Annotated in this window: 50 protein-coding genes (1 of these 50 running past the window's edge); 27 read left to right on the top strand and 23 right to left on the bottom strand. The window is 69.0% G+C overall.

Annotated features, from left to right (window positions below):
- From dnaG to hemH, 4 genes are all read left to right on the top strand, one after another.
- Positions 1-537, top strand: partial view of a DNA primase gene (gene dnaG, locus ACQZ13_RS10190; RefSeq protein ID WP_431051555.1) — the 3' portion only. The gene continues 1563 nt to the left of window position 1, outside the view; only the last 537 of its 2100 coding nucleotides appear in the window; its start codon lies beyond the left edge, outside the window; it ends in the stop codon at positions 535-537.
- Between the two features lie 420 nt (positions 538-957).
- Positions 958-3198 (top strand): RNA polymerase sigma factor RpoD, encoded by a 2241-nt coding sequence (rpoD, locus tag ACQZ13_RS10185; RefSeq protein ID WP_088403654.1) that lies wholly within the window; start codon positions 958-960, stop codon positions 3196-3198.
- A 231-nt stretch (positions 3199-3429) separates the two neighbouring features.
- Positions 3430-4368 (top strand): adenylate/guanylate cyclase domain-containing protein, encoded by a 939-nt coding sequence (locus tag ACQZ13_RS10180; protein WP_088403653.1) that lies wholly within the window; start codon positions 3430-3432, stop codon positions 4366-4368.
- A 5-nt stretch (positions 4369-4373) separates the two neighbouring features.
- Complete coding sequence (gene hemH, locus ACQZ13_RS10175; protein WP_431051552.1) at positions 4374-5474, top strand: ferrochelatase; 1101 nt, start codon at positions 4374-4376, stop codon at positions 5472-5474.
- 74 nt (positions 5475-5548) lie between these two features.
- Here the strand turns inward: hemH and ACQZ13_RS10170 are convergent, their stop codons facing one another.
- The 3 genes from ACQZ13_RS10170 to ACQZ13_RS10160 are packed head-to-tail and all read right to left on the bottom strand — an operon-like array spanning position 5549 to position 8662.
- A complete protein-coding gene (locus tag ACQZ13_RS10170) occupies positions 5549-7069 on the bottom strand; it encodes a tripartite tricarboxylate transporter permease (RefSeq protein ID WP_431051549.1) in 1521 nt (506 codons plus the stop codon).
- An 18-nt stretch (positions 7070-7087) separates the two neighbouring features.
- Positions 7088-7678: a tripartite tricarboxylate transporter TctB family protein gene (locus ACQZ13_RS10165; protein WP_431051547.1), complete on the bottom strand. Its 591-nt coding sequence runs from the start codon at positions 7676-7678 to the stop codon at positions 7088-7090.
- Positions 7679-7693: 15 nt separating this feature from the next.
- On the bottom strand, positions 7694-8662 hold the full coding sequence (locus ACQZ13_RS10160) for a Bug family tripartite tricarboxylate transporter substrate binding protein (RefSeq protein WP_431051545.1): 969 nt from the start codon (positions 8660-8662) through the stop codon (positions 7694-7696).
- 157 nt (positions 8663-8819) lie between these two features.
- Between ACQZ13_RS10160 and ACQZ13_RS10155 the strand changes: the two genes are divergently transcribed.
- The 9 genes from ACQZ13_RS10155 to ACQZ13_RS10115 all read left to right on the top strand — a co-directional run bounded on the left by ACQZ13_RS10155 (position 8820) and on the right by ACQZ13_RS10115 (position 20721).
- Positions 8820-9521 (top strand): response regulator transcription factor, encoded by a 702-nt coding sequence (locus tag ACQZ13_RS10155; protein WP_431051543.1) that lies wholly within the window; start codon positions 8820-8822, stop codon positions 9519-9521.
- 9 nt (positions 9522-9530) lie between these two features.
- Positions 9531-10958: a sensor histidine kinase gene (locus ACQZ13_RS10150; RefSeq protein ID WP_431051541.1), complete on the top strand. Its 1428-nt coding sequence runs from the start codon at positions 9531-9533 to the stop codon at positions 10956-10958.
- Between the two features lie 15 nt (positions 10959-10973).
- Complete coding sequence (locus ACQZ13_RS10145) at positions 10974-11426, top strand: RNA-binding S4 domain-containing protein (RefSeq protein WP_431051539.1); 453 nt, start codon at positions 10974-10976, stop codon at positions 11424-11426.
- Between the two features lie 125 nt (positions 11427-11551).
- Positions 11552-12901: a hypothetical protein gene (locus ACQZ13_RS10140; protein WP_431051537.1), complete on the top strand. Its 1350-nt coding sequence runs from the start codon at positions 11552-11554 to the stop codon at positions 12899-12901.
- A 206-nt stretch (positions 12902-13107) separates the two neighbouring features.
- On the top strand, positions 13108-13650 hold the full coding sequence (gene grpE, locus ACQZ13_RS10135) for a nucleotide exchange factor GrpE (protein ID WP_088403645.1): 543 nt from the start codon (positions 13108-13110) through the stop codon (positions 13648-13650).
- A 145-nt stretch (positions 13651-13795) separates the two neighbouring features.
- Entirely contained in the window at positions 13796-15778 is a 1983-nt protein-coding gene (gene dnaK, locus ACQZ13_RS10130) for a molecular chaperone DnaK (protein WP_431051535.1), read from the top strand.
- A gap of 127 nt (positions 15779-15905) precedes the next feature.
- Entirely contained in the window at positions 15906-17054 is a 1149-nt protein-coding gene (gene dnaJ, locus ACQZ13_RS10125) for a molecular chaperone DnaJ (RefSeq protein ID WP_431051533.1), read from the top strand.
- Between the two features lie 245 nt (positions 17055-17299).
- Positions 17300-18913, top strand: a complete 1614-nt coding sequence (locus ACQZ13_RS10120; protein ID WP_431051531.1) for a response regulator — start codon at positions 17300-17302, stop codon at positions 18911-18913.
- 107 nt (positions 18914-19020) lie between these two features.
- Positions 19021-20721, top strand: coding sequence for a phosphoethanolamine transferase (locus ACQZ13_RS10115; protein WP_431051529.1), 1701 nt, complete (start codon positions 19021-19023; stop codon positions 20719-20721).
- Here the strand turns inward: ACQZ13_RS10115 and ACQZ13_RS10110 are convergent, their stop codons facing one another.
- From ACQZ13_RS10110 to ACQZ13_RS10085, 6 genes are all read right to left on the bottom strand, one after another.
- Positions 20722-21144: a hypothetical protein gene (locus tag ACQZ13_RS10110; protein WP_431051527.1), complete on the bottom strand. Its 423-nt coding sequence runs from the start codon at positions 21142-21144 to the stop codon at positions 20722-20724. It lies immediately after the preceding gene.
- A complete protein-coding gene (locus tag ACQZ13_RS10105; protein WP_431051525.1) occupies positions 21125-21691 on the bottom strand; it encodes a hypothetical protein in 567 nt (188 codons plus the stop codon). The genes ACQZ13_RS10110 and ACQZ13_RS10105 overlap by 20 nt, the downstream gene beginning before the upstream one ends.
- 221 nt (positions 21692-21912) lie before the next feature.
- Entirely contained in the window at positions 21913-23031 is a 1119-nt protein-coding gene (locus tag ACQZ13_RS10100) for a PA0069 family radical SAM protein (RefSeq protein WP_431051523.1), read from the bottom strand.
- A gap of 119 nt (positions 23032-23150) precedes the next feature.
- Entirely contained in the window at positions 23151-23969 is an 819-nt protein-coding gene (locus tag ACQZ13_RS10095; protein ID WP_431051521.1) for an SDR family NAD(P)-dependent oxidoreductase, read from the bottom strand.
- Positions 23970-23982: 13 nt separating this feature from the next.
- Complete coding sequence (locus ACQZ13_RS10090) at positions 23983-25152, bottom strand: arabinose transporter (RefSeq protein WP_431051519.1); 1170 nt, start codon at positions 25150-25152, stop codon at positions 23983-23985.
- Entirely contained in the window at positions 25149-26474 is a 1326-nt protein-coding gene (locus ACQZ13_RS10085; protein ID WP_431051517.1) for an amidohydrolase family protein, read from the bottom strand. The genes ACQZ13_RS10090 and ACQZ13_RS10085 overlap by 4 nt, the downstream gene beginning before the upstream one ends.
- A gap of 223 nt (positions 26475-26697) precedes the next feature.
- Here ACQZ13_RS10085 and ACQZ13_RS10080 point away from each other — a divergent pair, with 223 nt between their 5' ends.
- Together ACQZ13_RS10080 and ACQZ13_RS10075 are read left to right on the top strand one after the other, a co-directional pair.
- Positions 26698-27612 carry a LysR family transcriptional regulator gene (locus ACQZ13_RS10080; protein ID WP_431051515.1) on the top strand — a complete coding sequence of 305 codons (915 nt, stop codon included), beginning with the start codon at positions 26698-26700 and terminating at the stop codon, positions 27610-27612.
- 19 nt (positions 27613-27631) lie between these two features.
- Positions 27632-29272: a UDP-N-acetylglucosamine-peptide N-acetylglucosaminyltransferase gene (locus ACQZ13_RS10075; protein ID WP_431051513.1), complete on the top strand. Its 1641-nt coding sequence runs from the start codon at positions 27632-27634 to the stop codon at positions 29270-29272.
- Between the two features lie 10 nt (positions 29273-29282).
- On the opposite strand, the gene ACQZ13_RS10070 is transcribed toward ACQZ13_RS10075, so the two are convergent.
- Complete coding sequence (locus ACQZ13_RS10070) at positions 29283-29996, bottom strand: type 1 glutamine amidotransferase domain-containing protein (protein ID WP_431051511.1); 714 nt, start codon at positions 29994-29996, stop codon at positions 29283-29285.
- A 135-nt stretch (positions 29997-30131) separates the two neighbouring features.
- Between ACQZ13_RS10070 and ACQZ13_RS10065 the strand changes: the two genes are divergently transcribed.
- Entirely contained in the window at positions 30132-31043 is a 912-nt protein-coding gene (locus ACQZ13_RS10065) for a LysR family transcriptional regulator (RefSeq protein ID WP_431051509.1), read from the top strand.
- Positions 31044-31053: 10 nt separating this feature from the next.
- Here ACQZ13_RS10065 and ACQZ13_RS10060 read toward each other — a convergent pair whose 3' ends face one another.
- From ACQZ13_RS10060 to ACQZ13_RS10045, 4 genes are read right to left on the bottom strand one after another with little or no spacing between them, the layout of a single operon-like run.
- Positions 31054-31866 (bottom strand): anti-sigma factor family protein, encoded by an 813-nt coding sequence (locus ACQZ13_RS10060; protein WP_431051507.1) that lies wholly within the window; start codon positions 31864-31866, stop codon positions 31054-31056.
- Positions 31866-32456 (bottom strand): RNA polymerase sigma factor, encoded by a 591-nt coding sequence (locus tag ACQZ13_RS10055; protein WP_431051505.1) that lies wholly within the window; start codon positions 32454-32456, stop codon positions 31866-31868. The genes ACQZ13_RS10060 and ACQZ13_RS10055 overlap by 1 nt, the downstream gene beginning before the upstream one ends.
- Complete coding sequence (locus tag ACQZ13_RS10050; RefSeq protein ID WP_431051503.1) at positions 32453-33910, bottom strand: YncE family protein; 1458 nt, start codon at positions 33908-33910, stop codon at positions 32453-32455. The genes ACQZ13_RS10055 and ACQZ13_RS10050 overlap by 4 nt, the downstream gene beginning before the upstream one ends.
- Before the next feature lie 8 nt (positions 33911-33918).
- Positions 33919-34392, bottom strand: coding sequence for a DUF305 domain-containing protein (locus ACQZ13_RS10045; protein ID WP_431051501.1), 474 nt, complete (start codon positions 34390-34392; stop codon positions 33919-33921).
- 214 nt (positions 34393-34606) lie between these two features.
- Here ACQZ13_RS10045 and ACQZ13_RS10040 point away from each other — a divergent pair, with 214 nt between their 5' ends.
- From ACQZ13_RS10040 to ACQZ13_RS10030, 3 genes are all read left to right on the top strand, one after another.
- The gene (locus ACQZ13_RS10040; protein WP_431051499.1) at positions 34607-35368 is read left to right on the top strand and encodes a ribonuclease T2 family protein; all 762 of its coding nucleotides are present in this window, start codon (positions 34607-34609) and stop codon (positions 35366-35368) included.
- Between the two features lie 103 nt (positions 35369-35471).
- Positions 35472-36380, top strand: a complete 909-nt coding sequence (locus ACQZ13_RS10035; protein WP_431051497.1) for a class II glutamine amidotransferase — start codon at positions 35472-35474, stop codon at positions 36378-36380.
- Positions 36381-36484: 104 nt separating this feature from the next.
- A complete protein-coding gene (locus tag ACQZ13_RS10030; RefSeq protein WP_431051495.1) occupies positions 36485-40060 on the top strand; it encodes a hypothetical protein in 3576 nt (1191 codons plus the stop codon).
- A gap of 25 nt (positions 40061-40085) precedes the next feature.
- Here ACQZ13_RS10030 and ACQZ13_RS10025 read toward each other — a convergent pair whose 3' ends face one another.
- Positions 40086-40673, bottom strand: a complete 588-nt coding sequence (locus ACQZ13_RS10025) for a DUF308 domain-containing protein (protein WP_431051493.1) — start codon at positions 40671-40673, stop codon at positions 40086-40088.
- A gap of 138 nt (positions 40674-40811) precedes the next feature.
- Positions 40812-41222, bottom strand: a complete 411-nt coding sequence (locus ACQZ13_RS10020; RefSeq protein ID WP_431051491.1) for a Fur family transcriptional regulator — start codon at positions 41220-41222, stop codon at positions 40812-40814.
- A gap of 141 nt (positions 41223-41363) precedes the next feature.
- On the opposite strand from ACQZ13_RS10020, the gene ACQZ13_RS10015 reads away from it, so the two are divergent.
- From ACQZ13_RS10015 to ACQZ13_RS09990, 6 genes are read left to right on the top strand one after another with little or no spacing between them, the layout of a single operon-like run.
- A complete protein-coding gene (locus ACQZ13_RS10015; protein WP_431051489.1) occupies positions 41364-42596 on the top strand; it encodes a GTP-binding protein in 1233 nt (410 codons plus the stop codon).
- Position 42597: 1 nt separating this feature from the next.
- Positions 42598-43149, top strand: a complete 552-nt coding sequence (locus ACQZ13_RS10010; RefSeq protein ID WP_431051487.1) for a DUF2796 domain-containing protein — start codon at positions 42598-42600, stop codon at positions 43147-43149.
- Positions 43150-43166: 17 nt separating this feature from the next.
- A complete protein-coding gene (locus ACQZ13_RS10005) occupies positions 43167-43874 on the top strand; it encodes an ABC transporter ATP-binding protein (RefSeq protein ID WP_431051485.1) in 708 nt (235 codons plus the stop codon).
- Positions 43871-45193: an ABC transporter permease gene (locus ACQZ13_RS10000; RefSeq protein WP_431051483.1), complete on the top strand. Its 1323-nt coding sequence runs from the start codon at positions 43871-43873 to the stop codon at positions 45191-45193. Before ACQZ13_RS10005 ends, ACQZ13_RS10000 begins: the two co-directional genes overlap by 4 nt.
- A 1-nt stretch (position 45194) precedes the next feature.
- On the top strand, positions 45195-45833 hold the full coding sequence (locus ACQZ13_RS09995) for a DUF3299 domain-containing protein (RefSeq protein ID WP_431051481.1): 639 nt from the start codon (positions 45195-45197) through the stop codon (positions 45831-45833).
- A gap of 44 nt (positions 45834-45877) precedes the next feature.
- On the top strand, positions 45878-46471 hold the full coding sequence (locus ACQZ13_RS09990) for a DUF3299 domain-containing protein (RefSeq protein ID WP_431051479.1): 594 nt from the start codon (positions 45878-45880) through the stop codon (positions 46469-46471).
- A gap of 83 nt (positions 46472-46554) precedes the next feature.
- Here the strand turns inward: ACQZ13_RS09990 and dnaB are convergent, their stop codons facing one another.
- The 7 genes from dnaB to ppsA all read right to left on the bottom strand — a co-directional run bounded on the left by dnaB (position 46555) and on the right by ppsA (position 54638).
- A complete protein-coding gene (dnaB, locus tag ACQZ13_RS09985; protein WP_067275424.1) occupies positions 46555-47976 on the bottom strand; it encodes a replicative DNA helicase in 1422 nt (473 codons plus the stop codon).
- A gap of 196 nt (positions 47977-48172) precedes the next feature.
- Positions 48173-48625: a 50S ribosomal protein L9 gene (gene rplI / locus ACQZ13_RS09980; protein ID WP_431051477.1), complete on the bottom strand. Its 453-nt coding sequence runs from the start codon at positions 48623-48625 to the stop codon at positions 48173-48175.
- Positions 48626-48636: 11 nt separating this feature from the next.
- Positions 48637-48927, bottom strand: coding sequence for a 30S ribosomal protein S18 (gene rpsR / locus ACQZ13_RS09975; protein ID WP_088403615.1), 291 nt, complete (start codon positions 48925-48927; stop codon positions 48637-48639).
- A gap of 57 nt (positions 48928-48984) precedes the next feature.
- A complete protein-coding gene (gene priB / locus ACQZ13_RS09970; RefSeq protein ID WP_431051474.1) occupies positions 48985-49269 on the bottom strand; it encodes a primosomal replication protein N in 285 nt (94 codons plus the stop codon).
- 58 nt (positions 49270-49327) lie between these two features.
- Entirely contained in the window at positions 49328-49690 is a 363-nt protein-coding gene (gene rpsF / locus ACQZ13_RS09965) for a 30S ribosomal protein S6 (protein WP_088403613.1), read from the bottom strand.
- 216 nt (positions 49691-49906) lie between these two features.
- Entirely contained in the window at positions 49907-51985 is a 2079-nt protein-coding gene (locus tag ACQZ13_RS09960; RefSeq protein ID WP_431051472.1) for a sodium:solute symporter family protein, read from the bottom strand.
- Positions 51986-52226: 241 nt separating this feature from the next.
- A complete protein-coding gene (gene ppsA / locus ACQZ13_RS09955) occupies positions 52227-54638 on the bottom strand; it encodes a phosphoenolpyruvate synthase (protein WP_431051470.1) in 2412 nt (803 codons plus the stop codon).
- Between the two features lie 331 nt (positions 54639-54969).
- Here ppsA and ppsR point away from each other — a divergent pair, with 331 nt between their 5' ends.
- Together ppsR and ACQZ13_RS09945 are read left to right on the top strand one after the other, a co-directional pair.
- Positions 54970-55791: a posphoenolpyruvate synthetase regulatory kinase/phosphorylase PpsR gene (gene ppsR, locus ACQZ13_RS09950; protein WP_088403610.1), complete on the top strand. Its 822-nt coding sequence runs from the start codon at positions 54970-54972 to the stop codon at positions 55789-55791.
- 15 nt (positions 55792-55806) lie between these two features.
- On the top strand, positions 55807-56697 hold the full coding sequence (locus ACQZ13_RS09945; protein WP_431051468.1) for an EamA family transporter: 891 nt from the start codon (positions 55807-55809) through the stop codon (positions 56695-56697).
- Positions 56698-56735 lie beyond the last annotated feature (38 nt).

The raw sequence follows: 56735 nt of genomic DNA, 5'->3' as shown, positions 1-56735 counted from the left end.
GAGAGAAAGTGGGTGCCCAAGGGCGAATACAAGGGCAAGGGCGGCGGCAACTGGAGCGGCAAGGGGGGCAAGGGCGACTGGCGCAAGCGCGACCAGGACCCGACCATCGGCATGCCGCTGGAGCTGCCGCCGGCGCCGATGAATCTGGCGGTCCGCATGCTGGTGCTGCACAGCGAACTCTGGCAGCAGATCGGCGAGCAGGACCTGCAGCTGCTGCACGAGCTCCCCGGCGAACACGGCCAGCTGATCGCGTGGCTGGAACGGTCGCTGGTCGACAACGGCCCCGCGCCGTGGGCCGTGCTGCAGATCGCCTTGCAGGAGGCCGACCTGATGGACCTGGCCCAGCGCGTCAGCGGCGGTCCGCTGACGGCCCCGCCGCCGGACGAACACGTCGAGGTCGAATTCCGCGTGGTGATGCGCAAGCTCTGGGTCGGCAAGCTCCGTGCGGAGGCCGACCGCATCGCGCGTAGCCCGCAGCCGGACATGGTCCGGTTCCAGGCCTTGCTGCGCCAGATCCGGGATCTGGAAGCGGCCTGAACGAACCACCAGGCAGCCGAACAACGGCCTGCGCGAACCTTCCGAACCTGCTTTTTGACCGATCGGGAAAATTCGCAGATAATCTATGGTTTTCGCGCGTCAAGAGTGACCGCAGCGCCAACCGGTCCCCGGCCCCCCACTGACCCTGGGTTCATACACAAAGTGGCCAACTTACACCGCCTGGGCTGCAACAACAAAGGTTCACGCTAACCTTCACGCGCAAAGCCTTGAATGGCAGTCGGTTTGCCCCGATCTGCCGCACAGGGCCTGAGTTCGAGCCGCCTGGCTCGCTCGCGCCGCATAGCCCGCAAGTGTCGGGAGTTTGCGGGCGCCGGCGGGACAGGTGGCTGTTTGCATTGCCTGCACCCACTGCGATTTCCCCGCATTCACCTACTGGCCCACGAGCCACCGAGGAACTGCATGACCGCCAAAAAGACCGCGTCCAAGGCCGCCGCCGCAGAAACCGAAGAAGTCAAGAAGCCGGCCGTCAAGGCCGCCGCGAAGACCGCCAAAGCCGCCACCGCTGTCGCGTCCGCCGATGACGCGAAGCCCAAGCGCGGCCGCAAGCCCAAGGCCGAGACCGAGTCGAAGAAGCCCGCCGCCAAGGCCAAGGTCGAGGAGGAGGAAGAGGACTTCTCCGACGTCGACGCCGACGGCGAGACCGAGGGCGAGACCGAAGGCGAAGCCGAGACCGTCGAGGCGGTCGAGGTCGAGGAAGTGGGCGAGGACAAGCCCAAGGCCAAGCCGCTGCGCATGAAGGTCAGCCGCGCCAAGGAGCGCGCGCTGATGCGCGAGTTCGGCCTGGACGAGACGGCACTGACCGAAGAGGAAGTCGCCAAGCGCCGCCAGGAGCTCAAGACCCTCATCAAGATGGGCAAGACGCGTGGTTTCCTGACGCATCAGGAAATCAACGACCACCTGCCCGAGAAGCTGATCAACGAGGAAATCCTCGAGGCGATCGTGTCGATGCTCAACGACATGGGCATCGCCGTGTACGAGCAGGCGCCCGACGCCGCCACGCTGCTGATCCAGGGCTCGACCTCGCCGACCGCCACCGAAGAGGAAGCGGAAGAAGCGGCCGAGGCCGCGCTGTCCACCGTCGACTCCGAGTTCGGCCGCACGACCGACCCGGTGCGCATGTACATGCGCGAGATGGGCACCGTCGAGCTGCTGACCCGCGAGGGCGAGATCGAGATCGCCAAGCGCATCGAAGGCGGCCTGCAGGCCATGATGCTGGCCATCTCGGCCTCCCCGACGACCATCGCCGAGATCCTGGCCATGGCCGCCAAGATCCGCGCCGGCGAGATGCAGATCTCCGAGTCGGTGGACGGTTTCGTCTCCGACGACGAGGCGGACGACTACGTCGCGGAAGAAGACTTCGACGAGTTCGACGAAGAGGACGACGACGACGGCGCCGGCGGCTCCAAGGCCCTGACCAAGAAGCTCGAAGAGCTGAAGAACGCCGCGCTGGTGAAGCTGGATTCGCTCGCGACCAACTTCGACAAGATGCGCAAGGCCTTCGAGAAGGACGGCTACAAGTCGGCCAACTACAACAAGGCCCAGTCCGCGATCAGCCAGGAGCTGATGACCATCCGCTTCACGGTCAAGACGATCGAGAAGCTGTGCGACATCCTGCGCTCGCAGGTGGATGACGTGCGCCGCTTCGAACGCGAGATCCGCAAGATCGTCGTGGACAAGTGCGGCATGCCGCAAGAGCACTTCATCAAGACCTTCCCGCCCAACGTGCTGAACCTGCAGTGGGCGGAAAAGGAAGTGGCGGCCGGCAAGTCCTACGCGAACATCATGTCGCGCAACCTGCCCGCGATCCAGGAACTGCAGCAGAAGCTGATCGACATCCAGGGCAAGGCCGTGGTGCCGCTGGACGACCTCAAGGGCATCAACAAGCGGATGAACGAGGGCGAGAAGGCCTCGCGCGACGCGAAGAAGGAAATGATCGAGGCCAACCTGCGCCTGGTCATCTCCATCGCCAAGAAGTACACCAACCGCGGTCTGCAGTTCCTGGACCTGATCCAGGAAGGCAACATCGGTCTGATGAAGGCGGTCGACAAGTTCGAGTACCGACGCGGCTACAAGTTCTCGACCTACGCGACGTGGTGGATCCGCCAGGCCATCACCCGCTCGATCGCGGACCAGGCCCGCACCATCCGCATTCCGGTTCACATGATCGAGACGATCAACAAGATGAACCGGATCTCGCGTCAGCATCTGCAGGAGTTCGGCTTCGAGCCGGACGCGCCGACGCTGGCCGAGAAGATGGAAATGCCGGAGGACAAGATCCGCAAGATCATGAAGATCGCCAAGGAGCCGATCTCCATGGAAACGCCGATCGGGGACGACGACGACAGCCATCTGGGCGACTTCATCGAGGACACCAACAACACCGCGCCGATCGAGGCCGCGATGCAGGCCGGCCTGCGCGAGGTGGTGAAGGACATCCTGGACAGCCTGACCCCGCGCGAAGCCAAGGTGCTGCGCATGCGCTTCGGCATCGAGATGAGCACGGACCACACGCTGGAGGAAGTCGGCAAGCAGTTCGACGTCACCCGCGAGCGCATCCGCCAGATCGAAGCCAAGGCGATCCGCAAGCTCAAGCACCCGAGCCGTTCGGACAAGCTGCGCACCTACCTGGACAACCTCTGATCCAGCCCGCAACCTGAGGCCCGGCGATGGGTCTCAGGTTTGCCAGAAACCGGCCGCGTCCTCGGACGTCGGCCGGTTTTTCATTGGTGCGTTCGACATTCGCCCGCCCGTTGGGGGTGGGTGTCGTACAGGGGCCGACAGGCCCCCAAGGCGAGGGCTTATCACCACGCGAGGCCCAGGGTGGCGCGGCTACACTGAGACTTCCATCACATCTTGTCCCCTGTCAGGCCGATGACCCAGATCCGCGAGCGCACCGTCCTGTTTGCCGACTTGCGCGGCAGCACGGCGCTGTTCGAGACGCTGGGGAACGCGGAAGCCTCGGGGCTGGTGACGCAGACGGTGGCCCTGACCGGTCAGGCGGTCGAAGAGAACCGCGGCCACATCATCAAGACGCTGGGCGACGGCCTGATGGCCGCCTTCGACAACCCGCGCGACGGCATCAAGGCCGCGATGCGGATGCAGGAGCTGCTGCTGAAGACCTCGGCGCGCAGCGAGCGGCTGCGCCACACCCACCTGCAGATCGCGCTGGCGCGCGGCGAGGTGGTCGAGATCCACGGCGACTGCTTCGGCGACGCGGTCAACGTCGCGGCGCGCCTGCTGGACCACGCGGGCGACGGCGAGACCGTCGTCACCGCCGAGGTGGTGAACGGCCTGACCGCCGCGCAGAAGGCGCGTTTCCGCAGCCTGGACCACATCAGCGTGCGCGGTCGGGCCGAGCCGGTCCACATCTACGTGCTGGACCAGGGCTCGGGCGACCCGGGCGCGACGCAGTTCGGCGAGATCGCCCGCAGCGCCGGGCCGGAAGGCATCCGGCTGGTGTGGCAGGACCTGGACCGCGTCTTCGACATCGAACAGATGCCCATCGTGCTGGGCCGCAGCACGCAGGCGACCTACTGCATCACCGACGTCCGCGTCAGCCGCTCGCATGCGCGCATCGACTGGCAGGGCAGCAGCTTCGCCCTGACCGACCTCAGCTACAACGGCACCTTCGTGCGCTTCGGCGCCGGCGGCCAGACGCTGAGCCTGCGCCGCGGCTCCTGCACGCTGCACGGCGCGGGCGCGATCGGCCTGGGCGGCGCGGCCTCGGAATCGCAGGCCCCGACCGTGCGCTTCGAGGTCATCCACCTCGCGGAAGCCGCCACGTCGGCGATGATGCGCCGCGGGATTTGAACCGAATGAGCTTCCGTCCCGAACCCGATCACGTGCACGGACGCGCGCCGACCATCGGCGTGCTGCTGGTCAACCTGGGCACGCCCGACGCGCCGACCCCCGAGGCCACGCGCCGCTATCTCGCGCAGTTCCTGTCCGACCCGCGCGTCATCGAGATCCCCAAGGCCGCCTGGTGGCCCATCCTCCACGGCGTGATCCTGCGGACGCGTCCGGCCAAGTCGGCGAAGAAGTACGCCAGCATCTGGACCAAGGACGGTTCTCCGCTGATGGTCTGGACGAAGAAGCAGGCCAAGCTGCTGCAGGGCCAGCTCGGCGAGCAGGGCCACCGCGTCAAGGTGCTGTCCGCGATGCGCTACGGCAATCCGTCGATCGCGTCGCAGCTGGACGCGCTGCGCGCCGACGGCGCGACCCGCGTGCTGGTGCTGCCGGCGTATCCGCAGTATTCGGGCGCGACGACGGCCAGCGTCGTCGACGACGTGGCGCGCTGGTCGCTGGAACACCGCCATCTGCCGGAGTTCCGCTTCGTCAACCGCTACCACGACGACAAGCGCTACATCAATGCGCTGGCCGACAGCGTGCGCACCCACTGGAAGGCCGAAGGCCGCGGCGAGCTGCTGGTGATGAGCTTCCACGGCATGCCCGCGCGCACGCTGGCGCTGGGCGATCCCTACCACTGCGAATGCCTGAAGACCGGCCGGCTGCTGGCCGAGGCGCTGGGGCTGTCGGACGCGCAGTACAAGGTGACCTTCCAGAGCCGCTTCGGCAAGGCGCGCTGGCTGGAGCCCTACACCGAGCCGACGCTGCGCGAGCTCGCCGGACGCGGGCTGAAGTCGGTCGACCTGATCTGCCCGGGCTTCTCGTCGGACTGCATCGAGACGCTGGAAGAGATCGACATGGAAGCGCGTGAAGCCTTCCTGCACAGCGGCGGACAGCGCTTCAGCTACATCCCCTGCCTCAACGATCGCCCGACCCACATCCGCGCGCTGGCGGCGATCGCCGAGCAGCACCTGCAGGGCTGGCCCACCACCGCCGTGCCCGACGAGGCGCAGGCCGCGGCCCTCGCCCGTCAGCGGGAGGCGGCGTCGATGGCGGGCGCCGCACGCTGATCCACTGATCCTCCCCGCACCATGACAAAGGGCTCCTCATCGGAGCCCTTGTCGTTCAAGCGGATGCTGTCGGGTCAGCCAAGGGCGACCGCCGCCTGCTGACGCGCCTTGCGCGCGCTCATCCACTTCATGACGCGCGGTAGCAGCAGCACGATCACGACGATGGCCAGCAGCGAAGCCGACAGCGGACGCTGCAGGAACACGCTCCAGTTCCCGCCGCCGATCGCGACGCCGTTGCGCAGGTGCGCCTCGGCGAGCGGTCCCAGGATCATGCCGACGACGACCGGCGCGGTCGGGAAGTCGAAGCGCCGCATCACCACGCCCAGCAGGCCGATGGCCAGCATGACGTAGAGGTCGAAGGCGCTCTGGCGCATGCCATAGACGCCGACGGTCGCGAAGATCAGGATGCCGGCGTACAGCGGCGCGCGCGGGATGCGCAGCAGCTTCACCCACAGCCCCACCATCGGCAGGTTGAGCACCAGCAGCATCACGTTGCCGATGTACAGCGACGCGATCAGCGCCCACACGAGCGTCGACGAGGTCTCGAACAGCTGCGGCCCGGCCTGGATGCCGTAGTTCTGCAACGCCGACAGCAGGATGGCCGCGGTAACCGAGGTCGGGATGCCCAGCGTCAGCAGCGGCACCAGCGTGCCGGTCACGGCCGCGTTGTTGGCGGCCTCCGGTCCGGCCACGCCCTCGATGGCGCCGACGGTGCCGAACTCCTCCTTGTGCTTGGACAGCTTGCGCTCGGTCGCGTAGCTCAGGAAGGTCGGGATCTCGGTGCCGCCGGCGGGGATCACGCCGAACGGGAAGCCGAGCGCCGTGCCGCGCATCCACGCGGGGATGGAGCGCTTCCACTCCTGGCGCGTCATGTGCACGCGACCCATGGTGTTCATCGTCAGGTTGCTGCGGCCTTCATAGAGCGCCACGTAGAGCGTCTCGCCCACCGCGAACAGGCCCACGGCGACCAGCACCGTCTCGATGCCGTCCATGAACTCGGGCACGCCGCCGGTGTAGCGGATCTGGCCGGTGAGCTGGTCCATGCCGACCAGGCCCATGGCCAGGCCGATGAACAGCGCCGTCATGCCGCGCAGCGTGCTCTGGCCCAGCACCGCGGAGACGGTGGTGAAGGCGATCAGCATCAGGCAGAAGTATTCCGGCGGGCCGAGCGTGACGGCGAAGTCCGCCAGCACCGGCGCGAACAGCGTGACCAGCACGGTGGCGAAGGTCCCGGCGAAGAACGAGCCGATCGCCGCCGTGGCCAGCGCCGCGCCGGCGCGGCCGTGGCGGGCCATCTTGAAGCCTTCGAGCGCGGTCACCATGGTGCCGGTCTCGCCGGGGGTGTTGAGCAGGATGGAGGTGGTCGAGCCGCCGTACATCGCGCCGTAGTAGATGCCGGCGAAGAAGATCATCGACGCGGTCGGATCGACCTGCGCGGTGATGGGCAGCAGCATCGCGACGGTCACGGCGGGGCCGAGGCCGGGCAGCACGCCGATCGCCGTCCCGAGCGCGCAGCCGATGAAGGCCCACATCAGGTTGGCGCCGGAGGCGGCCGTGACGAAGCCGCCCATCAGGTGGGTCCAGAGGTCTTGCATGGAGGAACTCCGGTGGGGTTACAGCCAGCCGCCGGCCGTGATGGCGGGCAGGTTGAGCGCGAGCAGCTTGTTGAACAGCCAGAACACCGGGGCCGCGATCAGCAGGCCGGTGACGGTGTCGATGACGATCTGGCGCACGCCGCCGTGGGACTTGCCCTCGGCGCGGCGCAGGCCACGCACCGCCAGCACGAAGCACAGCGTGCAGGACAGGACGAAGCCGATGACCGTGATCAGCGACGCGTTGGCGATCACGGCGCCGGCGACCCAGGACGCCGACAGCCAGTCCGCCTTGGGCGCGCCCGACGGCGGCTCCATCGAGCGGAAGCCGCCGCTGCGCGACTCCCAGACCAGCCAGGCGCCGCAGATCAGCAGCACCGCGGCGACGAACCAGGGCAGCGCGTTCGGGCCGATGCCGGAGTAGCCGGCCTCGGACGGGATCGCGGACGCCCCGAAAGCCATCACGGCACCCACCAACATCGCCCCGGCGCCGACCAGCGTCTGGTACAGCGGCGGCGGGGTGGCGTCGTCGAACTCAGGGGGAACGGGTGCGACCGGCTGGGCGGTCGCAGACGGATGGCCGGCCACGGCCGGCGCGGAAGATTCGGACATGGCGGCCTCCCGGGGTCAGACCATGCCGGACTTGTGCATGATCGCGCGCAGCGAGGCGAACTCGTTGTCGACGAAGGTCTCGAAGTCCTTGCCCGTCAGGACGGCGGGCGTCCAGCCGTTCTTCTCCAGCGCTTCGGCCCAGGCCTTGGACTTCGTCGCCTTCACGACCAGGTCGATCAGCGTCTGACGCTGCGCCGGCGTGATGCCGGGCGCGCCGTAGACGCCGCGCCAGTTGCCGATCTCGACGTTGTAGCCGAGCTCCTTCATCGTCGGGATGTCCAGGCCCTTGATGCGCTGCGGCGCGGTGATGGCGATCGGGCGCATCTTGCCGCTCTCGATGTAGGGCTGGAACTCGCTGTAGCCGCTGCCGCCGATGCTGACGTTGCCGCCCAGGATCGCGGCCACGGCCTCGCCGCCGCCCCGGAAGGCGACGTAGTTGATCTTGGTCGCGTCGACGCCGACCTCGCGCGCCAGCATCGCCGCGGCGATGTGCTCCGTGGCGCCGCGCGAACCGCCGCCCCACTTCACCGAGCCCGGGTCCTTCTTCAGCGCCTCGACCACGTCCTTCATCGTCTTGAACGGCGAGTTGGCCGGCAGCACGAAGACGTTGTACTCGCTGGTCAGGCGCGCGATCGGCGTGGCCTGCGTCAGCGTGACGGGCTGCTTGCTGGTGATCAGGCCGCCCAGCATCACGGCGCCCATCACCATCATCGCGTTCGGGTCGCCCTTGGCGGCGTTGACGAACTGCGCCAGGCCGATGGCGCCGGCCGCGCCGCCCTTGTTCTCGAAGGTCACCGCGCCCGCGGCGCCGGCGTCCTGCAGGGCCTTGCCCAGCGCGCGGCCGGTGATGTCCCAGCCGCCGCCCGGATTGGCGGGAACGAGGATCTTCAGGGCCGCCGCGGCCTGCGCGCTCAGCGGCAGCGCGCCGGTGGCGCCCAGCGCGGCGAAGGCGGCCGCGGACTTCAGGAATTGGTCTCGACGCATGCTCGTGTCTCCTGTTGTAGATGTCGTCACCGGGGCAGAGCGGGCGCCCGGTGTGGTAGGCGTGCATCCTGCACACGGCGGCTTTCAATCGGCTGTCGGGAAGCTCAGGGTTGACCCTGAGCGGCGACGGCTTCGCGCGTGGCGGACACTGCCGGCCATGAGGCTGTTTTTCGTCGAGGACAACGCCGCGCTGCAGACCACGGTGGCGCGCTCCTTCGAGCGCCGCGGCATCCAGGTGCACGTGTTCACCGAGGGCCGCGTGGCGTTGGAGCGCTGGCGCGCGTCGCCGCCGGACGTGGTGCTGCTGGACCTGTCGCTGCCCGACATCGACGGGCTGGAACTGCTGTCGGCCGCGCGCGCCGAACAGCTCGCCACGCCGGTCATCATCCTGACCGCGCGCGGCACCGTGGGTGACCGCATCCTGGGCCTGAACATCGGCGCCGACGACTACCTGCCCAAGCCCTTCGACCTCGACGAACTCGAAGCGCGCGTGCGCGCCCTCGCCCGCCGCAGCCGCGGGGCACCGGGGGCACCGGGTTCGGCAGCGGGCGCCGGCACGCACGAGGACGAGTCCTTCCACGGACTGCGCGTGGACGCTGACAGCGGCGCGATCTACCACCTCGGGCTGCCGCTGGACCTGCCGCCGCGCGAGGCCGCGCTGCTGCGCGCGCTCCTGGCACGGCCGGGCCAGGCGGTCGCCAAGGAGCGGCTCACGGAGATCGTCTTCGCCGATGACCTCGACGTGCAGCCCGACGCGGTCGAGGTCGTCGCCTACCGGCTGCGCAAGCGGCTGCCGGCGGACGGCGTGCGACTCGTGACGCTGCGCGGTCTGGGCTACCTGCTCAAGGCGCCGGACTGAGTGGGCGGCGTGTTCAAGCTGTCCTCGATGCGCAGCCGGCTGATGGTCGGCATCCTGGTCCCCGTCGGTCTGCTGATCGGGGCCAACGCGCACCGGCTCTACGAGGACGCGCTGCGGGCCATCGACACGGCCTACGACCGCACGCTGCTCGCCTCGGCCAAGACCATCGGCGAGCAGCTCGACGTGCACGGCACGCGCGAGGATCCGCACCTGGTGTCCGAGGTTCCGTACGCGGCGCTGGAGGCCTTCGAGGCCGACAATCGCAGCCGCATGTTCTACCGCGTCACGGGCTTCCGCGGCGAATGGGTGTCGGGCTTCGACGACCTGCCCGCGTGGCACGGCAAGTTGCCCGCGCGCGGCGCGTATGCGGCGCTGGTCGACTTCTACGACGACGTCTACCAGGGCGAGGAAGTCCGCGTCGCGGTGCTCAAGCAGCCGGTCTCGGGCGAGGCCGGCCTGGGCGTGGCGACCATCCAGGTCGCGGAGACGCTGGAGATCCGCCGCACGCTGGCGCGGCAGGTGCTGATCTCGACCCTGTGGCGGCAGGCCGCGCTGCTGGCCGTGATCGCCATCGTGGTCTGGGGCGTCGTGCTCTTCGCCACCTGGCCGGTGCGCGAGCTCAGCCGCTCGATCGGTGCGCGCGCGGACGACGACCTCAGCCCGATCCCGATGCCGGGCGTGCCGGCGGAACTCGCGCCGCTGGTGGTCGCGATCAACGAAGCCTGGCATCGGCAGTCCGGGCTGTTCGCGCATCAGAAGCGCTTCGTGCGAGACACCTCGCACCAGCTGCGCACGCCGCTGGCGGTGCTCAAGGCGCAGGTGCAATCGGCGCGGCGCGGCGACCTCCCGCTGACGCAGGCGATCGACGAGATCGGCGCCACCGTCGACGGCGCCACCGCGCTCGCCAACCAGATGCTGGCGCTGGCCAAGGTCGAGCAACTGCGCCAGCAGGGCGATCCGCCGCGGCTGGACCTGGCGGAGGTGGTGCGTGAGGTCGCGCTCGACCTGGCGCCGCTGATCGCCGACGCGGAACTCGACTTCGAGCTCTTCACCGAACCCGCACCGGTGCGCGGCCATGCGTGGGCGCTGCGGGAGCTCGTGCGCAACCTGCTGCACAACGCGCTGCGCCACTGCCCGCGCGGCAGCCGGCTGGAACTGCGGGTGACGAGCCGCGCGGAACTCGACGGCGGCGTCGAACTGCGCATCGCCGACAGCGGCCCCGGCATCGCCGCGGCACTGAGGCCCAGGCTCGGACAACCGTTCGCGGCCGGCAGCGGCGGCGGGTCGGGCCTCGGTCTTGCCATCTGCCGGGAGATCGTCGGCTCGCTCGTCGGCACACTGACGCTGGACAACCGCGAGCGGGACGGGGTCATCCAGGGCCTGGACGCCGTCGTCCGGCTGCCGGCGGCACCATCCGCCGATTCGTCGACCGCATAGGACAATCCGATCCAGATGTCTTCCTCCGCCCGCTCCTCTTCCGCCTCGTCCGCTGCTTCCGGGTCCTCCGCTGCCGGCGGGGTGCGCCTCGACAAGTGGCTCTGGGCCGCCCGTTTCTTCAAGACGCGCTCGATCGCCGTCGACGAGATCGGCAAGGGTCGCGTGACCGTCAACGGGCAGGCCGCGAAGGCCTCGCGCGAGGTGCGCGTGGGCGACGTGGTGAAGCTGCGCCAGGGCCAGATCGACCGCGAGGTGAAGGTCGCCGGCATCAGCGGCGTGCGCGGTCCGGCACCGGTCGCGCAGGCGCTGTACGAGGAAACGCCCGACAGCATCGCGGCGCGCGAGCGCGCTGCGGAAGCCCGTCGCCTCGCGCCCGAGCCGGCCGACGCCATCGAGCAGGGCCGTCCGACCAAGCAGGATCGTCGCCGCCTCGCCGACTGGAACCGCTGGTCCGCGAGCCTGGACTGACGCCGCCTCCGCCGGGCCTGCAGCGCGAGCTCCTGACGCTTCTGCGCGCCTGACCCCCTCGTCCTGCGCCGGTGGAGACGCCGGCGCGACGTCCCGTCCCGCCGGGGCTGACCAGCGAGGACGACATGATCCCTCTCCCGATGGGCCCGGTGTCTCATGACGCGTCGTCGTCGATGCGCGGGCGGACGAACGTTGAAGAGAGCATCGACGAGCGCGCCGATCCGGTGGCCGGAGCGGGCGTCGACGACATCGTCGAAGCGCTCGCCGAAGCGAGCGCGGAGCCCGGGCGCGACGTCCCGCAACCCCGATCGCGCACCGCGTCGCCGGCCCTGATCCACACGCACCCGCGATCCCGATCGCACGACCGTGACGCCGCTCGCCGACAGGCCGTCGGCCGCTTCGATGCGATCCGGCTTGCCGGCCTGTCGATGACCCCCGCCGACACCGAGGTCCTCAGGGCGATCGTGGCGCTCGCGGTGTCGATCGGCTGCGCGGCGGCGTGCGGCTTCGGACTGGGTCGCGGCATCGGCGGCGCGATCGCCGAGCTGGGCGTGCGCAGCGCCTTCGACGCGCCGCAGACGCTGGGGCTGGGCAGCGACCGCAACTTCGTCGACCAGAACACCGATCACGGCCTGCTGCAGCTTGCGGTGATCGCGACGGTGCGCTGGGTCGGCGCGTCGATCTGCGGCGCCATCGGGGCGACGCTGGGCAGTGTCGTTTCGCCCCACCTCGCGGCGCGGACCGGTCGCCAACTGTCGGCCCTCCCGACGGCCCAGCTGGTGCCGGACCACGTGGCCGATCTGCTGGACGGGACGGGCACGCCCTACGGACCGGAGGGCGTGCGCCGGCTCCGCCAGGAGATCCAGGCGGCGCAGGAACGACACGGCCTGATCGACGGCCGGACGCACGTACGCGCCGGCGAATGGGCCTTCGGCGCATTGAACGCGGTCCGGGGCGCCTCGCTCGCCATGGCGCCGCTGGGTGCGTTGCCGGACGTGGGGCTGTCGGCCGGCGTGTCGCTGACGGCCGGCGCGCTAACCGGCCTCGCCGGCGGCGTGGCCATGGCTCGGCAGCGTCACCGTGTGCCCGATGCCGGTCACGTCGGCGGCGATCCGGCGCCGCTCGTGCAGGTGCCCCTCTTCGAGGTGAAGAAATCGTCGCCCGTCCTCCCTCGCTTCACGGGGACGGGCCTGCGCCACGCGGCGGGCAACATCGGCCTGGGCGTTGCGCACCGCCTGCGGCTCTTCCTTTCCTCGACCTGGGTGTTGCTGGGGCTGGGCGTCCTCGTCAACGTCGCGGGTGCGGCCACGCGCCCGGCCCCGATCAACTGGATCCACCGCGCCGGCAAGGCCGTGGAACTGGGTGTCGGCGTGGGTTGCGCCGTCCGTCCCTACTTCGAGGGCCTGCCGCCCATCAACGCCCGCGAACGCGCCCGGTTGGAAAGTCAGCGAATCTCTCCGGCCCCGGGCGAATAGCGACGTCCCGGCACCCTCGTTCCTCCTCGCAAACGGGTCGCGGTATCAGGCGCGAGGTTTGCCCGCGCACGGATGCGAAAATCACCCTCTTGAAGTTCCGGCCATGGGCCCCAGATGCGGCGGGTCGCCCGACGCACGCTGGTTCTTTCAGAGGCCGGCCGCGCTCCCGCAGAGGGGCCGGGCATCCGCATTGGGGCATTCCAACCATGACGACTGACAACCAACATCCTGATCCGACGCTGGACGAACTGACCCAGCAAGCGGCCGCCGCGGCCGCCGCCTCGGTCCCCGAGACGCTCGAAGCCAGACTGGCCGACACCGAGCGCCGCCTGGCCGAGATGTCCGACGCCTACCTGCGCGCCAAGGCCGAGGTCGAGAACACCCGCCGCCGCGGCGAGGAAGACACGACCAAGGCCCGCAAGTTCGCCGTCGAGGGCTTCGCCGAGGCGATGCTCCCGGTGATGGACAGCCTGTCCGCCGCCATCGCCCTGCCCGACGCCAGCGTCGAGCAGGTGCTGCAGGGCGTGCACGCCACGCTGCGCCAGCTGCAGTCCGCGCTGGAGCGCAACAAGGTGGTGGAGATCAACCCCGCCGCCGGCACCAAGTTCGACCCGCACCAGCACCAGGCCATCTCGGTGGTGCCGGCCGAGCAGGACCCGAACACGGTCGTGACCGTGCTGCAGAAGGGCTTCCTGATCGCCGACCGGGTGCTGCGCCCGGCGCTGGTCACCGTGACCGCCCCGAAATGAGCGCCCCGAAAAAACAACCGGGCCCTTGAACCCGGACAAGTTATCCACAGATCAGAAGCATCGCCGGAACGACGTTTCAGCCCACCACCCTCCCGGGCCTCCCGCGCTGACCGTTCCGCAGTTTTTCAATATTCAGGAGCACCACATGGCTAAGAAGAAGATCATCGGCATCGACCTGGGCACGACCAACTCGTGCGTCGCGGTCATGGAAGGCAACACCACCCGCGTCATCGAGAACGCGGAAGGTGCCCGCACCACCCCGTCCATCATTGCGTACCAGGAAGACGGCGAAGTGCTGGTCGGCGCCTCGGCCAAGCGCCAGGCCGTGACCAACCCGCGCAACACGCTGTACGCGGTGAAGCGCCTGATCGGCCGCAAGTTCCAGGAGAAGGAAGTCCAGAAGGACATCGACCTGATGCCCTACACCATCGCCGCCGCCGACAACGGCGACGCGTGGGTGGAAGTGCGCGGCAAGAAGCTGGCGCCCCCGCAGGTGTCGGCGGAAGTCCTGCGCAAGATGAAGAAGACGGCCGAGGACTACCTCGGCGAGGAAGTGACCGAGGCCGTCATCACGGTGCCGGCCTACTTCAACGACGCACAGCGTCAGGCGACCAAGGACGCCGGCCGCATCGCCGGACTGGACGTCAAGCGCATCATCAACGAGCCCACCGCCGCGGCCCTGGCCTTCGGCCTGGACAAGCACGGCGCGGGTGACCGCAAGATCGCCGTGTTCGACCTGGGCGGCGGCACCTTCGACATCTCGATCATCGAGATCGCGGACGTCGACGGCGAGAAGCAGTTCGAAGTGCTGTCCACCAACGGCGACACCTTCCTGGGCGGCGAGGACTTCGACCAGCGCATCATCGACTACATCATCGCCGAGTTCAAAAAGGAACAGGGCGTCGACCTGACCAAGGACGTGCTGGCCCTGCAGCGCCTGAAGGAAGCCGCGGAGAAGGCCAAGATCGAGCTGTCCAACTCGTCACAGACCGACGTCAACCTGCCGTACATCACGGCCGACGCCACCGGTCCGAAGCACCTGAACATCAAGCTGACCCGCGCCAAGCTGGAGTCGCTGGTGGACGAGCTGATCGAGCGCACCATCGCCCCCTGCCGCACCGCGATCAAGGACGCGGGCGTGTCGGTCGGCGAGATCGACGACGTCATCCTGGTCGGCGGCATGTCGCGCATGCCCAAGGTGCAGGAGAAGGTCAAGGAGTTCTTCGGCAAGGACCCGCGCAAGGACGTGAACCCCGATGAGGCCGTGGCCGTCGGCGCCGCGATCCAGGGCCAGGTCCTGGGCGGCGAACGCACCGACGTGCTGCTGCTGGACGTCACCCCGCTGAGCCTGGGCATCGAGACCCTGGGCGGCGTGATGACGAAGATGATCAAGAAGAACACGACCATCCCGACCAAGTTCAGCCAGACCTTCTCGACCGCCGAGGACAGCCAGCCCGCCGTGACCATCAAGGTCTACCAGGGCGAGCGCGAACTGGCGCAGGCCAACAAGAGCCTGGGCGAGTTCAACCTCGAAGGCATCCCGCCGGCGCCGCGCGGCCTGCCGCAGATCGAGGTCAGCTTCGACATCGACGCCAACGGCATCCTGCACGTGGGCGCCAAGGACAAGGGCACCGGCAAGGAAAACAAGATCACCATCAAGGCGAACTCCGGCCTGTCCGAGGCCGAGATCGAGAAGATGGTGAAGGACGCCGAGGCCAACGCCGCCGAGGACAAGAAGAAGGTCGAGCTGGTGCAGGCCAAGAACCAGGCCGACGGTCTGGTGCATTCGGTGCAGAAGTCGCTGGGCGAGCACGGCGACAAGCTCGAAGCCGGTGAGAAGGAAAAGATCGAGGCCGCGGTCAAGGACCTGGAAGAAGCCATCAAGGGCGAGGACAAGGCCGACATCGACGCCAAGTCCGAAGCGCTGATGACCGCCAGCCAGAAGCTGGGCGAGAAGGTCTACGCCGAGGCGCAGGCCGCCCAGGCGGCAGCCGGTGCGGGCGCGGCGGGTGCCGCGGGCGCAGGCGGTGCCGAGCATGCGGAAGCGGCCGGTGCGCAGGCCTCGGCCAAGCCGGCCGACGACAACGTCGTGGACGCCGAGTTCAAGGAAGTCAAGGACTCGAAGTAAACGCCGCGCATGCCGACCCCGGTCGGCATCGCGAACGGCTCATGCTGTCGACTGACAGCCGCCGCGCGGGGCCGCCAGCCTCGCGCGGCGTTTTGGTTTGAGGCCCTTAGCCCTCTCGGGAAGATCCATGGCAAAGCGTGACTATTACGAAGTCCTGGGCGTCGCGAAGAACGCCAGCGAAGAGGACATCAAGAAGGCCTATCGCAAGCTCGCGATGAAGTACCACCCTGACCGCAACCAGGGCGACGGTGCCAAGGAAGCCGAGGACAAGTTCAAGGAAACCAAGGAAGCCTACGAGATGCTCTCGGACGGCCAGAAGCGGGCCGCCTACGACCAGTACGGCCACGCGGGCGTGGATCCGAACCAGGGCTTCCGCGGCGCGCAGGGCGGCGAAGGCTTCGGCGGCTTCGCGGAGGCCTTCGGCGACATCTTCGGCGACCTGTTCGGGCAGCAGGGCGGCGGCGGCCGTCGCCAGGGCGGCGGCCAGCAGGTCTACCGCGGCAGCGACCTGAGCTACGCGATGGAGATCACGCTGGAGGAAGCCGCGCGCGGCAAGGAGACGCAGATCCGCATCCCGTCGTGGGAAGGCTGCGAGACCTGCAAGGGCAGCGGCGCAAAACCCGGCACCAGCGCCAAGACCTGCGGCTCCTGCGGCGGCAGCGGCACGGTGCACATGCGCCAGGGCTTCTTCAGCATCCAGCAGACCTGCCCGCACTGCCACGGCACCGGCAAGATCATTCCCGAGCCCTGCACCAGCTGCAACGGCGCGGGCAAGATCAAGAAGACCAAGACGCTGGAAGTCAAGATCCCGGCCGGCATCAACGAAGGCATGCGCATCCGCTCGGCCGGCAACGGCGAGCCGGGGGTGAACGGCGGTCCGTCGGGCGATCTCTACATCGAGATCCGCATCAAGCAGCACGACATCTTCGAGCGCGACGGCGACGACCTGCACTGCACGATGCCGGTGTCGATCACGACGGCGGCACTGGGCGGCTCCATCGAGGTGCCCACCCTGGGCGGCAAGGCCGAGATCGAGCTGCCGGAAGGCACGCAGCACGGCAAGACCTTCCGCCTGCGCGGCAAGGGCATCAAGGGCGTGCGCTCCAGCTATCCGGGCGACTTGTACTGCCACATCAGCATCGAGACGCCGGTCAAGCTGACTGAGCATCAGCGCAAGCTGCTGAAGGAACTCGACAAGAGCCTCAAGGACGGCGGCGAGCGCCACTCGCCCAACGCGAAGAGTTGGACCGACCGGGTCAAGGACCTCTTCAAGTAATTCGCCAACAGCGACACGCAAACCCTCGTCACGACTCGCGAATCGCGCCGGCCACCCACGCAAACCCGGGGGACCGGCGGTCGTCGCCGGGCCGACAATCGGTCGGTGGTTGACGACATTCGCACAATTCGTTGGGGTGCTGCCGGCCCGCTCTCTTCGGAGGCGGGCTTTTTCACATGCGCGCGTCCTTCGCATGGCGAGGGACGCAGCGAGCGTGGATGGTTCGGCGCGTCGGGGCTCCGGCCATGACGCTCGCGGGAACGCTGGGCAAGACGCAGGCGCTGGTCATCGACAGCAACGCCAACTCGCGCAGCCTGATGACGGCGCAGTTGCGCGAACTCGGCGTCGGCCATGTGCGCCAGACCACGCGCGTGCGCGACGCCCGCGTGATCCTGGAGACGCAGCCCTACGACATCGTCATCTGCGACTACTACTTCGACGGCTCCGAGATGTCGGGGCAGGACCTGCTGGACGAGCTGCGGCGCGAGCAGTTGCTCCCCTACTCCACCGTCTTCGTCATGGTCACCGGCGAGGCCTCGTACGCGAAGGTCGCCGAGGCCGCCGAAGCGGCGCTGGACGCCTACCTCGTCAAGCCGTACACGACCACGGCGCTGGCCGATCGGCTGTCCAACGCGCGGCACCGCAAGGTGGAGCTCAAGGGCATCTTCGACGCGATCGACGCCAAGGATTTCGGCCGCGCCGCGGACCTGTGCCTGGAGCGCTTCCAGCGCAAGGCGACCTACTGGCTGTACGCCGCGCGCATCGGCGCGGAGCTGCTGCTGCGCCTGGAGCGCCACACCGAGGCGCGTGAGCTGTACGAGGCCATCATCGCCGCGCGCACCGTCCCGTGGGCGCGGCTGGGCGTGGCGCGGACCGAGGTCGCGGGCGGCAACCTGAGCGCGGCGCGCCGCACGCTGGAGACGCTGATCGGCGACATGCCCGACCAGGCCGACAGCTACGACCTGATGGGCCGCGTGCAGATGGAGCAGGGCGAGATCGATGCCGCGCTCGCGACCTACCGCACCGCCGCGACGCTCACGCCCGGTTGCCTGCTGCGGCAGCAGCACTGCGGCACGCTGGCCTTCTACGCGGGGCAGCGCGACGAGGCGCTCAAGATGCTGGAGCGCAGCGTGGCGCAGGGCCTGCGCTCGAAGCTGTTCGACGCGCACAGCCTGGCCCTCATCGCCCTGATGCGTTTCGACGCCAAGGACAGCAAGGGCCTCAAGTACACGATGGATGCGCTGATGCAGGCGATGGAGCGCGCACCGCGCGACCAGCGTCTGCAAGGCTTCGACGTGCTGATGCAGGGCCTGCGGCTGCTGCTGGACCGCAAGCTGGCGGATGCGCTCACGCTGGCGCGCCGGTTCGCGAAACGCGCCGCCGATCCGGACTTCGACCTCGAGGCCGCCAGCCTGCTGACGGCGCTGTGGGTGCGCATGGCGCGGCAGGACATCGAGCTCAGCGAGATGGAGAGCCTCATGAGCCAGCTCGGCCTGCGCTTCTGCAGCTCGAAGTCGGCGACCGAGGTGATGATCAGCATGGCCGAGGGCCACGAACCCAGCACGCAGCTGCTGCGCGACGCGAATGCGCGGGTGTTCGCGATCTCCGAGACGGCGATGCGCCATGCGATGCGCGGCGATGCGCAGACCGGCGTCCAGCTGCTGGTGGAGCAAGGCGCGCAGACGCTGAACGCCAAGCTGATCGACATGGCGGCGCTGGTGCTCAAGCGCTACCGGGAGCGGATGACCGACCCGGCGGCGCTGGAGCCGCGGATCGAGGACCTGCAGCGCCGGTATGTGCAGGCCAGCGGCCAGGGGCTGAAGGCAGCCCGTGGGGGCGGCATGGCCTTGCGGGGATGAATGCGCATCCCGGGCTAAGCTGCGGCAACGCTCAGGGATGCTTCAGGGAAGCTTCAGGTACGACAACTACAAGGGCCGGTTTCCTTTTGCCGGCCTGACACAACAAGATGCCGTTCTCCGACTCCTCGACCTCGCACACCCGCGAGGCCGCCACGGCGCGCACGACGCGTGTCCGTTCTCCGCTGGCATTGACGTGGCTGACCGCACTGTGGATCGGCGTGCTCGGCAACTGGCCGCTGTGGCAGCGGATGTGGGGCATGCCGGACTACGCCGGCGCCTCGGGCAAGCTCTTCGTCGTCGTCTTCGCCGGCATCGTGATCATGGTGCTGGCCGCCGCCTTCAGCCTGCTCGCCTGGCGCGTGGCGGTGAAGCCGCTGCTGACGCTGATGCTGCTGATGACGGCGCCGCTGGCCTACTTCATCGGCAGCTACGGCGTGATCATCGACAGCACGATGATCACCAACGCGCTGCAGACCGATGTGCGCGAGACGCGCGATCTGATCGGCTGGGGACTGGCGGCGCACGTCGCGGTGATCGCGCTGATCCCGCTGGTCTGGATCTGGCGCCAGCGGCTGAGCGACATGCGCTGGTTCAAGCGGCTGGGGTGGAACGTCGCGAGCGTCGCGCTGGCGCTGGCATTGGGTGTCGGGCTCGCGGCGACGCGGACGGCGGACCTGGCCTCCACGCTGCGCAACAACAAGGCGCTGACCAAGATGGTCAGCCCGATCAACGCGATCTGGGCGAGCGCCGCGCTGGCCGTGCAGAAGCAGAAGAAACCCAAGGGACCGCTGGAGGTCGTCGCCGCCGATGCGAAGCTCACGCCGCGCGCTGCGGGCGCGCGTCCGCCGCTGGTGCTGCTGGTGGTCGGGGAGACGGCGCGGTCCGAGAACTTCCAGCTCAACGGCTATGCAAAGCCGACGAATCCGGAGCTGTCGACGAAGCCGGTGCTGAGCTACCGCGAGGTCGCTTCGTGCGGCACGTCGACGGCGGCCTCCCTGCCCTGCATGTTCTCGCAGCTGGGCCGCGAGGTGTACGTCGATCATCCCGGCAACCAGCAGACGCTGATGGACGTGCTGCAGCGCGCCGGGCTGGCGGTGCTGTGGCTGGACAACCAGTCGGGCTGCAAGGGGATCTGCGACCGCGTGCCGAATGCGCAGGCGATCAATCCGGCGCGGCCGGATCATCCGATTCCTGCGGGCCTGTGCCGCGCCGACGGCGAGTGCCTCGACGAGGTGATGCTGCACGACCTGGACGCGCGCATCGCCGCGCTGGATCCGCAACGCGTCGCGCGTGGCGTCGTGCTGGTGCTGCACCAGATGGGCAGCCACGGCCCCGCCTACTACCTGCGCACGCCCGACGACCGCAAGCCCTTCCAGCCGGAGTGCCGCAGCAACGCGCTGCAGCAGTGCGAACTGGATCAGGTCCGCAATGCCTACGACAACACGATCGCCTACACCGACCATGTGCTGGCGAAAGCGATCGACTGGCTGGGCACGCAGGAGCAGCGCTTCGATCCCAGCCTGCTCTACGTGTCGGACCACGGCGAGTCGCTGGGCGAGAACAACCTCTTCCTGCACGGCATGCCGTACGCGCTGGCGCCCAAGCAGCAGAAGCATGTGCCGCTGATCCTGTGGCTGCCGGAGCAGACGCGGCAGTCGCAGAAGCTCGACAGCGCCTGCCTGACGCAGCGGCGCGATACGCCGATGTCGCACGACGGGCTGTATCACACGGTGCTGAGCCTCAGCGGCGTGGAGACCTCGGTCTATCGCAAGGACTGGGATTGGGTGGGCGCTTGCCGGCGTGGGTGATCACAATCGCTTTCCCTTGACGGAGGTCGCAGGCAGCGGTTCGTCGCAACGAGTCAGAATCTCCCGCACCTGATCCAACTGATTCATGACAGCGTCGTCCGGGATCACGTCGTCCAATGCGTAGTCAGCTTGAACACGACGTTGGCGTTGGACCTCCAACTGAGCGCCGCTCGCCCGTGATCGATCGCGAATGACGTCGCCACACTCCCAGGCTGGGTGTTTGAGCCGATTGATCAGTTCCTGATGCCGACCGCCCTCGGGCCCCTTGTTTGATCCCAGGAGAGGAATCGTCCTCTCCCAGCATCGACAACGATGATAGGCCGCGTAGTAGGCGCGGCTGATTGCAGACCGTCGCCACACTTCGGCACGCTCCCGCCCAAGCACCTGCGCAAAGGCAAACAGATCATTCGTCGTGATCGGCATGGTCGTGCTCGGATTCTCCGTTTTGCCGGGCCACTGCACGCGGAGCGGGAATCTCGCCGATCTCGTCAGTGAACTGAATCAGGAAGTTCGGCTGCAGCAGATCCACGTAGTTCAGCTCATCCCAGAACGCCTTGGTCCAGGCAGAGGCCACATCCCGCGGCGCGCGCAAAGGGATGTCGTATCGCAGGCTGGTGTTGCCATCGCCTTCGAAGAGCGCCATCACCGCAGATCCTGCCCGGCGCAGCGAATGCCGATGCGCGAAATGCGCCGCCAGGTGAAGCAGATGCCGCACGTAAGTGACCGTGACGCCTCCGCGGTGGAGAATCTGCAAGGGGCGGAGGAGATCGTCCCAGGCGGTATAGGCGCACCGCGCATCCGGCAGGTGTTGATCATGCGCGGACCCGAACAAGGTCGCAGGGCGCCTCAGCAGATCAATCACTGCATCGGTTTCCGTCATCCCGTCCGGGACCGGCATCGGCTGCACCATCACCGTGACCAGTCGACCCGATGTATGGAAGGCAGGGCCTTCGTTCAATTGAACAGTCATCACCACTCCTGCATTGCGAGTCCTCGACTCAATGGCTACCAGTCTCTGCGTGATGAGGTCGAAACGCATTCCCTCCGAAGGGCGTTTCGACGGGGGATATTGATATCGGTAGGTCACTCCCACTGCGCATACTGAGGAAGGTCATTGCCAGATCGGCCGGCAGCGGATCGGCTGGCGCGGGGCCAGGTCTTGCCGACGCTGAGCCGATGTTGACCCGACGATCAAAACAAGGACTGCTGCCCCACCACCTTGGACGGCGGACGGAACTCGCTGAAGTCGAACTGGTGCCGCTCGCGGCCCAGGCCCAATCGCTGCGACGCCTTGCGCAAGCGCTGCTGGAGCAGCTCCGCCCAGATCCCCTCGCCGGTGAAGCGCGTGCCGAAGCGCGGATCGTTGTCCTTGCCGCCGCGCATGTCGTGCAGCCTCGCCATGATGCGCGCCGCCTTGTCCGGCTGATGCAGCCGCAGCCAGTCGTGGAATAGCGGCGCCACTTCCCAGGGCAGCCGCAGGGGAATGCTGAAGGCCTTGGTCGCGCCCGCCTCCGCCGCCGCTTCGAGGATGCGCTCCAGCTCCGGCTCGTTCAGGAACGGGATCACCGGCGACACGCTCACCCCCACCGGCACGCCCGCCTCCGCCAGCGTCCGGATCGTCTGCAGCCGCCGCTGCGGCGAGGCCGCCCGCGGCTCCAGGATGCGCGACAGCGCCGGATCCAGCGAGGTCACCGACAGGTAGACCGACACCTGCCGCTTGAGCGCCATCGGCACGATCAGGTCGAGATCGCGCTCGATGCCGCTGGACTTGGTCACGACCGAGAACGGATGCCGCGCCTCCGTCAGCACCTCCACGACGGCGCGCGTGATGCCGAGCTTGCGCTCGATCGGCTGGTACGCATCGGTGGCCGTGCCCAGCACCAGCGGCGCGGGCTTGTACGCGGGCGAGGCCAGCGTCTCCCGCAGCCGCTCCGCGGCGTTGACCTTCGCGATGATCTTGGTCTCGAAGTCCAGGCCCGGCGACAGGTTCAGGTAGCTGTGCGTCGGCCGCGCGAAGCAGTAGATGCAGCCGTGCTCGCAACCGCGGTACGGATTGATCGACAGGTCGAAGCCGATGTCGGGCGACTGGTTGCCGCTGACGATCTTCTTCGCGTGTTCCTCGATGATCTCGGTCTTCGGGGCGATGTGCTCCTCCAGCGCCTCCTGGTCCAGCGTGCCCCAGCCGTCGTCGTACTGCTCGCGCTCGCGCGATTCGAAACGGTGCGGCATCGCCCACGCGCTGCCGCGACCCTTCAGCGCATCGGCCTGGAGGTACAGCGGCGGGGCAGCGATCTTGGTGTCTTGCGGCATGCTGTCAATTTATACAGTATTGCCGGTTTTCGCCAGTGTCCATGGGCATGCCCCGGCGCCGGGCCGATGAATCCCGGCGCCGCGGCGACCATCCCCACCGCCCGCCGCCGCTCGCCGACTCAGGTCGGCATGGCCACGCCCGAGATCTCCGCGCAGCGCGCCAGCAGCCGGTCCTGCAGCGCCGCGTCCAGCGCCTGCGGGTTCGGCGCGAGCCGGCGCTGGTGGAACCAGTAAGCGCCGGAGCGCTTCGCCTGCGCGTCCTCGCTCACCGCCAGCCAGGCCTGCGTCCGGTGCGCCAGGTCCATGTCGTCGGGAGCACCGCGCCCGCCCATGCGCGTGGGCACCCAGCCGGGTTCCAGCGCACTGCTGACGACTTCCGGCCAGTGCCGCGCCATGGCGAAAGCCAGCATCGCGTCGTGCAACTTGCTCTCGGCGTACGCGGTCGAGCCATCCCAGCGTCGCGTCGTCCACAGCAGGTCGTCGAGATTCGCGTCGACGTGGTGATGCATGCCGGAGCTCAGGTAGATCAGGCGCTTCGGCCGACGCATCAGCGCGGTCAGCAGGTAAGGCGCCAGCGTGTTGATCGCGAAGAGATGCGGGAGCCCGTCCGCCGTCGTGATCCGGCGCGGCTCGCGATAGCCGACGGCGACGTTGTGGATGACGGCGTCGAAGGCGGCGACATCCAGCGGCACATCGGCTTGCCCACCACGAGAGGCGCCGATGTACGCATCCGCCTGTTCGGCGACCTCACGCATGCCGGCGATCGTCGACACGTCGCCGACGACGACCGCCGCGACCTGCGGCAGTGCGCGCCGCGCGTCGTCCGCGCGCTTCGCATTGCGCGCGTGCAGCACGACCTCGTGGCCCTGCGACGCCAGCAGTTGTCCGGCCATCAGACCGAGGCCTTCCGAAGAACCGGTGATGAAGATGCGGGACATGGGTTTTCCTCCTTCAAACTTCCTGACGCCCGGTGGCGACCAGCGCCACGCCGAGCAATGCTGCCATCGCCCCGAGCGCATACACCGCCGCGTAGCCGAAACGCCCCGCGACCAACCCCGCCGTCGGCCCGGCGAGGCCGTAGGCGATGTCGAGAAACGCGGCGAACGCGCCGATCGCGCTGCCGCGGTTGGCCGGCGGCACGCGCTTGAGCGCCTCGACGCCCAGCGCCGGATAGATGAGCGCGCAGCCCAGGCCGCTCACGAAGGCGCCCGCCAACGCGACCGCCTCCAGCGGCGCACCCCACACCAGCGCCTGCCCGATCGCCTCCACGACCAGCGACCACAGCGCCACGCGCCGTCCGCCGATCTTGTCGGGCAGATGCCCGAGCAGCAGCCGCACCGCGATGAATCCCACGCCGAAGCAGGTCATCACCACGCCGGCATGCGACCACCCGCGTGCCGCGAAGTACAGCGACGCGAAGGCGGTCAGGCCGGCGAGGCCGACGCCTTGCAGCGTCAACCCGAGCCCCTGGCGCCAGATCTGGCCCACGACGCGCCGGAACGGCAGGCGCGGGCCGCCGGCCATGCGATAGGACGCCGTCGCCCACGCGATCGCCCAGGCGGCGAGCGGCGCGGCGATGCACGCGACCATCACGGCCGGCAGGCCATGGCCGCGATACAGCCACATGCCCATGGGCGCGCCGATCGAGAGCGCCCCGAACATCGCGATGCCGGTCCACGACATCGACAGGCCCGCGCGCTGCGGCCCCACCGACGCGATGGACCACGACACGCAGCCGGTGACGAACTGGCTCTCGCCGAAGCCGGCCACCAGCCGTCCGGCGACGACGAGGGCCAACGCGGCCGCCGGCGACCACTCAGGCAGCGCGGCGACGAGGTACAGCAGGCCCGCGAGGGCGCACCCGATCGCGCCCTGCAACGCCGAGCGCCGCCCGCCCTGCCCGTCGACGAGCCGGCCGGCGTAGCCGCGCGTCAGCACCGTGGCGACGAACTGCAGGCCGATGACGAGCCCGACCGTCAGCGCGTCGAAGCCCAGGCGCTCGTGGATGAACAGCGGCAGCACCGGCAACGGCAGGCCGACCGCCAGGTAGCCGCAGAACAGCGCCGCGATGACGCCGGGCGCGGGTCGGCTCAGCGTCGCGGTGGAGGTCGGCGCGTTCATGCGGCGGTCTTGAACAGATCGACGCGATGCCCGCTGGCGTCGAGCAGGAAGTCGCGCGAGGCCGCCGCATCGGCGGCCAGCTTCGCCAGATCGACGTCGATCAGCCGGCCGCCGCGCTTGCGCAGTCGACCGCCGACCATGACCGTGTCGACGTCGGCGCGCTCCACCGCCTGCACGATGGTGGCGATCGCATTCGTCACCGGGAACACGGCCGCGCCGTGGGTGCGGACCATGATCAGGTCCGCGGCCTTGCCCGGCGTCAGCGTGCCGACGCGCTGCTCGATACCGGCGGCACGTGCGCCGTTGACGGTGGCCGCGCGCAGCACCTCTTCGACGCCGATCGGCGCGGGCACGCCGGACTCGCCGCGGAACCGGCGATAACGCATCGCCGCGCGCTGCTGATGGAACAGCGCGTGCATCTCGCCGAACAGGTCGCTGCCGAAGGCGGTGTCCAGGTCGATGCCCAGCGCCGGCGCCAGTCCGTGGTCGACGGCCACCTGGTAGGCGAAGGTCTCGTCGTCGAAGCCGAACAGCGCATCCGAGCGCGGATTCACCGTGATGTTCACGCCGGCGTCGGCGAACAGTTTCCACGTCGCCGCGGGAACCCGGGTGCAATGGTTGAAGAGGTTGTGCGGGCCGAGCACGCCGGGCTTGGCAAACTCGGGGCCGAGCTGCGCGAGATCGCCGATGAACTCGGTGAGGATGCGCATGTCGAGGGCGCGCGCGACCTCCCACCAATCCAGCTTCAACTGGCCGAACAGGCCGACCTGGACGCGGCTGCCGCCGCCGTTCCAGCGCGCGGCCAGCCGTGCCAGGTCGCCCGGCAGATGCGCCGAGGAGGCGCCCTTGTCCATCGCCGGACCGACCATGTGCAGCGCGCGGATGCCCGAGGCGTCCAGCGCGTCCAGCGCGGCGTCGGTGTGTTCGGGGCTGCGCGAGCTGTGGCAGGCGTCGACGATGGTCGTGATGCCGGCGTCCAGCGACGCGGCCGCCGTCAGCATCGTGCTGGTGTACATGTCCTGCGGGCGGAAGTGAGCGCCGAGCTTGCTCGCCACCACATCGATGTAGGCGAAGAGATCGTCGACGTCGGGCATCAGTCGGCGCATGACGCCGAGCCAGGCGTGATGGTGAGCATCGATCAGGCCGGGCATGACGATGCTGCCGGCGGCGTCGATCACCTCGGCATCGCCGACGGGCAGATCCGCACCGACGGCGGCGATGCGGCCGTCGCGCACCAGCACGTCGCCGACGGCCAGGTTGGGCAGCGCGGGATCCATCGTGATGACGGTGCCGGCCTTGAAGAGGATGTCGCGATCGGTCATGGGGAACTCCGTTGAAGGAATCGTTGGACGATTCGTTGAGGGAAATCGACTCGGGATTGAGGCAACGGACCGCATGATGCGAAGCGGACGATCTTTGATAAAGGTAGAGTCGCTCAAATGATCTTTGCTGAAATTCAAAGATCAGCTCGGACATCCAAGGGCAGCATTCGAGGCGCAGCGGATGAGGAGCAGCGGATGAGGAGCGGCGGATGAGGAGCGGACGATGAGCATCGATGGACGCCTGCTGGCCGGCATGAGCGTGCTGGCCGCGGTGGTGGAGGCGGGCAGCTTCAGCAAGGCCGGCGAGGTGCTGGGCCTGTCGGCTTCGGGCGTGAGTCGCGCGGTGTCGCGGCTGGAGGAACGCCTGGGTGTGCGGCTGCTCGACCGCACGACGCGCTCGCTGCACCTCACGGGCGAGGGCGCGCGGCTGTACGAGCATGCGGTGCCGCATCTGGAGGGCATCGAGGAGGCGGCCAATCTCGTCTCCGGCGCGGCGGTCAGCGTGCGCGGCGCCTTGCGCGTGAGCCTGAACCCGCTCTTCGCCCGTTACGTGCTCGCCCCCGCCCTGCCCCGCCTGCAGGCGCTCTACCCCGATCTCACGCTGACGATGGTGCAGTTCCCCGGCAGCGGCGACCTGGTCGCGGAAGGCGTGGACGTGGCCGTGCGTTTCGGCCCGCAGCCGGCGTCGACGATGACCTCGCGCAAGCTGCTGGAGAACCGTGTGCTGACCGTCGCGGCGCCGTCCTACCTCGACCGGCGCGGACGCCCGCGCAAGCCGCCGGAGCTGACGAAGCACGACTGCCTGCAGTACATCGATCCGCAACGCGGCAAGCCCTTCGAATGGATCTTCGTGCGCGGCAAGGGCCTCGCGAAGGAGCAGTTGACGGTCGCCACCGCCGGCACGCTGACGATGACCGACGCCGACGCGATGGTGCAGGCCTGCGTCGCGGGCGCCGGCGTGGCGCAGGTGCTGGCACTGAGCGTCGAGCACCTGATCGCCGACGGCACGCTGGTGGAGCTGTTCCCGGACTGGCCGGGCGAGACCTTCCCGCTGTACATCGTGCGGCCGTCGCGGCGCCTGCCGCCGGCCTCGGTGGAGGCGTTCATGGCGTTCTGCATCGAGCTGTGCGCTCCCTGAGCTTCCATAATCGTTCCCCATGGATGCCCTGAAAGACCTGCTGCGCAACGCCCTCCACGAGATGGGCCGCGGCCGCTACGCCGAAGCCGTCGCGCTGCTGGAACCGCACGCGCAGGTCGCCTCGAACGAGCTGCAGCGCTACCTCGGCGAATCGCTGCGGCGTTGCGGCCGGGTGCAGGACGCGATCGGTCCGCTGATGCAGGCGCTCGCGCTGAAGATCGACGACGTCGACGCCTATCTGCAGTTGGCCTTCGCGCTGCAGACGCTGCAGATGAAGGCCGAGGCGGCCGAGTGCTTCCGCACCGTCGCCGCGCTGCGACCCGACAGCGTGATGGCGTTGGCCTACCAGGCGCACGGCGACCAGCAATGCGCACGCTGGTCGGACTTCGACGACAACCTGCGGGCGCTGCATGCCGTCATCCGCGCCAAGCCCGACGACGCCGACGATGAATTCGGCGTACCGTTCGCGCTGGCCACGCTGCCGCACGAGGCGGCGGATCTGCTGAAAGTCGCGCGCCTGAGCACGCGCTTCCTGAGCCGCGGCATCGCGCCCTTGCCGCCGGTGAAGGCCGTCGCCAAGCCGAAGCTGCGCATCGGGTACCTGTCCTCCGACTTCCACGCTCACGCGACTGCGGCCTTGATGGTCGAGGTCCTCGAGCACCGCGATCGCGAGCGCTTCGAGGTGCTGCTGTTCTCGCACGGGCCGGACGACGGCTCCGCGCTGCAGCAGCGCATCCGCGCGGCCTGCGAGCGATTCATCGACGTCGGCGATCTCGATCCCGCCGGCATCGCCGCGCGCATGCGCGCGGAAGGCGTCGACATCGCGGTCGACCTGAAGGGCCACACCGCCGGCAGCCGCTTCACCGCGCTGGCCGCCCGGCCGGCGCCGGTGCAGGTCGCGTGGCTCGGTTTCCCGGGCACCTGCGGCGCGGACTTCATCGACTACGTGATCGGCGACAAGATCGTCACGCCGCTGCGCGACGCACCGTTCTATTCCGAGCGGATCGCGCAGTTGCCGCGCTGCTACCAGCCCGGCGACTCGACGCGGCGCATCGAGCCGACGCCGCGCGCCGAGCTCGGTCTGCCGGACGACGCGATCGTGCTGCTGTCTGCCAACACGGTGCTGAAGATCACGCCTGCCGTCTTCGATGCATGGATGACGATCCTGCATCGCCTGCCGCAGGCGCTGCTGTGGCAGCTCAGCGGCGGTGAGCAGGCTGACGCGCAGCTGCGCGCCGAGGCTGCCTCGCGCGGCATCGCGCCGGAGCGGCTCGTGTTCATGCCGCCGCTGGGCATGGCCGAGCACTGGAACCGGCTCGCCGCCGCGGACGTCGCGCTCGACACCTGGCCCTGCAACGGGCACACGACGACCAGCGATGCGCTCGCGGCCGGCGTGCCGGTCGTGACGCTGCGCGGCGACGGCTTCGCGTCTCGCGTGGCGGAGAGCCTGCTCGTGCAGGCGGGCCTGCCGGAGCTGGTCTGCGACACGACCGAGGCGTACGTCGAGAAGGTCTGCGCACTGGCGCTTGCATCGAAGCCCGCGATCCCCGCGTGGATCGATTCACCGGCATTCGCACGCGATCTGGAAGCGCTCTACGAGCGCATGTGGGCGCGCGCCGCAGCGGGCCAGCCGCCGGACGCCTTGCCGGCCGGCGGCTGAGGCCTCGTCCTCAGGCCGAGATGCGCGACGCCATCGCCATCGCCTCTTGCGCCACCGCGCCCGCAGCGAACGGGTTCTGACCGGTCACCAGGTTGCCGTCCACGACGACGTGCGGCTGCCATGCGCCGCCCTGCTCGAAGCTGGCGCCGGCGTCGCGCAGGCGGGTCTCCAGCAACCATGGGGCATTCGCGGCCAGGCCGACCTGCGTCTCCTCGTCGTTGGTGAACGCCGTCATGCGGCGGCCCTTGAACGCCCATCCTTGCGCGTCGCCCGCGGCCAGGAAGGCGGCCTGGCCGTGGCACACCGCGGCGACGACCTTGAACGGCGCCGCCAGCGCCGTCGTCAGCACCTGGCCGACGGATGCATTCACCGCGAGATCCTGCATCGGACCGTGACCGCCGGGCACGAACACGATGTCGTAGTCGGCGACGGCGACGTCCTCGATGCGCAACGGCGCACGCAGCGCCTGGGCACATCCTTCGAGGTAGCGCGCGAAGCCCTCGACCTTGGCGGTGTCGCCGTGGTTCGCTTCGGGCGAGAGGCTCAGCGCGTCGACGACGGCCGGCAGTCCGCCCGGCGTCGCGATCGTGATGCGCGCGCCGGCGCCGCTGAAGTGCTGGTGCGGCGCGATGAACTCTTCGGCCCAGAAGCCCGAGGGCCGCTGGCTGCCGTCCTTCTGGGTCCAGACGGTGGCGCTGGTGAGGATCATGAGAACGTTGATCATGGGAGGTCTTTCATCGGAAGTGAGAATGTCGACGTCGGGCAGTGTGTCGACGGCCTCTCCGCCCGTAAATGAACGCGGCGCGCTTTCAGTCTTCCGCGGACGGGAACGCCGCGACGACCAGCTCCGGATGACCCCATGAATCGTCTCGAATCCCTCCGTCTCTTCTGCCTCGCCGCGGAGTCGGCCAACTTCCGCGACGCCGCCGCGCGCGCCGGCGTGTCGCCGCAGGTGGTCACGCGGGTCGTCGGCGCGCTGGAGGAGGAACTCGGCGAGCCGCTGTTCCACCGCAGCACGCGCGGCGTGCGCCTGACCGAGTTCGGCGAGCAGTTGGCGGCGAGCGCGGCCGAGGCCGTCGCCGGCATCGACCGCGTCTTCCAGTCCGGCGCCTCGGCCACCGACGAGCGGATCGCCGGCCTGGTGCGCATCGCCGCGCCGAGCGCGCTCGGACGTCGCGTCATCGCGCCCGCGCTGGCGCCGCTGATCGCAGCGCATCCGGGACTGCGGCTGGACCTGCGCCTGTCCGAGGTCGTCGCCGACGTGGTCGACGGGCAGATCGACGTCGGCGTGCGCATCGGGCCGCTGCGGGACAGCCGCTTCGTCGCCCGGCCGGTGTCCGGCGCGGGGCTGTTCGTCGTCGGCGCGCCGTCATTGATCGAGCGCGTCGGGGCGCCCGACAGCATCGAGTCGCTGCTCGCCGCGCCGATGACCGTGATGATCGACCGCAACACCGGGCGTCCCTGGCCCTGGATGTTCAAGGACGGCCAGCAGGTCGTGCCGCCGCAACCGGCGCTGGTCACCGACGATCCAGAGGCCGAATGCGAAGCCGTGCTGGCGGGCGCGGGATTCGGGCAACTGCCCGGGCACCTCGCGCTGCCGCTGGTCCGCGACGGCCGCCTGGTGGCCGTGCTCGACGACTTCAATCCGGCGCCGTCGCTGATCTACGTCTACCGACCGATCCAGCGGCCCACCGCGCGGGTGCGGCTGGTCTTCGACGCGTTGTGCGAGCTGCTGCGCGACATCGATGTCGCCATGGCGCCCGCGCCATGAGCGCGGTGGCTCAGATCGACGCCTTCTCGCGCGCCTGCCGACGCACCTCGTCGGCGACCGGGTGCAGCGTCGTCGGGCTTTCGGTGCCCACGACGCTGTAGCCCAGACCGCGCATGGCCCAGCTGTAGCCGCCGATCGGCCCGGTGGTCTGCGCCATCATCGGCGCCTCTTTCTCGACGGCCATCGGTCGCAGCATCACCGCCATCCGCGTGCCATCCTCGCGGTCGTAGAAGAACATGCCGGCAGGACCGTGGACCGTGGCGATCAGCCGGCCGCCCGCGAACCGATACCCGGCCGCGCTGAGATCCGGGATCTCCACCGGGCGCCGGAGCTTGTCCGAGACCACGCGCAGCAGCCGCTCGCGATCGAGGTCCTCCGGCGCATCGGACGCATAGGCGAGGTAGCTGCTGCGCGCTTCGCCTGCAAGCGCCGCGATGCCGTTCGCACCGGCGTTCGCAACGCCGTTCGCCGCAACGTTCACCTGCTCCCACCGGTCGCGCACCTGCCAACCGCCGACGCTGCCCGCGCCGAGCGCGACGAGCACCGCCGCGGCCCATCGCCAATGGCGCGTAGGCGGCTCCTGCCGCTGTGCCAGCAACGTCCGGAGTTGCAGGCGCTCGGGCACCGGCTCGTCCACGATGGGCGCGAACGCCGAGCGGAGCAGCTGCCGCTGAGCGATCAGCCGGGTCACCGCGGCGGCCGCCTCCGGATCGCGATCCAGATGGTCCTGCACCGCCTTGCGGCGCTCGGCGTCCAGCAACCCGTCGACGTAGGCATGGAGGTCGTCTTCGACGATGGGCGCCGATGGGGTGGGTCTGGTCATCACTTCATCCTCCGCAAATGCGAGCCCGCGGGCGTCTTCACCGTCGCCGCTGTCGCCGCCGCCGTCGACGCTGTCGCCGCCGCTGCGGGCAGCTCACCGTCGAGCGCACGCTGCAACCGCTCGCGTCCTCGCGCCAGGCGCGACATCACCGTGCCGATCGGGATGTCGAGCGCCTTCGCCGCCTCCGCGTAGGACAGGTCCTCGACGGACACCAGCAGCACCACGCTGCGCTGCTCCTGCGGCAGCGCATCCAGCGCCGTCATCAACTCGCCGACCTGCACGCGATGCTCCTGCGATGCCGGCACCATCAGCGCGGACTCGGCGACATCCGCGATGTCCAGGTGCTCGCCGCGCCGGGCCTGCTGCCGCAGGCGGTTGACGATCAGGTTGTGTGCGATCGCGAAGACCCACTGGCGGGTGTTCTCCTTCTGCCGGAGCGCGTCCCATTGGCCGATCGCGCGCTCCAGGCAATCCTGGACCAGATCGTCCGCGAGGTCGCGATCGCGCAGCATGGCGCTGGCATAGCGGCGCAGGGCCGGGATCAGCGGCTCGATGGCCTCGATCATCGCCATGCCAGCGCTGCGGCTCATCGTGCGGCCGCCTGCACCTGGACGGGACTTCCGGGCTTGCCGTCGACCACGGGCGCGACGACCAGGTAGCGCCGGGTCGCCGGCACCTCGGCCTGCACGATCTGGCGGATCGGTCCGATGGCGTTGACGATCGCCGAGCCCGCCGGGTTCGTCATGAAGTTGGCCAGCGGCTGCAGCGCGCCGGAGCCGTCCGCCTGCTCAGCCAGCGCCACCACATACGGCTGCTTGGGCTTCAACCCGGTCACTGACGCCTGGAACACCTGCAGCAGGCCCTGATCGAAGAGCGCGACACTGGTGGGCGCCGTGTCCGCACCGCCTTCCACCGCGCGCAGCGTCAGCGAGGCCACCTGCCCCGCCACGCCGAGCGGCTGCAGGCCCTGCAGGCCGTCGCCCTCGGGCACGGCATCGGGGACGTAGGCGATGGCCTGCGGCGCCTGCCCGATGGGCACGTTGCCGACGACGGTGTTCGTCGCCGTGTCGATCACGGCGAGCGCGTCGGCGTTCTCCAGGCCCACATAGATCCGGCTGCCGTCGCCCGACGGCCAGACGCCGTGCGGCAGCTTGCCCACCGGGATGGTGGTCACGGCGGAGAAGTCGTCGGTACGGAACACCTTCACCTGGCTCAGTCCGCCCACGGTCACGTAGGCGAAGGTGCCCTTGGCGGTCTTGGCGAAGTTCACGTGGTTGGTGATCGGACCGGTGTCGAAGGAGGTGATGACGCCGAACGGCGGACGCGCGTCGAAGACGGTCGTGCGGCCGATGTCCTTCAGCGTGAACCACACCTGCCGGCCGTCCGGCGACGCGGCGATGTTGGGGCAGAACGGGCTGTCCTGCTTCACCGTCGCGACGATCTTGTGGCTGGCGACCTCGATCACCGCCGTCTCCGGATTGAAGGACGAGCACACGTAGCCGTACTTGCCGTCCGGCGAGAAGATCTGCATGCCCGGTCCGGCCGCGGTGACGATGCGGGTCTTCTCCTGGAAGGTCGCGGCGTCGATCACCGACACGTAGTTCTCGCCGCGGACGGTGACCCAGATTTCCTTGCCGTCCGGCGTGAAGAAGGCTTCATGCGGGGAGCGGCCGACGTAGGTCGTGTGCTTGATCGCGTTGGTGCGCGTGTCGATGAAGGTGACCGAGTTCGAGCCGATCGACACCACCGCCAGCGTGCGGTGGTCCGGCGAGAAGCCCAGGCCGTGCACCAGCACCTGCCCGCGGTAGAGCGGGCTGAAGTTGCCCGGCGACGGGTCGCCCAGGCGGATGACGCCGAGCAGGCGGTTGTCGACGGGGTCGGTGACGGAGAGCGTGTTGGAGAACTGCTCGGCGGCGTAGATCCGGTCGCGGTGGCTGACGGGGATGTCGGCGTCCGCCGCGCGGCCGGGCGCCTGGCCGGCCAGGGCGACACCGCCGCACGCGGCGAGGAACAGCAGCGATGACTGCAGGAGAGGCTTCAGCATGAGGAGTCCTAGTGCGAATGATGATGGACGGAAGCCGGCGTCGGCGTCGGCGTCGGCGTCGGTGCCGAGGCTGCGCGCTCGACCTGCGTGGGCGCGGGCGTCGAGGGCGGCAGCGCGCCGCCGACCGCGAGCTGCATGGCCGCGATCTCCTGCTGCTGCTCGATGATGATTTCCTGCGCGATGCGTCGCAGCTGCTCGTTGGAGCCGTGGCGCAACTCCGCCAGCGCCATGTCGATGGCGCCTTGATGATGGGGAATCATCATGGCGGCGAAGTCGCGGTCGATGTCGCCCGAGGGTTTGATCTCCATCGCGGCCATCATGCGGTCCATCGCCGCGGCGTTCTCCGCGTGGAAGGCGTCCGCCGACGTGGCGGCGCCTGCCCACGCGGCGGCCGCGGTGACGGCGGTGGCCGCGATCCACGGCAGCACCCGCCGCAGTCTGCGCAAGCGCGGCCGCGAGGGCCGCGTGCTGTTTGAGGTCATGTCCGGCTCCAGGTTGAAAGGCAACGGCCTTACCTGCTGTAGACACCCGGCGGCGGCGCTTATTCCCGATGTGTGGGCGGCATGCGCCCCGGGTCCATCGCGGGGCGGCAAAGCGCCGAGGCGCCCTCCGGGAAATGTGGCGCGGAACTCCCTGGCCCTGCCGAGCACAACGAGGCACCCGCCGCGCTCGCGGCGGGAGTTCCCAGGAGTTCCCATGCGACGTCCGCCTTCCCTCGCCCCCCTTGCCCCCCTCGCTTCCCTCATCTTCCTGACCGCCTGTCTGCCTGCCAGCGTGCCCACTGCCGCCCTGGCCTCGGCCCCGAGCTGCCGTCCCGAGCCGGATCGCGCGCTGGTCTACCGGCTGCAACTGACCGCCCCCGCCACGTTCTGCGCCAGCAGCGCGGCGCCGCCGGGCGATCCTGCCTGCGCGACCTTCCCCAAGAAATCCGCGCTGCAGCTGCACGGCCTGTGGCCGAGCTATCAGCACGGGTTCGGGCCTCAGGGCCGGTGCGACGACCTCACCTGTCCGACGCCGCTGCCCGGCCAGGGCTTCTGCGCGTTCCCCGCGCCCGCGGGGCTCTACGCGTCGCCCACCTGGCGGGCCTTGAAGGACCTGATGGCGGGCACGGAGAAGTGTCTGGAGCGGCATGAATGGGTGGTTCACGGCACCTGCTCGGGACTCCCCGCCGATCGCTACTTCGACCTGGCCCTGACCGCGACCCAGGGGCTGGTGGACCGGCTCGCGCTGCCCGTCGACACGCCGATCAGCCGCGTGCAGTTCAACCAATGGAGCCGGCAGCGACTGCCCGACTACGACGGCGCCCTGCACCTCACCTGCGACGGCCCTTCCCTGCTGAGCCTGCGCGTCATGCTGGCGTGGACGCCGGCAGGTCCGGGCGCGGCGCTGCCCGACAAGGGTGGCAACCTGTTCGGCAACTGCGGGGAGAGCTTCACGCTCCCGTCGTCCCCGCCTTGAAGGCTGAGCGGCGGCACTCGCGTCGGGCCGCGTCCCGAAACCGCATGAGCCCATGCGGGTTCCGCATTTGTCCGCCCTGTTCCCGCACGCGATAGTCGCCGCCATGTGCCAACTGCTGGGAATGAACTGCAACAGCGATGCAGCGATCACCTTCTCCTTCACCGGGTTCGCTGCCCGCGGCGGTCGCACGGCGGAGCACATCGACGGCTGGGGCATGGCGTTCTACGAGCGCTCCGGCTGCCGCGTCTTCCACGACGACCAGCCGGCGAGCGAATCGCCGCTCGCGGAGTTCCTGAGCCGCTACCCCATCAAGTCGCGCATCGTGATCGCGCACCTGCGGCGAGCGACGCAGGGCGGCGTCACCCTGTCCAACTGCCATCCGTTCCAGCGCGAATGGCTAGGCCAGACCTGGGTGTTCGCCAACAACGGCGACCTGAAGGACTTCCAGCCGGTGCTCGACGGCCCGTACCGGCCCGTCGGCAGCACCGACAGCGAACGCGCCTTCTGCTGGCTGCTGCAGGAGCTGCGCAAGCGCTTCGCGGACCGGGACCTCGAGCGGGATCAGCCGCCGAGCTGGCGCGAGCTCGCGCCTCACGTCGCGCAGCTCAGCGAAGTCATCGCCCGCCACGGCAACTTCAACTTCCTGCTCACCAACGGCGCGGCGCTGTACACCCACTGCTCCAGCCGGCTGCAGGTGCTGCAGCGGCGCCATCCGTTCCCGATGGCGCGGCTGGTCGACTGCGACATGTCGCTGGACCTGAGCGCGATGAACGGCGCGGACGATCGCATCGTCCTCGTCGCCACCGATCCGCTCACCGCCGACGAGGCGTGGCAACCGCTGACCACCGGCGAGTGCCGCGTGTTCGTCGACGGCGAGGAGGTCTGGCGCGACGTGAATCCCGCCACGCGCGCGTTCCCGATCGCCACGGCCACGGTCGGCCGCCCCTGGCAGAAGCCGCGTTGGGCGGGCAGCTCGGCCTGGCCGATGCTGCTGCGCGACATCGCGGTATGAGCCGCATGTCCTTGAGCCGCATGACCTAACGCGTTTCGGTTCGTTGGGCGCCGGCAGGCGCGCTTCTAGAGTGACTAGCTCGCACTCAGGAGTCGGCGCCGACGATGGTTTCTTCCAAGCTCACGACGACCGGTGGACCGGTCGTGCCCACGGATTCAAGCAGTGCCGGCGCATCGACCGACGCACCGACCGGCGCAACGACCGGTGCAACGACATCGACGCCATCGACGCTGACGCCCACCGCTGGCGGCACGACGCCCTCGCCCTCCGGCGCCTTGCAGGGCCTGCCGGCACGCGCGAAGCGCGCGGTGTTCGGTCGCGAAGTGGCCTTCAACGCCATCGTGCCCGGCGTCGGCGGCACCGTGGAGCGTCCTGTGCGCGCGTCGCTGCCCACGCCGCAGGCGGCTGTCCCGACCGACGCGACCAGCCAGCTCGCGGCCCTGTCCGCCCAGGCGCAAGGCCTGAACGCGCGCCTGCCGCCGCGCACGCCGTCTCCGTGGAATACGCCGACGCGCTCGACGGGGAACCGGCTCGCGACCACCGTGGTGCCTTGGCTCAAGCCTCGACCGCTGACCGAGAAGGCCAGCACGCACGCCGACAAGCCACAACCCGGGAACGCCACGCCCGTGCTGGAGGCCCGCAGCCCGATCGCGCAGGCCGTCGCCGGAGGCCTCCAGCCGCTCGCTGCCGAGGTCCAGGCCCGGCAGCAGCTGGTGGAGAAGGATCGCTTCGTCCGGCAACGGCTGGACGACACCAAGGACGCGCTCTACGGCGCGCGTTCGGAAGCGATCGCGCAGTTGCGCCAACCGGGCGGTGCGAACGACGCCGCGGCGCGCGCGACGCTGCACGCCACCGACGCGGGCGTGTCGGCGGTGCTGCAGGCGTCGATCACCTTGGCGTCGAAGGTCGACCCGCCGCCCGACCCGGCCGTCGCCAAGGCGGCATTCGACGCGCGGGAGGCGCAGGCATTGCAGGCCCAGGCGACACGACCGCGCGGCTTCGCACCGGCCGTCGAGAACGCCCGCTTCGGCGCCCTGCTGCTCAAGGCGGTGAACGGCCGCCCCGCCAATCCCTCGGCGGACGCGCTGCCCTCGATCGGCGTCATGGAGATCGCCTCCGAGCTGCTGTCGGTGGTCTGCAAGGGTGACGCCACGCGTGCGCGGGAAGCGCTGGCGGCGCTGCAATCGCGTCCGACGCGCGACTGGATGCAGGGCGTGCCCGACCTGCCCGACCTGCCCGATCATGGTCCCGATCAGGTCTCCGAGAGCGGCGTCGGCCGCGAGCCCACGCAGGCGGAATCGGACGTCCGCAATCTGCTGCGCCAGGCCAGCGTCCTGCCGCGCGGTGCGGAGGTGGTGCATCTGCTCGGCGATCCGCAAGACAGCATGCCGGACAGCGAGACGCTGCAGGCCATGCGCAGCTTCTGGTCGGCCGACGCAGCGCAGCGCGTGGAGCCGGACGCCGCCGTCCGCCAATGGCTGGCGGGCGCGAAGCGCGTCGCGCGGCAGCTGCCGGCGGAGGTCAGCACGGACATCACCGGCGCCGAGCGCGCGGCGTATCACGCCGTGCGCAACGGCTGCCTCTCCAACGCCGTCGGCTCGCCCTACGCCCGCCACGATGCCCGCATGAACAAGGCGATCGGCGAGTGGCTGTCGCGGGAGGAGCCGTCGGCATCGTGGTTGCAGCGCGCGGCCACACCGCACCGGCACAAGACGCCGTTCACGCCGGCAGGCCTCCAGCGCGCCACGGCGATCGCCGAGAGCTTCGGCATGACGACCCACCGCAGCCAGGCTGACAGCGGCGTGCGCAAGACCGCCGGGGAGCTCGGCGACTGGGCGCGATCGGACCTCGCGCGCGACCTGACTGCAGCCGGTGTTCCCGCGCCTGAAGCGCGGGCGTTCGCCGCCGCAACGCAGGCGCTGGCCGAGCGGGCCACGCGTCAGGGCCAAGGGCATCCGGCGCAATGGCAGTTCAAGGGCCGCGAGGCCGGCGAGCTGCGCGCGGCGGTCTACGCGCTGGAGAACCCGGTGAGCGCGAACAAGCCCGCTCGCCTGCACAAGCCCAACCGCGAGCACGCGCTGCCGCCGCTGTTCGAGGAGCTCGCCAAAGACGGCGCGACGGCGCCGGACGCGTTGCGCGCCGTCATCGACCATGTGAAGCTGACGCTGGCGGAGTCCGCGCCCGCGGAGCGCCAGGGCGCGTTCACGCACGACGTGGCCATGCACGAAGCAGCCGACGCCGCGCGCCAGAAGCGCTTCCAGAGCAAGGAGGACGTGGTCCGCTACTTCGAGCCCATCCTGCTGTCGATGCAGCTGCGCGACAAGGTGAAGCTCTCCGGCGGCGGCGTGGTCGGCGGCGGTCTGCCCTCGCTGCCCTACAGCGTGCCGTCGCCGGTCGTGTCGCCGATCGTCTCGGCCGGCTGGTCGCGCAAGGAGGAGGCCTTCTTCCAGGCCTTCATGCCGATCCTGGGCATGGAGCTCTCGCTCGGCAGCACGCGCGCGAGCGGCCCGGAAGCCACCGTCGGCGTGGCCGTCGGACCGGACCTGCCCGGCGTGGTCAAGGCGCAGGTGAGCGCCACCGAGAAGATGAGCCGCACGCACCAGGAGACCGAGGGCACCATCCTGCGGCTGTTCCGCCAGCGCGGCAAGGACGACGAACTGCGCAAGGAGATGCTGGGCGTGCTGGACAGCTGGGTGCGCTGGGACCAGGTGCATGCGAAGGGCGCGCCGCCCTACGCCGGTCCGCTGGAAGCGGTGCTGGACCGCCACCCCAAGGTCAGCCTCGGCGAGATCGAAGGCCAGAGCCTGACGCGCAGCTTCGTCACCAAGGTCAGCGCCGGCGCCAACCTGAAGCTGGCGGGCGGCGACGGCGACACCTACCGCGTCGGCGTCAGCGCGGGTGCGGCGCTCAAGGCCGAACGCATCGCCGAATCACGCGCCGAGCGCGGCGGCCACATCCAGGTGACGGCGGACAAGGGCGACACCGCGCAGCAGAAGCTGTCGGTCGGCATGCAGGTCAACACGCTGACGCCCGCCAATCCGTCGGAGGTGAAGCTCGGCCAGGACGGGAAGGACGGCTCGATCAGCGGCGGCGGCATGCCCAGCCTGCTCGACGTCAACCGCGACCTGTTCTGGAACCTGGAGAAGAACGCGGTCTCGCCGTTCACCATCGGCGGGAAGCAGGATGCCGACCTGGACCGTCACTTCAGCACGCCCAAGCAGATGCTGGAGAAGATCGGCGAACAGCGGGACGACTGGATTGCGCGCTGCGTGGAGACGCTGGAACCCGACGCGAGCGGCGAGAAGAACACACGCGCCAACCGCGACAAGGCGGAGTCGCTACTGAGCGACTTCGAGGCCAAGCTGAAGGGGCTGCCGAAGGACAGCCTCTGCCAGTACAACATCAACTTCTCGATGCGTCCGCAGGCGTCGGCGTGGATCGATACCTTCCGCGCGCTGGAGGGACTGGCGCAGCTGCGCGGCGACGCGTCAGGCGCCGCCGAGGCGCGCGCGAATGCGGACCGCACGATGGCGCAGGACTCGACCTGGCGTCCGCTGATGCTCATCGTGCGAGAGAAGGGCAAGGACCAGCGCACGCTGGGATGGAACTTCGGCGTGCGGCTGCAGCGCAGCGTCGGCGTGGAGGGTCAGCGCACGGCGGCGCAGTATCCGCCGCCGTGATCGGCCGTGACCGGCTGTGATCGGATCAGGCAGCCGCCTGTTTCCCCCGGCGCGACAGGCTCACGCTCAGCCAGATGCCGGAGATGAGGAAGTACAGCGCGCCGACGCCCGCATAGCCCGCGACGTTCACGATGGAGGGGACGTCGGCCTTCTGCGCCTGGGCGATGAAGAAGCCGCCGGCCAACGCGGACTGCGCGCCGCTCAGGACCATCACCCACTGCCCGCCCTGCGACTTCCAGCGGCGCAGCGCCGTGCCGAGCTGCATGAGACCCGAGGCGATCGCCCAGGCGCCGAAGACGCCGAGAACGGCATTCATGCTCAGCGTCAGCGCCGCGCACACGGCGACGGTCGTGATGCCGCTCGCCCACACGTTGATGCGCTGCGTGCGGTTGGCTTGCAGGCCGCCGCTGGCGTTCGCATCCACCCAGTTGGCGGCGGCGTCCCAGGCCGGATAGAGCACCAGCAACACGGCGGCAATCGCGGGCGACTTGCTGCCGATCACGACCGCAGCGGCGACCCAGACGATGGAGAACAGCGCGCGGATCAGGGTGTAGCGCCTGAGCCAGAGGTCTTGCTGGAGGTTGGTGGCGACGGATGTGGAGGAGGAGGCCATGATGGATTCAGTTCCGGTCAGTTCGATAGGTTGCAGTCTACCAACTAGTTGATTGAATTCAATCCCGAAACTTAGGATGGCCTGAAGCGGCCGTGCTTTTTGAACGAGGGAAGGCGGGAAGGCGCTTTAGAACGCGCTTCAGGACGCGCTGACGGCGCGCTTGCGCCCTGCCCGCTTCGGCGTCGCGCAGTCGGCGCAGCGTCCGTACAGCGTCAGTTCATGGCGTGCCACGGTGAAGCCTTCCGGCACCAGCTGCGCCATGTCGCCGGGGCAGGCATGCACGTCGAAGACGCGGCCGCAGTCCGTGCATTGGAAGTGGTGGTGGTGGTCGTGATGCGCCGATTCGTAGCGGGGGTTGTCCCCGGGCAGCGACACCGACTGGATCTCGCCCGCCTCCAGCAGCTGCTTGAGGTTGCGGTAGACCGTCGCCAGCGACAGCCCCGGCACCTCGCCCTGCGCGGCGTCCAGCACTTCCTGCGGCGACAGCGGTCGTCCCGCGTCGTCGATGACGGTCCGGATGGCACTGCGCTGTCGGGTCGAACGTTCCATGGGTGTCAAGGCGCGGGCGATCAGGGCACCGCAAAGGCAGGTCGGGTGGGCTCGCGCATTCTGTCATGCTGCTATATTGCGAATGCGTTCGCATTAGCATCAAAGGCAGGCGAACGGAAATTCTTCGCTTCGGAGACGCCCATGCCCATTGCCACCGCTGTCGAGGTCGTCGACGTCATTGACGTCGATGCCGCCTTCGCCGATACCGCCGCCCAAGCCCCTCGCCTGCCCGCCACGGTGCTGTCCGGCTTCCTCGGCGCCGGCAAGACGACGCTGCTCAACCAGGTGTTGCGCCACCGCGGACCGCTGCGTGTGGCGGTGATCGTCAACGACATGAGCGCGCTCAACATCGATGCCGAGCTCGTGCGCGACGGCGCCGAGCGCGCCGGCGTGGGTCTGTCGCGCACCGACGAGGCGATGGTCGAGATGAGCAACGGCTGCATCTGCTGCACGCTGCGCGACGATCTGCTGAAGGAGGTCGGCCGCCTCGCGCGCGAAGGACGCTTCGACTACCTGCTGATCGAATCCACCGGCATCTCGGAGCCGATGCCGATCGCGGCGACCTTCGATTTCGTCGATGAACACGGCCAGGGACTGCGCGACCTGGCGCGCATCGACACGATGGTGACGGTCGTCGACGCGCTCAATCTGCTGAACGACTACGCGAGCGAGGACTTTCTCGCGCAGCGCGACAGCGGCGTCGACGCGCAGGACAGCCGCCGGCTCGTCGAGCTGCTGGTGGAGCAGATCGAATTCGCCAACGTCGTGGTCGTGAGCAAGACGGATCTGGTCGACGCGGCGCGGCTCGCGCAGGTCCACGCCGTGATCCGGGCGCTCAACCCGGCCGCGCGCATCATCGACGCCCGCCACGGCGACGTGCCGATCGGCGACCTGCTCGGCACCGGCCTCTTCCAGATGGAGCAGGCCGAGTCACAACCCCGATGGATCCAGGCCCTGGAAGGGCACGACCATTCCGAAGCCGATGAATACGGCCTCTCCAGCTTCGTCTATCGCGCCGGACGTCCGTTCGATGCCTCGCGACTGCATGCGCTGATCGCGCAGCCCTGGCCCGGGCTGCTGCGCTTCAAGGGCTATGTGTGGCTCGCGAGCCGGCTGGACTGGCTCGCCTGCCTGTCCGGCGCGGGGCGCGGCCATCAGCTCGACCCGGTCGGCCAATGGAGCGTGCCGCTGGGGGAACGCGGCCAGGAATTCGTCCTCATCGGCCAGGACCTCGACATCCCCGCCCTCACCCGCGCGCTCGACGCCTGCCTCACCTCACCCGCCGCGCCGCTCGCCACCTTGCCCATCACCTCGCCCGTGATCGATCCTTGGCCGAGGTGGGACCTCGACTCCCCGCAAGAAGGAATCCACTGAGATGATCCCGAAGAAGAACTCCCGCCGCTCCCACGCCGTCGCGCTGGTGGCCGGCCTGATGATGGTCGGCGCCGCACACGCTCACGGCGACAAGCACGAGCACGGTGTCGTGCACCTGGACGTCGCGATCGAGGGCGACACGTTGGCGATCCAGCTGGAATCGCCGCTGGACAGCGTGCTCGGCTTCGAGCGCCAGCCGCGCACGCCGGCGGAACGCCAGGCCGTCGAGCGGATGCTCGCCACGCTGCGCGGCGGCGCGGTGCTCTTCACGCCGGATGCGCGCGGACAGTGCCGATTCGAAGAGGCCCAGCTCGAATCCGGGCTGATCGCCGGACCGTCCACCGACAACGCCGCGAACAAGTCGGAGCACCTCGACGTCGACGTCAGCTATCGCTTCCGCTGCGCCGCGGCGACCGATCTGAAGGCGCTGTCGCATCAGCTGTTCGCGCTCTTCCCGCGCATCCAGCGCATCGACGCCCAGGTCGCGACGCCGAAGGGGCAATCCCGCCAGGTGCTGCAACGCCCGGCCGCGACGCTGACGCTCGGCGGCTGACGATGACCGTGCCCGCGATGACCGTGCCCGTTCTGGAAGCCCGGGACCTGACCTTCCGCTGGCCGCGCGCCCCGCGGGACTGCCTGGACATCGCTGCGCTGCGCGTCGAGCCCGGCGAGGCCGTCTTCCTGCGCGGACCCAGCGGCTCGGGCAAGAGCACGCTGCTGTCGCTGATCGCGGGCGTGCTCACGCCGCGCGCGGGACGGCTGAAGCTGCTCGGCCATGAGTTGTCGGAGTGCTCCGGCCGCCAGCGCGACCGGCTGCGTGCCGACCATGTCGGCTTCGTCTTCCAGCAGTTCAATCTGCTGCCCTACCGCTCGGCGCTGGATAACGTGCTGCTGAGCTGCGAGTTCTCGCGCCGCCGCGCCACGCGGGCCGGAGAGCCGCGGGAACGCGCGCGGGAGCTGCTCCAGCGCATGGGCCTGGGACCCGAGCTGATCGCGCGGCGTGCGAGCGAACTCTCCGTCGGCCAGCAGCAGCGCGTGGCCGCGGCGCGCGCGCTCATCGGCCACCCGGACCTGGTGATCGCCGACGAGCCGACCTCCGCGCTCGACGACGCGCATCGCGACGCCTTCATGGCCATCCTGCGCGAGGTCTGCGCCGAGTCCGGCAGCGCGCTTCTTTTCGTCAGCCACGACACGCGACTCGCCGCGCGCTTCGCGCGCTGCCTGGACCTGCCGGCGCTGCAGCGCGGCTCGGCGCGCGTCGAGGAAGCCATCGCATGAAAGCGCTCATCCGCCTCGCCGCGCAGAGCGCGTGGAACCGCCGCTTCGTGCTGTCGCTCGTGGTGCTCTCGATCGCGCTGTCGACGCTGCTGCTGCTCGGCATCGCGCGGCTGCGCGACGACGTCCGCAAGAACTTCGCGCAGTCGGTCTCCGGCACCGACCTGATCGTCGGCGCCCGAACGGGCTCGGTCCAGCTGCTGCTGTATTCGGTCTTCCGCATCGGCGGCGCGACCAACAACATCCAGTGGTCCAGCGTGCAGTCGCTGGCCAAGCTGCCCAGCGTGGACTGGGTCGTGCCGATCTCGCTCGGCGACTCGCACCGGGGCTTCCCGGTCGTCGCGACGACGGGCGACTACTTCCGCCGCTTCCGGTACGGGGATGCTCAACCCCTGGCGCTGGCAGAGGGCCGCGCGTTCGACGACGCGCCCGCCGATTCGAAGGGATCGAATGGATCGAAGGACGCGAAGGGATTGCCGCCCGATCTCTTCGGCGTCGTGCTCGGCGCCGACGTCGCGGCTTCGCTGGGCTATCGGATCGGCGACAAGGTCGTCCTCAGCCACGGCGACGGCGCACTCGCCGCCAATGACCATGCGGACAAGCCTTTCCACGTCATCGGCGTGATGCAGCGCACCGGCACGCCGGTGGACCGGTCGCTGCACATCAGCCTCGCGGCGATGGAAGCCATCCACCTCGACTGGGTCGCCGGCGCGCCTATCCCCGGGCAGGCGGTCAGCCTCGATGCCTTGGCCGGGCAAGACCTGACACCGCACCAGGTGACGGCCGCGCTGGTCGGGTTGAAGCGGCGCACGGCGGTGTTCTCGACGCAGCGGCGCATCAACGACTTTCCCGGCGAGCCGCTGATGGCCATCCTGCCCGGCGTCGCGCTGGATGAGCTGTGGGACGTGGTGGCGCTCGGCGAGCGAAGCCTGACGCTGATGAGCGCGATGGTCGCGGCGGTGAGTCTGTGCGGGCTGGTCGCGGTCATCCTCGCCGGCCTCAACGAACGCCGTCGCGAACTCGCGATCCTGCGCGCCGTCGGCGCCAATCCGGCGCGGATCTTCAGCCTGCTGGCGGTCGAGGGCATGCTGGTCACCGTCTGCGGCGTCGTGCTCGGCGCCGCGCTGTGCCTGCTGCTGATCGCCGGGCTGGGGCCCTGGGTGCAATTGCGCTTCGGCATCGGCCTCAGCGCCGGTCTGCCGTCGGCAGCTGAGTGGCAACTGCTGGGCCTCATCACCGCGCTCGGCTGGGCGGCCAGCCTGCTGCCAGGACTTCGTGCCTACGCGCTGTCGCTCAGCGACGGCCTCTCTCCGAAGGTCTGACATGACATCCCTCCCTCTCCCTGCATTCGCCCTGCCTGCTGTCGCCCTGCTGGCGGCGCTCGCGGTCATGCTTCCCGCCTCCTCTGCCGATGCCGCAACGGCGGCACCGGCGGCACCGGCGGCACCGTCCACCTCCACCGCGCCGGCCGCCGCTCAAGCGGCCAGCGCGCCGACGTCCGGCTATCGCGACCTCACCTGGATCCAGCTCGTCCCGCCGGGCTGGGATCCGATGAAGCGTTTCCGCGACGTCGGCATCGGGCGTCTGAGCGACAACAGCCCGCGCACCGCCGCGCTGATGGCGGACTTGCGCGACGAGCTGGACAACGCGCCGCTGGTCGAATCGCTGCAGGACGCGCCGGTGCGCCTGCCCGGCTACGTCGTGCCGCTGCAGACCGATCGCGACGGCGTGCGCGAGTTCCTGCTCGTGCCCTACTTCGGCGCCTGCATCCACATGCCGCCTCCGCCGGCGAACCAGATCATCCTGGTGAAGCTCGCCCAGCCTTCGAAGCAGCTCCGGTCCATGGACACGGTCTGGGCCAGCGGCGTGATGCGCCTGGACCGGCAACCCAGCGACATGGGCGTCAGCGGCTACCGCCTCGACGCGGCGAACGTCGAGCCCTACCGGAACAAGCCGCGTTGATCGCACGGAACATGCGGTCCTGGCTCTCCTTGCGATCCTGGCGCTTGCCGTGGACTTCGGCGGCGCTGCTCGTGGTCGTCGCCATCGGCGTTCCAGCGGGCCTCCTGCTGAACCGCACCGACCCCTCCCAGGCGATCGCCTCGGCGCCGCTCGCGACGGAGCCGCCGACCGACGTGAAGACGATCGCATGGACGGAGCTCATGCCGCCGGGCTGGGATCCGCGACTCAAGGCGGGACAGGCGGGACAGCCGGGCGGGATCGACGTCGCCCAGCTCGACGACAACGATCCCGTCGCGCGGCAGATGCTGAAGGACCTGCGGGACGCCTTCGACAACGCCCCCGTGCGTCCGGAGCTCGACGGCCGCCGCGTGCGCCTGCGCGGCTACGCGGTGCCCGTGGGCGTCGGCTGGGGCGGCACCGACGAGTTCCTGCTGGTGCCCACCTTCGGCGCCTGCATCCACAGCCCGCCGCCACCGCCCAACCAGATCGTCTACGTGAAAACGCCCTCGAAGATCGAGGGCGTTCGCGCCATGTCCATCGTGACGGTCACCGGCACGCTCCAGGTCCATGCGCTCAACTCGGCGCTCGCGACCAGCGGGTATCGGCTCGTGCCGGAGACGGTGCGCGTGGAGCGCTGAGGACGCCGCTCCGAACCGCCGCTCTGAACCGCCGATCCGGCGGCCAATCCGGCGGCTGCTCAGGCATCCGATCCCGCGACCGATCAGTACTCGTCGCCGCCCGGGCTGACGTACCCCGGCGCCAGGTTCTCGAACTTGGTGTTCTGTCTCACGAACGCCAGCTTCACCGTGCCCACCGGGCCGTTCCGCTGCTTGGCGATGATGATCTCCGCGACGCCCGGCTCCTTGCACTCGTCCTTGGTGTAGTACTCGTCGCGGTAGATGAACATGATGATGTCCGCGTCCTGCTCGATGGCGCCCGACTCGCGCAGGTCGGACATCATGGGCCGCTTGTCCGGCCGCGTTTCCACCGAGCGGTTCAGCTGCGACAGCGCGATCACCGGGCAGCGCAGCTCCTTGGCCAGGGCCTTCAGGCCCCGCGAGATTTCGCCGACCACCGTCGCGCGGTTCTCCTCGCTGCCGCCGCCGTTGCCGCTCATCAGCTGCAGGTAGTCGATGATGATCAGGCCGATCTGGCCCGAGATGCGCGCCTGGCGCCGGGCTCTGGAGCGCACTTCGCTGGGCGACAGGCCCGGGCTCTCGTCGATGTAGATCGGCGCGTTGCCGAGCTTGTCGACGGCCTCGGCCAGCCGGCCCCATTCGTCGTCCTTCAGGCGGCCGGTGCGCAGGTTGCTCTGGTCGATGCGGCCGATGGAGCCCACCATCCGCAGTGCCAGCTGCGCCGCGCCCATTTCCATCGAGTAGATGATGACCGGCAGGCCTTCGTTGATCGCCACGGCCTCGCCGATGTTGATCGCGAACGCGGTCTTGCCCATCGAGGGGCGCGCCGCCAGCACGATCAGGTCGCCGCGCTGCAGGCCCGCCGTCATGCGGTCCAGGTCGAAGAAGCCGGTGCGCACGCCGGTGACGTCCTCGGCGCCCTGCTCCGCGAGCTCGTTGACGCGGTCCATCAGCTCGACCATCAACCGGTCCATGCTCTGGAACCCGGTGCCGCCCCGCGAGCCTTCCTCGTTGATGCGGAAGATCTTGCCTTCGGCCTCGTCCAGGATCTCGTTGACCGCGCGGCCCGCCGGATTCAGCGCGGCGGTCGCGATCTCGTCGGAGGTCGCCACCAGCTTGCGCAGGATCGCGCGCTCCCGGACGATCTCGGCGTAACGACGCAGGTTGGCCGCGCTCGGCACGCCCTGCGCCAACGCGTTCAGGTAGGCCAGTCCGCCGCACTCCTCGGCCTTGCCGAGCGAGGTCAGCTCCTCGAACACCGTCACCACGTCCGCCGGCTTGCCGCCGTTGATCAGCTTGCCGATCGCGGCGTAGACCTGCTTGTGCTCGTAGCGGTAGAAATCGGAGTCGCTGAGCGTGTCCGCCGCCTTGTCCCAGGCGGTGTTGTCGATCAGCAGGCCGCCGAGCACGCTCTGCTCGGCTTCCACCGAGTTGGGCGGCACGCGCAATCGCGCGATCTCGCTGTCGCTGGCACTGGATCCGGGCGTGGTGAAGATCGCGGACATTGTGGACAAGCCTGTGGATGAGCTCTTGATAGCTTGTGGAGCGAGCGGGATAACTCAAGCCCCGGAAAAGCAGAAAGCCGACCGCTTTGCAGCTGTCGGCTTTCTTGTTCTGCCTTGATCATGTCAGGCCCGGGGGCCTGGCGGGGTCAGGGCATGTCCGGAGGGCGCGCGAAGCGCCCAGCCGGACGTTCGAGTCTTACTCGATCTCGGCGACGACCTTCACGGTCACTTCCACCACCACGTCGGTGTGCGGAGCGACGTTGATCGGGAACTCGCCGACGGTCTTCAGCGGACCGTTGGGCAGACGCACTTGCGACTTGACGATGGCCGTACCGGCCTTGGTCAGCGCTTCAGCGATGTCGGCGTTGGTCACGGAACCGAACAGACGACCGTCGACGCCGGCCTTCTGCGAGATCGTCACGGTGTTGCCGTTGATCTTCTCGCCCAGGGCTTGCGCGGCGGCCAGCTTCTCGGCGGCGACCTTTTCGAGTTCGGCGCGCTTGGCTTCGAACTCCTTGATCGCGGCTTCCGTGGCGCGGCGCGCCTGGCGGGTCGGGATCAGGAAGTTGCGGGCATAGCCGTCCTTGACCTTGACGACGTCGCCGAGGTTACCCAGGTTGGCCACTTTTTCCAGCAGGATGACTTGCATGGGTGGACTCCTTAGACCTTGTGCTGGTCGCTGTACGGCAGCAGGGCCAGGAAGCGGGCGCGCTTGATGCACACCGACAGCTGACGCTGGAAGAAGGCGCGCGTGCCGGTCAGGCGGGCGGGCACGATCTTGCCGTTTTCACCGATGAAGTCGCGCAGGACGTCGACGTCCTTGTAGTCGATCTGCTCAACACCGGCGACGGTGAAGCGGCAGAAACGCTTGCGGCGGAACAGCAGCGATTGTTGATTGCGCTTGGGCTTGCGGTCCTTCGAGAACCGACCTTTACCACGTGGCGGGGGCATAGTGAACTCCTGCTATCTATCCAGATTTAAACGATCTGCGCGACCTGTCCGTCCCGTTCAGTCCGCGAAGCCGGTGATGTGAAACACCGTGCCTCGCCCCTGTCGCTGTGCCGAGAGAAATCCGGTGAACACCGTCTTCTCCGTCAGGCTCAACGCCTGGATCCGCTTCACGATGTCTCCGAGCGCCACGGCCTTGATCTCCATCGCGACTTTGCGCGGGGAGCCGGCTTCGTCGACCATGGACTCATGCTTGAGCATCAAGTCCAGGGCGGGGAGCCCGGCGGGGGTGTATCGGATCGCCGCGGTTTCGAGGATCTGCGCCTGCAGGACCAGTCGGTTCATGCGTGCGCGGCTCTCGGCGGATCAGGATTCGGGAACGTCAGCGGTCGCGCTTGTCAGCTCAGGCGGTCGCTTCTTGCGGGGCCTTGCGGGCTTCTTCGCGCTCGACAGCCTTCATCATCACCGACGGGTTCGTCTCGGCCTTGTCCTTGACGACGGTCAGGTGACGCAGCACGGCGTCGTTGAAGCGGAAACCGGTCTCGATTTCAGCCAGGATGTCCTTGCTGCACTCGATGTTCAGGCACAGGTAATGCGCCTTGGCCAGCTTCTGGATCTGATAGGCCAGCTGACGGCGGCCCCAGTCTTCCACGCGATGCACCTTGCCACCACCGTTGGTGACCAGGCCCTTGTAGCGCTCCAGCATCGCCGGAACTTGTTCGCTTTGATCCGGATGGATCAGCAGAACGATTTCATAATGACGCATACGAACTCCTTATGGATTTCGACGACCTCCGGCGCGGTGTCCGAGGCATGCCGTTGAAGGCAGCTGCCGGAACCGGCCCTTGGCCTGAAAGCCGGACCCCAGCGTCTACTCGTGGGCCCGGCAAGGGGAATCGCGGATTCTAGACGATTTCTCGCCGACCCGTCCACTTCCTGAACGGACCGTGTCCAGGACCGCCCGGTTCAGGACACCAGGGCGTCAGGGCGTGGCGCCGGTGACCCGGGCCTGCAGCGCGCGGGCCGTCGGCGACGGCGGCGGCGTCAGCAGGCTCACGACGACGAGTGCGGCAATGCCGGCCGGCAGTCCGTAGAGCGCCGCCGCCATGGGCTGGATGCCCCACCACAGCTGCGGGTCGCCGCCAATGCCCAGCGCCTGGCGCAGGCCCGCATGCGCGGTCACCATGTAGTAGAGCGTCATGCCCAGTCCGGCGAGCATGCCGGCGGCGGCGCCCTGCTTGTTGGCGCGCTTCCAGAAGATGCCCGCGACCAGCGCCGGCACCAGCGTGGAGCCCGACAGCGAGAACGCCGCCGACACCAGCAGCAGGATGTCGGCCGGTTTCTGCGCGGCGACGGCCGCGGCGGTGAGCGCGGTCGCCAGCAGCAGCGCCTTGGAGATGGTCACCCGCTGCGTCATCGAGGCCCGCGGGTTCATGACGCGGTAGTAGACGTCGTGCGAGAGCGCGCTGGAGATCGTCAGCAGTAGCCCGTCGGCCGTGGACAGCGCCGCGGCGAGCGCGCCGGCCGCCACCATCGCGGAGAGCACATACGGCAGGCCGGCGAGCTCGGGGGTCATCAGCATGACGATGTCGCCGCCCAGTCGCAGCTCGCCGAGCTGGAGGATGCCGTCGTGGTTGATGTCCTGGATGTTCAGCAGACTCGGATCGACGCGCATCCACTGCTTCATCCATCCGGGCAGCTCCGCGATCGGCGAGCCGACCAGGTGATGCAGCACCTCGTGCTTGAGCATCACCGCCAGCGCGGGCGCGAACAGGTAGAGCAGCGCGATGAAGAACAGGGTCCACGCGACCGAGGTGCGCGCCTCGGCAACCGTGGGCACGGTGTAGTAGCGGGTCAGGATGTGCGGCAGGCCGGCGGTGCCCACCATGAGCACCAGCACGAGGGCCAGGAAGTTGCGCCGCGCCAGCGTGTAGGCCTCCTGCTCGGCGGGCGTGCCGTCGGGATCGCCCGCGAAGGGTTGCGCATGCAGCGGCATGCCGGCGAGCGGCTCGGCACGCTGTCGATTGGCGGTGACGGCGCGTTGCCACAGATCGCGCGCCTCCGCCTCGGTGCGGGGCAGCGCGGCGCGGACCTTCTCCGCCGCCTGGATCTGCGCGAGCGGCGCCTCCTCGAACTTCAACCGGGCGATGACCTGCGAGACGCGCTGGCGCTCGGCATCGAGCGAATGCGGCAGTTCCGCCACGAGCTGCTCGAAGTCCTTGGCGCGCTGCTCGTAGAGGCCGCGGACCTGCAGCTCCTTCGGATCCTGCAGCAACTGCTGCTCGCGGACGGAGATCTCGCGGACCTCGTTGCCGGCGGTGAACTGAGGCAGCGGGAAGCCCGTCTGCGTGGTCGACAGCCACATCACCGGCACCACATAGGCCACGATCATGATGATGTACTGCGCGACCTGGGTCCACGTGACCGCCCGCATACCGCCCAGGAAGGAACACACCAGCACGCCGCCGAGTCCGACGAACAGGCCGATCTCGAAGGTCAGGCCGGTGAGCCGCGTCGTGATGAGGCCGATGGCGTAGATCTGCGCCACGAGGTAGATGAAGGACACCAGCACCGCAGCCGCGGCCCCCATCACGCGCAGGCCGCGACTCTCGAATCTGGCGCCGAGGAAATCCGGCACCGTGAAGCCGCCGAAGCGACGCAGATACGGCGCGAGCAGCAGCGCCACCAGGCAGAAGCCACCCGTCCATCCGAGCACGAACGCCAACCCGCCGTAACCCGCCAGATACAGGCTGCCCGCCATGCCGAGGAAACTCGCGGCGCTCATCCAGTCGGCGCCCGCCGCCATGCCGTTGTAGAACGCCGGGACTCGGCGACCCGCCACGTAGTACTCGACCGGGTCGGTCGTGCGGCTGAACACGCCGATGCCGGCGTAGATCAGCACCGTCAGCAAGAGGAACGAGAACCCCAGCCACTGCTTGGGCATGCCCATCCGCTCCAACACGCCCAGCACACCCACCAGCAGCACGAAGCCGATCGTGTAAGCACCGTAGATGCGATGAAGCCGGCGGCGGAACGCGGCGTCTGGCGGAGGAGTCGACATGGGGGCGGATCATCGCCCCCTTGCGGTGCGGGCGCATCCACAACTTCCCCCGGGGGAAATCGGCGACCGCCCACCTGCTCAGGGCCGGGCGTTGGCCGCCATGGCGTGGGGCCCCCGCGGCAAGCGCGGAAACCCCACGCCATGCCGTCCCCAACCACTACCGTCCTTTCACGCTTTTGCTACCGAGGACTGCAATGAGAAACGGCCCCGAAGGGCCGTTGATGTGGTGCAGTGCGAGGGTTTAGCGCTTCGCGAGACGCTGCCAGGTCTCGATCACCGAGTCCGGGTTCAGCGACAAGGAGGCAATGCCTTCCGCAGCCAGCCACTCGGCAAAGTCCGGATGATCGCTGGGGCCCTGGCCGCAGATGCCGATGTACTTGCCCGTGGCGCGGCACGCCGCAATGGCGCGCGAGATCATCGCCTTGACCGCCGGATCACGTTCGTCGAAGTCGCCCGACAGGAGCTCCAGGCCCGAGTCGCGATCCAGACCCAGCGTCAGCTGCGTCAGGTCGTTGGAACCGATCGACATGCCGTCGAAATGCTCCAGGAACTGCTCGGCCAGGATGGCGTTGCTCGGAACCTCGCACATCATGATGACGCGCAGACCGTCCTGGCCGCCGTTGGCCGCACGCTTGAGGCCACGCTCGGCCAGCATCGCGACGACCTTCTCCGCCTGCTTCACGGTCCGCACGAAGGGCACCATGATCTCGACGTTGGTCAGGCCCATGTCGTTGCGCACGCGCTTGAGCGCCTCGCACTCCATCGCGAACGCGTCCTGGAACTCGCCCGAGATGTAGCGCGACGCCCCGCGGAAGCCCAGCATCGGGTTCTCTTCGTCCGGCTCATAACGCGAGCCGCCGATGAGCTTGCGGTACTCGTTGCTCTTGAAGTCGGACAGACGCACGATGACCGGCTGCGGCCAGAAGGCCGCGGCGATGGTGGCAATGCCCTCGGCCAGCTTGTCGACGTAGAAGGCGCGCGGCGAGGCATGGCCGCGGGCCACCGACTCGACCGCCTTCTTCAGGTCGTTGTCGATGTTCGGATAGTCCAGGATCGCCTTCGGGTGGACGCCGATGTTGTTGTTGATGATGAATTCGAGCCGCGCCAGGCCGACGCCGCTGTTGGGCATCTGCGAGAAGTTGAAGGCCAGCTGCGGGTTGCCGACGTTCATCATGATCTTCACCGGGCTGTAAGGCATCTCGCCGCGGTGGACTTCGCTGACTTCGGTCTCGAGCAGGCCGTCGTAGATGAAGCCGGTGTCGCCCTCGGAGCAGACCACCGTCACCAGTTGACCGTCCTTGAGCTTGTCGGTGGCGTCGCCGCAGCCGACCACCGCCGGGATGCCGAGTTCACGCGCGATGATGGCCGCGTGGCAGGTGCGGCCGCCGCGGTTGGTCACGATGGCGCTGGCGCGCTTCATGACCGGCTCCCAGTTCGGGTCGGTCATGTCGGTGACGAGCACGTCGCCGGGCTGGACGCGTTCCATCTCGGCGACGCTGTCGACCAAGCGCACCGGGCCCGTGCCGATCTTCTGGCCGATCGCGCGGCCCTCGGCCAGCACGGTGCCGGAACCCTTGAGCTTGAAGCGCTGTTCGACCTGGCCCTCGGCCTGGCTCTTCACCGTCTCGGGACGCGCCTGCAGGATGTAGAGCTGACCGTCGTTGCCGTCCTTGCCCCACTCGATGTCCATCGGGCGGCCGTAATGCTGCTCGATGATCACCGCGTACTTCGCCAGCTGGACGACGTCTTCGTCGGTCAGCGAGTAGCGGTTGCGCTGCTCGACCTCGACGTCGACGGTCTTGACCAGCTTGCCACTCGCCGCCTTCTCTTCGGGCGTCGAGAAGGTCATCTGGATCAGCTTCGAACCCAGGTTGCGGCGGATCAGCGCGAACTTGCCGCGCTGCAGCGCCGGCTTGTGGACGTAGAACTCGTCGGGGTTGACGGCGCCCTGCACCACCGTCTCGCCCAGGCCGTAGCTGGAGGTGATGAAGACGACGTCCTTGAAGCCGGACTCGGTGTCGATGGTGAACATGACGCCGGCGGCGCCGAGGTCGGAACGCACCATGCGCTGCACGCCCGCCGACAGCGCGACGTCGCTGTGCGCGAAGCCCTTGTGGACGCGGTAGCTGATCGCGCGGTCGTTGTAGAGCGACGCGAAGACTTCCTTCATCTTGTGCAGCACGTCCTCGATGCCGACGACGTTCAGGAAGGTCTCCTGCTGGCCGGCGAAGGAGGCGTCGGGCAGGTCTTCCGCCGTGGCGGAGGAACGCACGGCGAAGGAGGCGTCCGGGTTGCCTTCGGTCAGGCGCGCGAATTCGGCGCGGATCGCCGCTTCCAGGTCGGCCGGGAACGGCTGCGCTTCCAGCCAGCCGCGGATCTCGGCGCCGGCCGCGGCCAGGGCGCGGACGTCGTCGGTGTTGAGGTCGGCCAGGCGCTTCTGGATGCGGACATCCAGGCCTTCATGCTTGAGGAAGTCGCGGAAGGCGTGTGCCGTGGTGGCGAAGCCGCCGGGCACGCGCACGCCGGTTTCGGCCAGCTGCGAGATCATTTCGCCGAGCGAGGCGTTCTTGCCGCCCACCGACTCGACGTCGGTCATCCTCAGTTTCTCGAAGGGTACGACCAGGGCGGTCGCCTCGAAGCGTGCATCAGACATGGGAAAACTCCGTGATGTTGAGAAACCGGGGCTCCCCGCGCACTCCCGAGCAGGCCGATCCGGTCGGCGGCTTCGAGGGAGACAGGCATGACGCGGCGCACGACAGGTCTTGTCGATTCTTGTGGGCGGCGCGAGGCGGCGTTCATGCGGCGTGATGCGATGGGCAGGGGCAAGTTGCGGACGATTCTAGTGGGTCGTCGATCTATGATGTAAGCCCCCGTTCGGGGCCGGGCCGAGGCGAAACAACGGCCGAACTTCCCGCTTCGGCATGCGGCATGCCCGGTCCGGCGAAGGCTCCCGGTTCCCCGCCGGCACGATTCAAAGGCACGCAATGACCCAGCACACCGTCTACTTCGTCTCGGATGGCACCGGCATCACCGCCGAAACCTTCGGTAACTCCATCCTGGCGCAGTTCTCGGTGAAGGCGCGTCACGTGCGCCGCCCCTTCATCGACAGCGGCGAGAAGGCCCAGCAGCTGGTCCAGGAGATCAACGAGACCGGCGAACGCGAAGGCGTGCGCCCCATCGTGTTCGCGACCCTGGTGAACCGCGAGGTGCTCAACGTCGTGCGCCAGGAGTGTCGCGGCCTCGTGATGGACATGTTCGGGACCTTCATCGCGCCGCTGGAGGACGAGTTCCGGATCAAGTCCAGCCACCGGGTCGGCCGCTTTTCGGACGTCGCCAAGAGCCAGGAGTACCACGACCGGATCGAGGCGATCAATTTCTCGCTGGCGCACGACGACGGACAGTCGGCGCGCAACCTGGATTCGGCCGACGTGATCCTGGTGGGGGTCAGCCGTTGCGGCAAGACGCCGACCTCGCTGTACCTGGCGATGCAGCACGGCATCAAGGCCGCCAACTACCCGCTGATCCCCGAGGACTTCGACCGCGGCCACCTGCCCTCGCTGCTGATCCCGCACAAGAAGAAGTGCTTCGGCCTGACGATCGATCCGGAGCGCCTGGCGCAGGTCCGCAACGAGCGCCGTCCCGGCAGCAAGTACGCCGACCTGATGAACTGCCATTACGAGGTCCGCGAGGCCGAGACGATGATGAAGAAGGCTGGCATCAACTGGCTGTCGTCGACGCACAAGTCGATCGAGGAAATCGCGACCACCATCCTTCGCGACATCCGTCCTGACCGCCTGATGTACTGAGGCCGTCCGCGACCGATGCCGGCGAGCGCGCTCGCCCTGGTCGTCGCGGCCGCGCTGATCCACGCGCTGTGGAACTTCGCGGCCAAGAAGGCGCAGGGCAACCATCACTTCTCCTGCATGACCGCGCTGGGCATCAGCCTGCTGTGGCTGCCCGTGGCGCTCATCGCCGGCTTCGACGAGCTGCCCGACTGGGGATGGCAGGCCTGGACCGCCGTGATCGCCAGCGCGATCGTCCACCTGGCCTACTTCAACGCCCTGCTCGCCGGCTACCGCGCCGCAGACATGACGGTGGTCTACCCCGTCGCGCGCGGCAGCGGACCGCTGCTGTCCTCGCTGATCGCGGTGGCCCTGCTGGGCGAGCACCTCGGCCTGGGCGGCGCTCTGGGCCTTGCGGGTGTCGTCGGTGGGATCCTGCTGATGGCGGCGGGACCGACCTTCTTCGCCAAGGGTGCGCGCCACGATCCCGAGGTGCATCGCAAGCGCAAGCTCGGCATCGCCTGGGGCGCGCTCACCGGCGCCACGATCGCGACCTACAGCGTGATCGACGGTTATGCGGTGAAGGTGCTGGCGCTGTCGCCGATCCTCTACGAATACCTGTGCAACGCGCTGCGCCTGCCGGTGATCCTGCCGGCGGTGCTGCGCGATCGAGCCGGGTTCATGCCCGCGCTGCGCCGCCAGTGGAAGCATGCGCTTGTGATCAGTGTCGGCGCACCGACCGCCTACATCCTGGTGCTGTACGCGATGAAGCTGGCGCCGCTGTCGCGCGTCGCGCCGGCGCGTGAGCTGTCGATGCTGTTCGCCGCGTTGATCGGCGGACAGTTGCTGGGTGAAGGCGAGCGCGGATGGCGGATCGCGGGCGCGGTGTTCATTGCGCTGGGCGTCGCGGCCCTCGCGATGGCGCGCTGACCAAGATTACCGCCTCGTCCGAGCGGGGCGCGGGAAGG

It is taken from the genome of Roseateles sp. L2-2 (assembly GCF_050613215.1).
Taxonomy (GTDB): domain Bacteria; phylum Pseudomonadota; class Gammaproteobacteria; order Burkholderiales; family Burkholderiaceae_C; genus Roseateles; species Roseateles noduli.
Note: the sequence above shows the minus strand (reverse complement) of the source record. Positions and strands in the feature narration are given on the sequence as shown.

Coding starts and splice junctions, on each gene's coding strand:
- rpoD (WP_088403654.1), top strand. CDS start 958: ATGACCGCCAAAAAGACCGCGTCCAAGGCCGCCGCCGCAGAAACCGAA.
- ACQZ13_RS10180 (WP_088403653.1), top strand. CDS start 3,430: ATGACCCAGATCCGCGAGCGCACCGTCCTGTTTGCCGACTTGCGCGGC.
- hemH (WP_431051552.1), top strand. CDS start 4,374: ATGAGCTTCCGTCCCGAACCCGATCACGTGCACGGACGCGCGCCGACC.
- ACQZ13_RS10170 (WP_431051549.1), bottom strand. CDS start 7,069: ATGCAAGACCTCTGGACCCACCTGATGGGCGGCTTCGTCACGGCCGCC.
- ACQZ13_RS10165 (WP_431051547.1), bottom strand. CDS start 7,678: ATGTCCGAATCTTCCGCGCCGGCCGTGGCCGGCCATCCGTCTGCGACC.
- ACQZ13_RS10160 (WP_431051545.1), bottom strand. CDS start 8,662: ATGCGTCGAGACCAATTCCTGAAGTCCGCGGCCGCCTTCGCCGCGCTG.
- ACQZ13_RS10155 (WP_431051543.1), top strand. CDS start 8,820: ATGAGGCTGTTTTTCGTCGAGGACAACGCCGCGCTGCAGACCACGGTG.
- ACQZ13_RS10145 (WP_431051539.1), top strand. CDS start 10,974: ATGTCTTCCTCCGCCCGCTCCTCTTCCGCCTCGTCCGCTGCTTCCGGG.
- ACQZ13_RS10140 (WP_431051537.1), top strand. CDS start 11,552: ATGATCCCTCTCCCGATGGGCCCGGTGTCTCATGACGCGTCGTCGTCG.
- grpE (WP_088403645.1), top strand. CDS start 13,108: ATGACGACTGACAACCAACATCCTGATCCGACGCTGGACGAACTGACC.
- dnaK (WP_431051535.1), top strand. CDS start 13,796: ATGGCTAAGAAGAAGATCATCGGCATCGACCTGGGCACGACCAACTCG.
- dnaJ (WP_431051533.1), top strand. CDS start 15,906: ATGGCAAAGCGTGACTATTACGAAGTCCTGGGCGTCGCGAAGAACGCC.
- ACQZ13_RS10120 (WP_431051531.1), top strand. CDS start 17,300: ATGACGCTCGCGGGAACGCTGGGCAAGACGCAGGCGCTGGTCATCGAC.
- ACQZ13_RS10115 (WP_431051529.1), top strand. CDS start 19,021: ATGCCGTTCTCCGACTCCTCGACCTCGCACACCCGCGAGGCCGCCACG.
- ACQZ13_RS10110 (WP_431051527.1), bottom strand. CDS start 21,144: ATGCCGATCACGACGAATGATCTGTTTGCCTTTGCGCAGGTGCTTGGG.
- ACQZ13_RS10105 (WP_431051525.1), bottom strand. CDS start 21,691: ATGACTGTTCAATTGAACGAAGGCCCTGCCTTCCATACATCGGGTCGA.
- ACQZ13_RS10100 (WP_431051523.1), bottom strand. CDS start 23,031: ATGCCGCAAGACACCAAGATCGCTGCCCCGCCGCTGTACCTCCAGGCC.
- ACQZ13_RS10095 (WP_431051521.1), bottom strand. CDS start 23,969: ATGTCCCGCATCTTCATCACCGGTTCTTCGGAAGGCCTCGGTCTGATG.
- ACQZ13_RS10090 (WP_431051519.1), bottom strand. CDS start 25,152: ATGAACGCGCCGACCTCCACCGCGACGCTGAGCCGACCCGCGCCCGGC.
- ACQZ13_RS10085 (WP_431051517.1), bottom strand. CDS start 26,474: ATGACCGATCGCGACATCCTCTTCAAGGCCGGCACCGTCATCACGATG.
- ACQZ13_RS10080 (WP_431051515.1), top strand. CDS start 26,698: ATGAGCATCGATGGACGCCTGCTGGCCGGCATGAGCGTGCTGGCCGCG.
- ACQZ13_RS10075 (WP_431051513.1), top strand. CDS start 27,632: ATGGATGCCCTGAAAGACCTGCTGCGCAACGCCCTCCACGAGATGGGC.
- ACQZ13_RS10070 (WP_431051511.1), bottom strand. CDS start 29,996: ATGATCAACGTTCTCATGATCCTCACCAGCGCCACCGTCTGGACCCAG.
- ACQZ13_RS10065 (WP_431051509.1), top strand. CDS start 30,132: ATGAATCGTCTCGAATCCCTCCGTCTCTTCTGCCTCGCCGCGGAGTCG.
- ACQZ13_RS10060 (WP_431051507.1), bottom strand. CDS start 31,866: ATGACCAGACCCACCCCATCGGCGCCCATCGTCGAAGACGACCTCCAT.
- ACQZ13_RS10055 (WP_431051505.1), bottom strand. CDS start 32,456: ATGAGCCGCAGCGCTGGCATGGCGATGATCGAGGCCATCGAGCCGCTG.
- ACQZ13_RS10050 (WP_431051503.1), bottom strand. CDS start 33,910: ATGCTGAAGCCTCTCCTGCAGTCATCGCTGCTGTTCCTCGCCGCGTGC.
- ACQZ13_RS10045 (WP_431051501.1), bottom strand. CDS start 34,392: ATGACCTCAAACAGCACGCGGCCCTCGCGGCCGCGCTTGCGCAGACTG.
- ACQZ13_RS10040 (WP_431051499.1), top strand. CDS start 34,607: ATGCGACGTCCGCCTTCCCTCGCCCCCCTTGCCCCCCTCGCTTCCCTC.
- ACQZ13_RS10035 (WP_431051497.1), top strand. CDS start 35,472: ATGTGCCAACTGCTGGGAATGAACTGCAACAGCGATGCAGCGATCACC.
- ACQZ13_RS10030 (WP_431051495.1), top strand. CDS start 36,485: ATGGTTTCTTCCAAGCTCACGACGACCGGTGGACCGGTCGTGCCCACG.
- ACQZ13_RS10025 (WP_431051493.1), bottom strand. CDS start 40,673: ATGGCCTCCTCCTCCACATCCGTCGCCACCAACCTCCAGCAAGACCTC.
- ACQZ13_RS10020 (WP_431051491.1), bottom strand. CDS start 41,222: ATGGAACGTTCGACCCGACAGCGCAGTGCCATCCGGACCGTCATCGAC.
- ACQZ13_RS10015 (WP_431051489.1), top strand. CDS start 41,364: ATGCCCATTGCCACCGCTGTCGAGGTCGTCGACGTCATTGACGTCGAT.
- ACQZ13_RS10010 (WP_431051487.1), top strand. CDS start 42,598: ATGATCCCGAAGAAGAACTCCCGCCGCTCCCACGCCGTCGCGCTGGTG.
- ACQZ13_RS10005 (WP_431051485.1), top strand. CDS start 43,167: ATGACCGTGCCCGTTCTGGAAGCCCGGGACCTGACCTTCCGCTGGCCG.
- ACQZ13_RS10000 (WP_431051483.1), top strand. CDS start 43,871: ATGAAAGCGCTCATCCGCCTCGCCGCGCAGAGCGCGTGGAACCGCCGC.
- ACQZ13_RS09995 (WP_431051481.1), top strand. CDS start 45,195: ATGACATCCCTCCCTCTCCCTGCATTCGCCCTGCCTGCTGTCGCCCTG.
- dnaB (WP_067275424.1), bottom strand. CDS start 47,976: ATGTCCGCGATCTTCACCACGCCCGGATCCAGTGCCAGCGACAGCGAG.
- rplI (WP_431051477.1), bottom strand. CDS start 48,625: ATGCAAGTCATCCTGCTGGAAAAAGTGGCCAACCTGGGTAACCTCGGC.
- rpsR (WP_088403615.1), bottom strand. CDS start 48,927: ATGCCCCCGCCACGTGGTAAAGGTCGGTTCTCGAAGGACCGCAAGCCC.
- priB (WP_431051474.1), bottom strand. CDS start 49,269: ATGAACCGACTGGTCCTGCAGGCGCAGATCCTCGAAACCGCGGCGATC.
- rpsF (WP_088403613.1), bottom strand. CDS start 49,690: ATGCGTCATTATGAAATCGTTCTGCTGATCCATCCGGATCAAAGCGAA.
- ACQZ13_RS09960 (WP_431051472.1), bottom strand. CDS start 51,985: ATGTCGACTCCTCCGCCAGACGCCGCGTTCCGCCGCCGGCTTCATCGC.
- ppsA (WP_431051470.1), bottom strand. CDS start 54,638: ATGTCTGATGCACGCTTCGAGGCGACCGCCCTGGTCGTACCCTTCGAG.
- ppsR (WP_088403610.1), top strand. CDS start 54,970: ATGACCCAGCACACCGTCTACTTCGTCTCGGATGGCACCGGCATCACC.
- ACQZ13_RS09945 (WP_431051468.1), top strand. CDS start 55,807: ATGCCGGCGAGCGCGCTCGCCCTGGTCGTCGCGGCCGCGCTGATCCAC.